This window comes from Bacillus sp. RB3 (assembly GCF_030164735.1).
In the GTDB taxonomy this organism is placed as follows: domain Bacteria; phylum Bacillota; class Bacilli; order Bacillales; family Bacillaceae_G; genus Bacillus_A; species Bacillus_A cereus.
Window position 1 is genome coordinate 57,672 of sequence record NZ_JASNGE010000016.1, and the last position, 55,769, is coordinate 113,440.

Below are 55,769 nucleotides of genomic sequence, written 5' to 3' on the forward strand. Positions count from 1 at the left end.
TATTGCCATGCTCCGAAAAATGTTGCGATATTCTCTGCAATCCAAATGAAGAAACCGATAAGGAAAAAGGAGAGAACGAGTGGCATTTTATATGTAACGCCTTGTAATGAAAATTGTACAAATGTGTGTGTGAAAACAATGAATAGTAGAAAAGTAAAAAAATAGTTTGCTATTTAAAAAAAGTGGGGATATAATATCTAAATGAAAATGATAATTATTATCAATAATAATTATAAATAAAAAATAATTATAAAAAACAACTGAATATAAAGGATGAAATGAAACATGTTACATAAGTCTACTGTACATGCTGGTAATAACCGCTGGATACATATTAAGTTCATATGTTTCATGAGCTTAACAATTTTATGTTTAATTGGATCTATATTTTTAGCCATTTCATTTGGTGCAAAAGATATTCATTTACAAACGGTGTGGGCAGCGATTTTGAATTACAATCCGAAATTAACGCAGCACCAAATTATTTATGAATTAAGGCTCCCGAGAGTAATTGGTGCAGCAGTTGTAGGGGCAGCTTTTGCGGTTGTTGGTGCTGTTATGCAAGGTATAACACGAAATCCTTTAGCTGATGCAGGTGTACTCGGAATAAATGCAGGTGCGATGTTTGTAGTAGCACTTAGTTTTGCTTTTTTCCCACATATGCCGTATTCCTATTTAATGATTGTTTCCTTTATTGGAGCTGTCTTAAGTACAGTGCTTATTTTTGTTATTGGATCAGCAACATCAGGCGGGTTAACACCAATGAGGTTAACGATTGCTGGAGCGGTTATGGCAGCACTTTTACATTCATTAAGTTCAGGTGTTGCGATTTATTATGATTTAAGCCAAGATTTAGCGTTTTGGTATGCTGGTGGTGTTGCAGGGGTTAAGTGGGAACACTTGAAATTTTTAGTCCCTATTATTCTTATAACGATTATTTTCGCGACAATGCTAGGGAGATCTATTTCACTCATATCAATGGGAGATGATGTTGCTACAAATTTAGGAGTGAAAACGAACCGAACGAGAATACTAGGGATGATTATAGTAGTTATTCTGGCAGGTGTTTCTGTTTCAGCTGTTGGTTCTATTGGATTTGTAGGACTAGTTATCCCGCACATTGCTAGAAAATTAGTTGGTGTTAATTATAGACTCATTATTCCTATGTCAGCATTATTAGGAGCTATGTTATTAGTTGTAGCTGATTTAGGGGCAAGAACAGTAAACCCTCCTAAGGAACTTGCGATAGGGATTATGGTAGCTCTTGTTGGAGTTCCGTTCTTCCTCTATATAGCACGTAAAGTTGGGAGGGAGTTATAAGTGAAGGATCTTTTTAACAAGGATAAAAAGAGAGCTATTACTGTAACTACAATCTTCGGATGTATAAGTATCGCTGTAATTTTAATTAGTTTAAATACAGGGACACTGAGTATAGCGCCACTTAGAGTAATTGAAACACTTTTGGGTTATGGTAATTTTGAGAGTGCAACCGTGCTATATGATTATCGTATGCCAAGAATAATAATCACGATGTTAGCCGGTATTGGTCTTGGTATTTCCGGTGTGATTTTGCAAGGGTTATCCCGTAATGCACTTGCAGATCCTGGTATTTTAGGGTTGCATTCAGGTGCATCTTTCGGTCTTATCGTATTTGTTACTTTCTTTCATTCTATTAATGAGAATGCATCGATTTTAATACCGTTATTTACATTTGGCGGAGGGGTATTAGCTGCATTTCTTATTATTTTACTTGCGAGTGATCGGTCGAAAGGTTTACTTCCCATTAGACTTATTCTCGTTGGTATTGCTGTTTCAGCTGGCTTTAGTGCAATTTCGTTATTTTTCTCTCTCAAGTTAAATGATGAGACGTATACATTCGCTTCTAGATGGCTAGTTGGCAACGTGTGGGGAAGGGATTGGATTCATGTCCTAGCGTTATTACCTTGGATTTGCATACTTACCCCGTATGCATGGTTAAAATCTAAAACGTTAAATGCATTGTCACTAGGTGATAGTGTAGCAGCAGGACTTGGTGTTCCTGTTCAAAAAGAACGGTTATTACTTTTAGCTACAGCGGTTGGATTATCTTGCGGGAGTGTATCGATGGCAGGAGGAATTGGTTTTATCGGTTTAGTTGCTCCGCATATCGCAAGGAAGTTAGTAGGTACTACATATCAACACTTTCTTCCTTTAGCTGGCATTATCGGAATGATTATTTTAGTGCTAGCAGATACGATAGGTCGTTCTATATTTGAGCCAAACTCTATTCCAGCTGGTGTAGTAGTGGCAGCTTTAGGAGCACCGTATTTTCTTTATTTACTTACAAAAACAAAATAAATACTTCAAAGAGGAGAACATATGAAAAAGAAACTTACTATTTTATTTAGCATGATGTGTATTTTAGTATTAGCAGCATGTGGTCAAACGAAAGCTAATGAAGAGGCAACGAAAAAAACGGAAAAAAGTAATGACCCAAAAATTGCTTCAATGTCTATTCATTTAACGAATGATTTACTTGCATTAGGAATTACACCAGTAGGTTCTGTTATTGGTGGAGATTTAAAAGATTTCTTACCGCACGCTAAAGAGAAGTTGAAAGATACGAAGAAGCTTGGTGTTGTAACAGATCCGAATATGGAAGCGTTACTTCAATTAAAGCCAACTGACATTTATGTTGATGAAAAATATGCTGGTAAAGATGTAGCGAAATACGAAAAAATTGCAAAAACACATTCTTTCAATTTAGATGAAGGTACGTGGAGAGATCATTTAAAACAAGTTGGTAAACTTGTAAACCGTGAGAAAGAAGCAGATAAATATATTCAAGATTACGAAGAGCAATCAAAACGAGTAAAAGGTTTAATAGATAAAGAGCTAGGTAATAACGAAAAAGTAATGGCAATTCGCGTTACTGCAAAAGAATTGCGTGTATTTAGTACGAAAAGACCGATGGGACCAATTTTATTCCAAGACTTAGGGTTACAGCCTGCAAATGGTGTAGAAAAAATTGATGGAAACCGCCCTTTCGAAGTCATTTCACAAGAAGTATTACCTGACTTTGATGCAGATGCGATTTTCATTGTTGTAAATAGAGATGATAAAGCAAAAGCAGCATTTAAACAACTTCAAGAAACGCCAATTTGGAAAGACTTAAAAGCAGTTAAAGGCAAGCACGTATACATTATCAATGATCAACCATGGCTGGACTATTCTGCTTTAGGAAACAAAATGGCAATGGATGAAGCGGAGAAAATGTTTACGAAATAATATAGTTTTGCTATTAGGAAAGGCCCTCTAAATTTGGAGGGCCTTTCTATTATTGTTAGAATAAATAAAAAATTATACAATGAAGTTAATTCAATATGGAGGAGATGTGCCAATGTCAGCACTTATTGTAAGTATCCCGTTTATGAAACAGTTTATGGAATAAGGGGATAAATAGTCTAAAATAAGTATCCCTGTTATTTAAAAGGGGGAGTTTGAAATGACAATGAATCTTTTTCGAAATAAAACGATTAAATTATCAGCTATGAGAGAAACAGATGCTGAAGTAATGGCTATGTGGCAAGAAGATAGTGAGTATTTAAGAAATGTTGATACAGATGTAGCATTCCCGCAATCTTTAAATGAAATAGCAAGTGATGAGTTATTAAAAGGACGGAGATCGAATAGTGTTTCTTTCATGGTAAGGACAGTTCAAGAAGATCGCTTAATTGGTTTTGTGGCGATTCATGGTATAGAGTGGAATAACAAAACAGGTTTATTAGCCATTGGTATAGGAGATGCGAATGATAGAGGAAAAGGATATGGGAAAGAAGCAATACATCTTATTCTAAAGTATGCTTTCTATGAATTGAATTTACACCGCATCGGTCTCGATGTTATTTCGTATAATAAACCTGCCATTGCATTGTATAAAAAGATGGGTTTTCAAATGGAAGGCTGTATGAGAGAAGCGGTTCAAAGAGATGGGAAGTGTTTTGACCGTATGATTATGGGGATATTGCGGGATGAATGGATAGAGCTGCAAGGTTAGAAAGTACATTCGAAATTATATATGTAGTATGCAGGAGATATAATGGTAATTGGCGAAAATTTACAGTGTGTTGATTGAATTTATAAGGAGTCATGTAAAATGAATTTAGAAAAGGCAAAACCAGTAAATGAAGAGGTCGCCGAATTAAAAGAACTTATTAAAGAGTTACACGGAAGTGTGCACCAACTTCAAAGTGAAGTGCAGCAACTAAGGCACGAAAGACCAGTTGTTGAAGTGAGAAAAGGTGTTCAATTATCACCAACAATTGTCGGACAAATTGGTGGTATGATTTTAGGTGGTTTAGCAATTATCGGTATATTTTGGTGATGAAAAAAGGTTTGCAGCACGGATGCTGCAAACCTTTTGTATTTGACGATATAATTTCATGCAATACAACTTTTACATTAAATAACGTAAATATATATAAGCATGTGATAACAAGAGTGCAACAATAGTTAATGGTAAACCAATTTTTAAGAAGTCCATATAAGAGAAGCCATGTCCTTCACGTTTTGCAATACCAGCAACGACTACGTTTGCAGATGCACCGATTAGTGTTCCATTTCCTCCTAAGCAAGCTCCAAGAGATAACGCCCACCATAGTACTTCGATTTGCGGAGAATCTACAGATAGTCGGAGTCCTGTAGCTAAGTCTTGAATAAGAGGAATCATCGTTGCGACAAATGGGATGTTGTCGATTGTCGCAGATGCGATGCCAGATACCCATAAAATAAGTATAGCTGCGAATCCGATGTCACCGTTTGTTACGTCGATTACTTCTCTTGCAAGTGAAGAGATAAGTCCGATATCAATTAACCCGCCAACGAGAACAAATAATCCGGCGAAGAAGAAAATGGTTACCCATTCAACATGGGCAAATACATCTTCAATATCATGTTCTTTCACGCCGATTAACATAAGAAGTGTAGCGCCTGTCATCGCGATAACAGCAGCGTCTACATGAATAATCGAATGAAGTACGAAGCCTAAAATAGTTAGTCCTAAAATCGAAATAGATTTTAAAAGGAGGCTTTGATCTTTAATGTAATCTTTTTCGTTTAATGCCATTAGTTTTTCGATTTGTTCAGGTGTTGTTTTTAGTTTGTTACGATACATGAAGTAAATAATGCCAAGTGTCACGATAGAAATAATAATTACGATTGGAGCTAAGTTAAGTAAAAAGGCGTTAAAGTCTAAATGCTTGTTTGCTGATCCAATCATAATATTAGGTGGATCACCGATTAATGTTGCTGTTCCGCCTATATTTGAAAACAGCACTTCTGAAATCAAATAAGGCACAGGATTTACTTTTAAAATACGTGTAATGGATAATGTAACAGGAACGATTAATAAAACAGTCGTTACATTGTCCAAAAATGCTGATCCGACAGCAGTTAATAGGGATAGTAATAATAAAATGCGAATTGGTTTTCCACCAGCTGCTTTTGCCGCTTTAATGGCCACAAATTCAAAGACGCCTGATTGACTCGTAATATGTACGAGAATCATCATCCCAATTAAAAGGGTAATCGTTTCCCATTGAATATGTGATGTGAAAGCAGTATGTAAATCTACAACTCCAAAAATAATCATAATAGCAGCACCGAATAGTGCGATTACAGCACGATTCAATTTCTCAGAAATAATAAATCCGTACGTGATTAAAAATACGGCAATTGCAAAATAATATTGCCAATTTGCTACTTCATGTGCTGACTGTTCCAATCATGTCACCTTCTTTAAATTATGTATTCAATTGTCGAAATGTATCTCGCTGCAATAATACGGGATAAAATATATTGTAGCAAATTCAAAAAAGAAAGAAAACTATTTAACAAAGTGAAGGAAAAAATGTATTTTTTACATATCATATAAAAAACACAGTGCAAATTATTAGGAAAAGTGAGCGTTGTCCTCTAATATAGAGATAGCAATTTACATTATTTTTGCGTAAAATGGTTTAAAGAGGTGAATTCCGATGGAAATAGTAAAAGATAGTTCTCTTATTCAAAATGAAATTGAACGTTTTGTAAATAAAGATGTATATATTCATTTAGAAACGACAAACGGAGCGTATGCATCACACATAAATGAAAAGATGATGACAGTTGGTGCTTTCATTCGAAATGCGATTATCCGTTTTGAACGCGGGAAGATAACTGGAACAAATCCATACCGAGTTGGTTTGAAAATGGATCACGGTTGGGTATATGCTGAAGGTATTACGCACTGGGAAGTAGACGATCAAGAGCGTTTATTATTAGCTGGACATGATAATTTAGGTCGTCTAGCAGTTGCACTTGAGTTAAGCTTAACACCATTTAAGTAAGAAGGAGGGAAACTTATGGAGAGACATGTACTTGTTGTATTTCCGCATCCAGATGATGAAGCATATGCTGCGGGAGGAACAATTCGCTTATTAACAGATCAAGGAGTACCTGTAACGTATGCATGTGGTACTCTAGGACAAATGGGACGTAACATGGGTAAGAACGTATTCGCTAACCGTGAAACGATTCCACATATCCGTAAGAAAGAATTGAAAGATGCTTGTGAAGCGATGGGTATTAAAGATTTAAGAATGCTTGGCTTCCATGATAAAACGTTAGAATTTGAAGATGTTGATTTCGTTGCTGACAAAATTGAAGCAATTATTCAAGAAGTAAATCCATCTCGAATTATTACATTTTATCCAGAGCACGGTGTACATCCAGATCATAATGCATTTGGCCGCGCTGTCGTTCGCGCTGTATCACGTATGCCAAAAGAAGAGCGCCCAGTTATCCATGCTGTTGCGATTACGAAAAATCGTGAAGCAGTATTAGGAGAACCGGATGTTGTAAATAACATTAGTGAAGTATTTGATCATAAATTAACTGCATTAGGTGCGCACCGTTCACAAACAGAAGCAATGCTTGAAGACACGCATGCAAAAATAAAAAACAAAGATGCAGCAACATTAAAATGGCTGCAACTTGAACAGTTTTGGACTTATAAATGGGAGTAGGCTAGAAGGATACCTTCTAGTTGCTCTTACATAGAAAAAGCGCCGTCACTTGTGATGGCGCTTTTTCTTGTTGAAGACTATATATTTCTTAGGGTGCTTCAAAATTTTTAAATTAACGTGCAGTATAGCCTCCATCAACAAGAAGTGTTGTACCGTTAACAAAACTAGCATCATCACTTGCTAAAAATAAGACAGCTTTAGCGACTTCTTCTGGTGTTCCAAGTCTGCCTTGTGGATGAAGTGAAGCTAAATATTCTTTCTGTTCAGGATTAACACTACCAAGTAAAGGGGTGTCAATATAACCGGGGCACACCGCATTAATACGTATTCCATATTTAGCGTAGGCAGTACATAAATTTTGAGTTAATAGTTTCACACCACCTTTTGCAGAGGAGTATGCTGTTGGGGTAGGTAATGAAACAAAACTATGAATTGAACCAGCGTTAACGATGACACCACCTGTACCTTGTTTAAGGAATTGTTCAATCGAATATTTATCAGAAAGGAATACCCCAGACAAATTAATATCAATAGTTCTTTTCCACTTTTCATAGGATAATTCGTTTGCTGGTGCATCATCAGCAACGCCGGCATTGGCATACATAATATCTAATTTACCGTATGTACTTACTGTCTCATGAATTAGCTGTTTAATATCTGCCTCTTTTGTTACATCAGTTTTAATAAATAACGTATTATATCCATGTGCATTCAATTCATCTGATAGTTCTTTTCCACGTTCAGAAAAGTCAGCAATAACTACTTTTGCACCTTCTTCGATAAAAAGACGAACAGTAGATTCGCCAATTCCACTTGCACCACCAGTTATGATTGCTACTTTGTCTTTCAATTTCATATAAACCTCTCCATTCATCAATGAATTTAAGTCGAATTTTTAAATCTGGTTATATCACTATTAACCTTAAATAGTAAGTAGATAGAAGAAAAAGCTCGCGTTTACTTAATTGTGAGAGTGCTATTTTTTCTTTAGTGTACTTTTTGATACAGTTATGGACGAAAATATTAATTTGGTCAATTTTATCATTAGATTGAATATTTGGTAAAGAGCTCTCGAACAGAGCGAGTACGGATGCTGAAAAATTAAAATAAACATGCAGTATTATTTGTAGGGTAAGGAACAAGGGGGGAGAGAAGCATAACGAAAACTACTACTCTAGTTAAATAGGAAAAAGCCTTGCAGGGGGGCAAGGCTTTAAACAGGGTATTAAAAATGATTGATTTATTAAGAATAACTTCTTCTTGTGAATAAACTAATTTTAGCATGATAACTCATATGTATGTGTTACGAATTTGTGAATAAAAACTCAATGATAAAAGTATGAGTGAAAGGAAATAATGTATTTGAAATATGTATTATTACAGAAAGTTCAGTTGAAATAGTGAGGAAAATAAAAAAGTGCAATGAGCAAAATGATTAAGAGACGAATTATATGAAAGATTAGTTGAACGCCTAATATTTAATTTGTTTTACTATATTATTAATTCCGATGATACAAAATTCAAGAAATGACTTATCAATATAAAAACAAAAAGTCCTTAGAATCTACGGCTTTAATATGAAAAGATTTTAATCATTGGGCATAAGGGAATTCTATATTGATTGGTTGAAAGAGGGGATTTGTATATGTAATTTCTTTTTTCATTTAATTCTTTAGAACCTATTTTTAATAATGTATATAAGAAGCGTATATTTTGAATTATTTAATAGAATAATATATATTTATATTGATTTAGTGATTTTAGTTTGTTAAAAATGGGGAAATCGATATGAAGGTTAAATTTGCCGTAATAAAAGATGAGAGCTTTGATTGTAGTTTATTGGAAACAAAATTATTGAAAACTTTTAAAGAAGTAGATTGTGAAGCAGATATTGTAAAGGTTGAGGATGAAATTTTTGAAAACAATGATGTACAAACGCATTTATCAGAAATAACCATTCATGTTACTGGAAAAAATATTGGATATAGATCCGTTTCAGCCAGTATATTTATTGTTCTAGAGAGTTTATCAATACAGCTATTTCGTATTCATATTAGTATACTTTAAGCAGTTCAAAAATTGGCTTCTTCAGAAAATCATACTGATTATATGGAGTTGTAAATATGAAAACAATAGAAATTATCGTATGTGCTCCCGAATGTTGGATTGCACTTTGTTTGTTGTTAAATAAACAAGGGATTCCTTTTCTAATTTTAATGTATCTCAACGCTAATTTATAAATAGAAGAATGGAAACATGTGAGTAATTCAATTAGATTGTACAAAAAATTTGGTACGCGGATATACGCAATGTATTCACAGGTAAGAGGGTTGTCTCATAATATATATAGATTTTTCTATTAAGATGAACAGAGGGTGTGAATATATGGAAGATGTTTACGCTAAAATTGACAGTCTCAAGGCGGAGCAAAAAGAAATGATGAGAGACATTCGTGCTTTAGAAACGCGTACTACTATTAATGAGAAAGATATAGCAACAATCAATAAGCAATTAGAAAAAATAAGTACAAACACTACTTGGATTTTGCGAATTATTATTAGTGCGATAATAATGTCAGTTTTAGGATTGATATTAAAAGGGATGATTTAAAAGAAAGAGGGGAGCTCCCTCTTTCTTTTATGTAAATGAGAAACTATAAATTTTCCGTTTCCTTTTCGTCTGCATACTTATCCTCTAAGGAAATTAATAGAGGGATTGATATAGTTACTAGAATGATTAAAGTAGTTATAAAAGATTTAGAAAGAGAAAAAGAACCTTCAATTAAAGGTGATAAAAACTTGAATGAAAGTATACTTGTTATGAAGGAAATTACTAAAAAGCTCAAAAGAGATATATTTTTATTCTTTATAGATGTCTCTATAAAGTCTTTAACACAGGTTATTACAACAAATATAGTTAATATGATAAGAGAAACAAAATAATGTGTTAAATTCGTCATACTAATAGTAGAATCGTCTATTATGTAAGCAAGTAACTGAGATACTAATATTCCTCCAAACAATAAAATAATAAAAGCAAGTAATCCTTCCGATATATAAGTGCTGAAATTGTTTTTCTTGTTAAAAAGCTTATAGTTTAGAGTAGATTGGATTATTTGAATTAGGAATAGGGTAATAATCCATACATAATACACAAAGGGTAATTCTCCTGAGAATAGAGAAATTAGGAAGTTTAATACTGTCCTTAAAATTTCAATCATTACGAAAGTCCTCCTACTTGTTCAACTTTATGACATTAGGAATATATGAGTCTATCATTTTATAATCAGGTTCATTAATTCAAACTATTTCTAATTATTCCATAATAAGGAGTTCATATCAAGTTGTTATTTTTTATGGCGTGTATTATTTGTTCACTAATATAAAAAGAGCATTCGAAATGATAATACTAGAAAAATAAAATTAATATGTAATATAATTGAAAAAGTATATTTAAAAATCGATGTTAATATTACCCTCCTATAAGTATTAACATACGTAATTGAGGTGTTTTCTTTGTTGTTTTATGACCGGATTTCTATAATGGCCCCTCCTGTTCCGTAGCTAAGGAAAGTCTTTTTATTTCTGAGATTTTCAAAGTTATAGGAGGGTATGAAAAATGAAAAAAGTCTCAGTACCATCACTTTTGTTAATGATTATTCTTGTCGCATTTCCGCAAATTAGTGAAACGATTTACACACCGTCGTTACCCGACATTTCAAAGGCGTTACATGTAAGTAATAATGAGGTGCAGTTAACGCTTAGTGTGTATTTTGCTGGATTTGCTTTAGGTGTATTTTTTATTGGATGGCTATCAGATATAATTGGCCGTCGCCCAGCAATGTTATTTGGAATTGTCGTATATGGCGCTGGGAGTTTCTTGTGCTTTATTGCAAATTCCATTGAAGTTTTATTGGTAAGTCGTTTTATTCAAGCGTTTGGAGCAAGTGCAGGATCAGTTGTGACGCAAACGATTCTTCGTGAAAGTGTAGAAGGGCATAAGAGGCATGTTATGTTTGCTCAAATCTCGGCAGTCATTGCTTTTACACCAGCGATAGGACCGTTAATTGGTGGCTTTCTTGATCAAATTTTTGGATTTAAAATAGTATTTTTAAGTTTAGTAGTTATGAGTATCGGTATTTTTCTGTATACGTTTGTTTCTCTTCCTGAAACAAAAACGGGCTCAGTAACGAATAAAATAAATGTATTTTCAGTCTTGAAGAGGTTAATTACAAATCCGAAAGTGGTAACATATGGGCTGTTAATTGGAGGAGCAAATGGTGTTTTATTTAGCTATTACGCAGAAGCGCCGTTTATCTTTATTGAATATTTTCAATTATCGCCTAGTATGTATGGATTTCTAGGAATTATTGTTGCGTCTGCTTCTATTGTTGGAGCGAAAATTTCAAAACGTTTACTTGCTACTTATAAACCAGAGAAAATTATATATATCGGTTGTCTCGTAATGACAGGAGGAGCTATCCTTTTATCTGTTATTACGTTTGTTGGATCAAATCCGAATGTAATATATATGGTTGTATTTTTAATAGCAATGTTTATATTGTTATTAGGGATTGGAGTAGCGTTACCTAATTGTTTAAGTTTAGCGTTAGTAGATTTTCAAGATGTCATTGGTACAGCTGGTGCATTGTTTAGTTTAGGGTACTATGTAATTGTAACGATGACAATTTGGGGAATGAGTCAGCTGCATACAGGCTCGTTAATGGTGATGCCACTTTATTTTCTGGTTATAGTAGTTCTAATGGCAGTGTTTACTAGGGTGTTTATCTTTTGTAAGCAAACTTCGAAATCGATTTAAATATGAAATCATAAAAGAGTCTCATTTTTTAATGAGACTCTTTTATATTTTATCCCGTTGTTTTGAGGCAGAAAGGTTTCTGCCTCAAAATTTGGCTGGGGTAAAGAAGTTAGTAGTTTATTAATATATTAAATTTCTTATTGGTATATGAATCGAATGTGTGGGAAATTACGTTATCAACTATAAAGGTTGAAGTATTTGAGATATGAAACCGAGGAAGATAGCATCTCCTCGGTTATTTATATTGTAATAATATACATGCCGGAATCATATTGAATAGATGTATTTTATTGTTAATTTAGTTAAAAATTAATCAGACTTATGTATAATAATTTATTGAAAAAATAATTGAATTTTTCAGATTAATGAATTAATATAAGGTAAGTAATTTTAAGATTTATAGAATATTGGAAGATGAAAGGTTTTGAGAATTTTATTAGGAGCACAAAACGATTTTAGGATAGCTTTAAAGCTAGTGTAAAATGACGTTTGCTTCATCATTTTCAGGGCCAAAAAAGGAATTAGGGGAAAGCATCTTGTGTTAAAATGCGGCTATGAATCATCTAAGAGGGGGAAGTGAAGTGGCAAACAAAGAATTGAAAAGAGGTTTAGAAGCACGTCATATTCAAATGATTGCTTTAGGCGGAACGATTGGTGTTGGTTTGTTTATGGGGTCAGCCAGCACAATTAAATGGACAGGTCCGTCAGTAATGCTTGCTTATGCAATTGCAGGTATTTTCATCTTCTTCATCATGCGTGCCATGGGAGAAATGTTGTATATGGAGCCAAGTACAGGCTCATTTGCGACATTCGGTCATAAGTATATTCATCCACTAGCTGGTTATATGACAGCGTGGAGTAACTGGTTCCAGTGGGTTATCGTTGGGATGTCAGAAATTATCGCGGTTGGAGCGTATATGCAATATTGGTTCCCGGATTTACCAGCTTGGATACCAGGTATAATTGCAATGGTTATTCTTGGTGCAGCTAACTTAATTTCTGTTAAGTCATTTGGTGAATTTGAATTTTGGTTTGCGATGATTAAAATCGTTACGATTCTATTAATGATTATTGCAGGATTTGGCCTTATTTTCTTCGGAATTGGTAACGGTGGAGAAGCGATTGGCATATCTAATCTTTGGTCAAATGGCGGTTTCTTTACAGGTGGTTTTTCAGGATTCTTCTTTGCATTATCACTTGTAGTTGGAGCGTATCAAGGTGTGGAATTAATCGGTATTACTGCTGGTGAAGCGAAGGATCCGAAGAAGACACTTACAAGAGCGATTCAAAGTACAATTTGGCGTATTTTAATTTTCTACATCGGTGCTATTTTCGTTATTGTAACTGTGTATCCGTGGGATCAATTAAGTACAATTGGTAGCCCGTTCGTAGCAACTTTTGCGAAGGTTGGTATTACGGCAGCAGCTGGCCTTATTAACTTCGTTGTTATTACAGCAGCAATGTCTGGTTGTAATAGTGGTATTTATAGTGCTGGTCGTATGCTTTATACGTTAGGTGTAAATGGACAAGCACCGAAATATTTCACGAAACTTTCTGGAAATGGTGTACCTTTATTTGGTACAGTTGGCGTAATTATCGGTCTGGCGGTTGGTGTTGTTTTAAGTTACATCGCACCGAAAAACTTATTCGTATATGTATATAGTGCGAGTGTACTTCCTGGTATGGTACCATGGTTCGTCATTTTAATTAGTCAAATCCGTTTTAGGAAAGAAAAGGGAGCAGAGATGAAAGATCATCCGTTCAAAATGCCATTTGCTCCTGTTACAAACTATTTAACAATTGCCTTTTTAATTATGGTATTAATCGGAATGTGGTTTAACGATGATACGCGCATTTCACTAGTTGTAGGTATCATTTTCTTAGCTATCGTTACAATTAGTTTCTATGCTTTCGGAATAGGAAAGCGGGCTCCGTTAGACGTTCAAAATAATAAAGAAATTTCAAGTAAATAAAGAAGAGGCTGTTCATCTGGAACAGCCTTTTCTTATTGTTGTTATTTGTTGATAAATTGATATAACTTGTCGAATCGTTGATATAATTTGATTTGTGATAGATATATTTGAAAAATCGTTGATATATTGTACGTTATGATAGATATATTCGAAAAATTGTTAATATAATTTCACATACTATCTGTCACTATCATGATTAAAATTTTTCTAATACGATTTTCCCAATGGTGTGCCCGCTTTCAAGTAGTGCATGTGCTTTCTTTAAGTTTTCAGCGTTAATCGGTGTTAATGTTTCATTTAAAGTAAGAATTCTTTACTTCTATATTATAGTTGGTGAAATACTGCTATGTAAAAAAATATCCTCTTTTTTATGCAAGCTGCACTGATAGTCTAGAAGGAGTTTATTTCTAAAAAGAAGAATTTTTTAATGTATTACTTTATCCAAAACTAAATGTAAAGGTGGATACATAATGACAGTAAAGAAACTTTGTTTCATCCCAGCAGGTCGTTGTATGTTGGATCATTCGTCTGTTAACAGTGCGTTAACACCGGGGAAACTATTAAACTTGCCGGTGTGGTGTTATCTTTTGGAGACGGAAGAAGGTCCTATTTTAGTAGACACAGGTATGCCAGAAAGTGCAGTTAATAATGAAGGGCTTTTTAACGGTACATTTGTTGAAGGACAGATCTTACCGAAAATGACTGAAGAAGATAGAATCGTGAATATATTAAAGCGTGTAGGGTATGAGCCGGACGACCTTTTATATATTATTAGTTCTCACTTACATTTTGATCATGCAGGAGGAAACGGTGCTTTTACAAATACACCGATTATTGTGCAGCGAACGGAATATGAGGCAGCACTTCATAGAGAAGAATATATGAAAGAATGTATATTACCGCATTTGAACTACAAAATTATTGAAGGGGATTATGAAGTGGTACCAGGTGTTCAATTATTGTATACGCCAGGTCATTCTCCAGGCCATCAGTCGCTATTCATTGAGACGGAGCAATCCGGTTCAGTTTTATTAACGATTGATGCATCATACACGAAAGAGAATTTTGAAGATGAAGTGCCGTTCGCAGGATTTGATCCAGAATTAGCTTTATCTTCAATTAAACGTTTAAAAGAAGTTGTGAAAAAAGAGAAACCAATTATTTTCTTTGGTCATGATATAGAGCAGGAAAAGGGTTGTAGAGTGTTCCCGGAATATATATAGTGCAAAAAGTCATGAGTTCGCGTGCTCATGACTTTTTCGTTTAAATAATTTTTTTAAATAAATTATAAACTTTTTGTGAACTATCTTCGTTTAACTGATAGTACGTAAGGTTTACATCATCAGGAGTATCTTGCTGCGCAATCATCACTTCGCTGCTGTGATGATCAACTACCCATATGAAATATTTTTTATAAGTTCCATCCTCGAAAGTAATCCACATATCACAATCTATTAAATCTGATCCTTCTTCATCCAATGTTAATTTGCCTTTTTTTGCGGTATTCATACTGTTAATAAACGTTTTTAATTCATCTGTTTTTGTGAGAAAGATATCCTTTTTTGTTTTAATTGATTCTACATGTATATCTTTTATTTCCTGTTTACCTAAAAAAACAGGAGGCTTATTTGGATCTCGCGAGCTTGAAATAATAGTAGCTTTCTTTTTCGGTTTGTTTGCAGTATAGAGATCTTGAATAGATTTTCCCGAGTTTATAAACCATACAATTCCACAAATAATCAATACGCTACCTAGCAATAAAATAATTTTTTTAATAGGATTTTCTCCTCTCTATTACTTCGTGTGAAGAGCTTTTCTATTAATATATGATAGGTAAGCGTAAAGTATTATAGTTGAACTTGGTTATGCTTCACAGTTTTTATCGGGCGATCTATGAGTAAATTGTAAGTGAGCCCAATTAATACGAAAATGCCACCGATAACTTTCCCGATCGAGAGTTCATTTGTCAGGAAGAAATCAATAATAGTCCCCGCAAATAATTGTCCGATAAAGATGAGTAATGTTAAATAAAAGGCTGATATTTTAGGAGTAATATAGTTGGATAATGAAATAACGATAACGCCTACTAATCCGCCTAAGTACACGGCGATAGGAATAGATTGCAACGTATGAATAGGGATATACAATGAATCTGAACTGAAAATTAAAAATAACATAGAGAAAAATAATCCAGTAATATAATTGAAAAACGTGCCTTCCCAGTTTCCAATTTCCTTTGCTAAATTCGCGTTAATAATTCTAGCAACGACGATAGAAACACCAGCTAAAATAGCGATAGTAATATATAACATATTTTTGCCCCCATTAATAAATTGTCATGATAATAATCCCAGAAGAGATGAATGCTAATCCAACTAGTTTCTTCTTTTCAAACTTTGCAACTTTCATTCCTAATAAGCCGAAATGATCGATAATGATGGAAGCAATGGATTGGCCAAGTAAACTTAATGCGATCGTAATAGAGGCACCAAGGACGGAGAAACTTATATTATTAAAAAGAACAGTGAATACTCCAATCGCTCCAGCGCTATATAAAAAAAGCGGAATACCTTTATCGAAATGAATTTTATGTTTGTTTAAGATTAAAACGAAAATAACTGCAATTAAACCGACAAGGTGAATGACAACGCTTGCTGTATACTTCCCAATTAACTCGGATAAAATTCCATTTAATGGAAGCATGACGGCGATGAGCACACCAATAAAGACAGAAAGAAAGTTATACAATGTAATATCCCCTTTATATTTCATATTTGTAATGACTGTATCATGCTGAAATTGTGTATTGCTATGACATATGTCATAGTGGAAGAAGAAAATTTTGATTACAATGGGGATGAGTTGTAAAGGTGGGGAACTATGAAGAAAGTATGTAATTCTATTAAATTAGCAGAGTATATAAAGCAAAATAATATTGATTCATTTTTTAGTCATGATATGAAGCCATATATGGAACTTATATTTTTTAAAAAGAATGAGTTTATTTGTAGAGAAAATGAAGAGATAGATTATTTATATTTCTTTGTTGAAGGAAAAGCGAAAGCGTTTAACACATTAAGTAACGGGAAATCGGTATTATTATGTTTTTACGATAGTTTGCAGTTACTTGGAGATGTGGAGTTAATTCATTCTCAAAGAATCACTTCAAACGTACAAGTGATGGCAGATTCGTATTGTGTGGGTTTACCTTTAGGAAAGGTGAGAAATAAGCTATTTCATGATGCGAAATTTTTAAGATGTATTTGCGGATCATTGGCACATAAATTAAACCGACTTTCCAAAAACAGTACAATTAATTTATTGTATCCGCTTGAAAATAGACTTGCGAGTTACATGTTAGCAGCAGGAGAACGAGCAGTTCAGCATGAAAATAGAATTGTGTTTAGTGGGAATTTAACGGAAATAGCGGAATTGTTAGGAACGAGTTATCGGCATTTATTACGTACTTTGAATCTCTTTTGTGATAAAAATATAATTAACAAAAACAATGGTTGTTTTGAAGTAGTGAATGTAGAAGTTTTGCGGGAATTGGCTGCGGATGTTTATAAATAATATATTAAAGTAGGGATTAAGATGAAAATAGCTATAATTTCAGATATCCACGGAAATAGTCACGCTTTAAAATCGGTATTAAAAGATATTACACGTCGCAAGGTCGAAATGATAATAAATTTAGGAGATAGTGTGTATGGGCCGTTAGATCCTTTAGAGACAATCGATATATTAATGAGTAGCGAGATGATACATATTAAAGGTAATTGTGATCGCATGCTTTGGGAGACAATACAAGAGCAGTCTGCTACACTAACTTTTGTCCAAAATCAATTAACAAAAGATCATATAGATTGGTTAAAACAACATCCTTCACAATTTATTGTAGACGATATGTTATGTTGTCACGGTACGCCAACTTCAGATGAAGTGTATTTGTTAGAAGAGATGAATGAGAATGGTGCAATATTAAGGAATGAAAAGAATATAATGGATCAACTCCAAAATATAGAACAAAAAATAATAGTATGTGGTCATACACATATTCCTAGAGTTGTTTATTTAGCGAACGGACAGATTATTATAAATCCAGGAAGTGTAGGACTTCCAGCATACAAAGATGAGTTACCTGTTATGCATAAAATGGAATCAGGAACTCCGCATGCAAAATATGTAGTGATAGAAAAGGTTTTGGGAGAATGGAAAATTGAACAAATTTCAGTTCCTTATAATTGGGAAGAAGCTGCTGGATTGGCTGTTCAACAAGAAAGATATGATTGGGCACAGGCGCTAAAGACTGGGAAGGTAGAATGAAGGAGCGTTTACTTTATGGTAAACTGGTTTTGTACAAAATTATAATTGGATTGAAATTGAACAGGCAGTGAATGAGAAAGGATTTCCTAATCATATAAAGGGAATCAGTCTAGTAAAAGGATTGTATTATATCGGTTTACCATGGCAATCTCAAAGGGGTTCCGCATGTAGGAAAGAATGCAGCGTATGTACTTTCTGAAATCAAAAAAATAGATCAGTAGCGATAACTACTGATCATCCATATGTACATGAATTAGGAGAGGTCAAACATTTATTAACTTTATTATAATAGATTTTTATAGAATTAAAAACTGAAAATTCTAATTTAATGTTGAGAAAGTTTTTTGTATCGAAATATATGAAAAAATAGGGATTTTTATTAAAAGAGAAAATGATATTTATATTTTAGTAAATTATGATATAGTCTAAATAAGCGTTTTTTTCATAAATGTAATTATTTTCATTGTAGTTTTGTTTATATGAGGGAAGGAGAAGTAATTATGAAGTTTGATGATCAACGCTTATTAGGAGTCCGATTAGGTTCTGTACTTGTGACAGAGGAAAATCAATATTTAGTAATTAAGAAAAAAGATCATTATGCACTGTTAAATATACATAATTTAGAATGCACACATGTTGAAGTGCAGTTAGAACATTTGGAAGAAATGTTGCGGGAAGATTTCCAAGAAAGTATAACGGAAATTATCGCACCAGAACATATAAAAATTGTTGCGAAAAATGTTATATAGATAAAGAAGCTGGAAGGAACAGCTTCTTTATTTTCATTATAAGGATAACGTTTTTACAACCTCACCAATGATCCCTTCCATTTGATGAACACCTAAATCGGAATTGGTCATAATAACAGCACCATTCCCGCAGTATGGATAACAAACCATCATACATTGAAATCCGACGCCCCATCCGAGTGAATAAATCTGTAATTCTTCATTAGAATCATCTAGAAAAACACCTAATCCAGTCCATTTTGAGCAACCTTGAGGAGAAATCATGTCTAGTACAAATTTTTGAGAAAGTTTTAGTTTGCCCTTTCCTTGTAAGGAATGAATGATTTCAATAACTAAAGCTGATAGGTCAGTGAAATAAAACAAATGAAAGTTAGTAGGGGGGAATATTTATGGAATTCTGGATGGTTATACCGATAGTAGCCTTTGGTTTCATTTATATCGCTGAAAAATTAGCTACAATTGAAAAGAAAAATGATGCGCGTTTAAAGAGAATTGAAGATAGATTACAATTAATTACGAAAGAAATGGGAATTGTAGAAAGAGAACCTGAAATTAATAAAGAACTACGCCAGCTTGTAGAAGAAGGCAAAAAAGTTACAGCAGTTAAGAGAGTAAGAGAAGCTTTTGGTTTTTCCTTACTAGAAGCGAAGCAATATGTTGATAAATTATAAAAAAGATCATCCATTTGGGTGATCTTTTTTACTGCACCATGCGTGTATTTACATAAGCGGCGATAATAAAGTGTCCAATTATATGGAACAAACATTTGAGATGAATTGTCTAATATAGGTAATAACTATTTAGCTTGAAAGAAAGGGTTGATAACATGAAAAAGAATACGTTGTTAAAAGTAGGATTATGTGTAGGTTTACTAGGAACAATTCAATTTGTTAGCACAATTTCTTCTGTACAAGCATCACAAAAGGTAGAGAAAACAGTAATAAAAAATGAGACGGGAACCATTTCAATATCTCAGTTAAACAAGAATGTATGGGTTCATACGGAGTTAGGTTCTTTTAATGGAGAAGCAGTTCCTTCGAACGGTCTAGTTCTTAATACTTCTAAAGGGTTAGTACTTGTTGATTCTTCTTGGGATGACAAATTAACGAAGGAACTAATAGAAATGGTAGAAAAGAAGTTTCAGAAGCGTGTAACGGATGTCATTATTACACATGCGCACGCTGATCGAATTGGCGGAATAAAAACGTTGAAAGAAAGAGGCATTAAAGCGCATAGTACAGCATTAACTGCAGAACTAGCAAAGAAAAGTGGATATGAAGAGCCACTTGGAGATTTACAAACCGTTACAAATTTGAAGTTTGGAAATATGAAAGTAGAAACATTTTATCCAGGGAAAGGGCATACAGAAGATAATATTGTCGTATGGTTACCGCAATACAATATTTTAGTTGGAGGCTGTTTAGTGAAATCTACGTCCGCAAAAGATTTAGGAAACGTTGCTGATGCTTATGTAAATGAATGGTCTACATCGATTGAGAATGTGCTGAAGCGATATAGAAATATAAATGCAGTAGTGCCTGGTCATGGGGAAGTAGGGGACAAAGGATTATTTTTACATACATTGGATTTATTAAAATAAGAAATTGTAGAAATACAAAAGAGAGGAGAAATAATTTTCTCCTCTCTTTCTTCTAACTATATTTAAATGCTGAATCTGTTGATTACGTCAGCATATATTACTGAGATTTTAATTCCAAGTATACAAATACTAGTACTGTCATAATTGCTATAACAACATAAGTAGCATCAAGCATTATAAGTGTTTTTAAAGTTTCAGTCATCGTAATTCACCCCTGTTATAAAAATATAACATGATCTTTTTATTGATTAGATAAGAGATCATAAAGATAAAATGTATATGAAATTTCTTAAGTAGCTTCTATATAAATATATCATATAAATAATGTAAGTAATGTTAAGATAATGTAAATGTATTGTAAATGAAAAGGTTTACAATAAAGACTTTAATAAAAAATGATAGTTCCTTAAAATGACAAATGCGCTCTTCTTTCTATTGAATGATAGAAAGAAGAGCGTATTTTTATATCTATTTCATATGTGATGAATTGCAACTATTTGTACATTTGATTCAAAAATTTTTTTCGTTGTATATATTTCTCCAAATTAATTAGCTATTTAAAAGTATCGAAAGATGTGTGTACACTAATGCATATTTTTTAGTGTCAATAAAAATATTATGTCAACAATATGAACTGTCACAAATCTTTATATATTATTGTGATTGATATCACATCACTTTTTTTCAATGGGTATTATGCTTAAGGTGTAATGAAAATTGGGAGAGGGTGGGATGATATGTTTTGTTATCAATGTGAACAAACGCCAGCAGGCGGATGTAAAGTAATGGGTGTGTGCGGCAAGAATGAAACGATTGCGAGTTTACAAGATACGATTGTGTTTGGGCTAAAAGGAATTGCAGCTTATCGCACACATGCTGCTCAGCTAGGATATACGGATGCATTTGTAGATGCTACAACACAAGAAGCTTTATATATGACATTAACAAATTCTAACTTTAACGAACAAGAGCATATTGATATGGCTATGAAAGTGGGGAAATCAGCTTTACGGGTGATGGAATTATTAGATGAGGCACATACGAATCATTTTGGTGTGCCAGAGCCTGTACAAATTACACAAAATCGTGTAGAAGGTAAAGCAATTGTAGTTACGGGTCATAATTTATTTGCACTAGAAGAACTATTAAAGCAAACAGAAGGAAAAGACATTAATATTTATACGCATTCTGAAATGCTACCAGCACACGGATACCCGCAGCTGAAAAAATATAAACATTTAAAAGGAAACATCGGTAAGGCATGGTATGATCAAAGACGCCTTTTTGAAAAATTTACTGGTGCCATATTAGCTACAACGAACTGTGTTATGCCAATTAAAGGCTCGTACTCTGATCGATTCTTTTCATATGACATTGCAGGTTTAGAAGGTGTACCAAAAATTGAAAATGATGATTTTACACCATTAATTCAAAAAGCACTAGAACTTCCAGAAGTACATATGGAGTCGGATGAACAGTTAGTGACAGGGTTTCATCATAATACAGTATTATCATTAGCTCCAGAAATTATTGATGCAGTAAAAGAGGGGAAAATAAAGCGTTTCTTTGTTATCGCCGGTTGTGATGCACCGGGAAAAGGCGGAGAATATTATCGTGAATTAGCAACGTCACTTCCGCCAGAAACGGTTATTTTAACAACTTCTTGCGGGAAATTCCGCTTTAATGATGTGGATTACGGTGTTGTACCTGGTACGGAAATTCCGCGTTACATTGATTTAGGACAGTGCAATAATTCAATTTCTACAGTGAAAATAGCGGCTGCTTTAGCTGATGCTTTCCAATGTGAAGTGAATGAATTGCCAGTAAGTATTGTGCTATCATGGTTTGAACAAAAAGCGGTTGCCATTTTACTCGGGCTATTTAGTCTTGGGATTCAAGATATTCGCATCGGTCCAAAGGCTCCTGAATTTATTTCACCTGGCGTGCTTGATGTATTACAAGAAACATTTGGTTTAAAACTAATTACAAATGCAGCAGAAGACATGGCTATGATGTTATCGTAACGGAAAAGATGTTTTCACTTAATTGTAGCTTTATAAATCATTTGTATGTATGTGAGTAAACGTACATACAAATGATTATTAATAAAGAAAATCTGCTATATCTATAAATTTTATAATTTTATAAAGCTTTTAAAGTGTAACACCACATGCCCATCACCTTAAGATTTTAAGTATCCCCAAAACGAAATTTCTACATGAATATCTATAATTTTACCTCTTTTTCATTTGATTTGAAAATAAGCTTTCTATTTTTAAAAACCAACGATACCACCTCAAATTATATGAATAAAATCCATTCATTTATTAGGAAAATGGATTGAAAATAATAAGGTAGACTAGAAATTAAAATATTATTTATGATAATCATTCTTTTATAAAATTTAAATTAGAAATAGCCCTACTCATTTTGATTGCGCATTTTCAAAATGGAGGGGCTTTTTTTACTGTAAAATCAATAACTGCAGCTTATTTTTGTTGAAAAAATTCTCATTCTTATTTTGAAAGTGATATGGGTACATTTACATTCACATCAATCTTTTATTATGAAGTGGCCCTTGAATATATTGTTTTTTATTGACAGACATAAAAATGATTTATTTGCTGTATTGATAATTTATAGACGTTATAATAAAATGTTTACATATATATAAACTTAATTTATTATTGTTTGGTTTTATTGTGAGGTTAGGCAGTGTTAATAACAATAAAATAATGAATATATCACCTGCAAAAAGAATGAAACCAATACGGAGAAGATGATTTCGTTAAAAATTCGAAAAATAAGCGTTATTAGCTCTTGAAGAAAAATGACTAGAAAAATTATAAGCATATGGAAAATAGGGTTATACAAAAAGTCTTAAAGGGGGACGGAATTATGGAGAAAAGAAAGTATTCAGTAACACCACAAGATCGAATGAATTATGTATTAGGTCTTTATTCTGCAGATCAACAAATTAATGCAGTTCTTTATTTTCCTGTAGGTATATCAAAGGATATACTTGAAGAATCAGTAAGGATAACGTTGCAATTGCAACCAGTTTTGAACAGCCGGTTTGTAGAAAATGATATTCCTTACTGGGAGGAACATTCATCTGACACTAACTCATCTATTTGCTTTTTTGCAGAAGGAAATAATCAAGAACTTGAAATAATGGCAATAGATTTTATTAAGGAACCTGGTGATCGTATTCAGGGGCCTATGGTTCAAACGAAATTATTACGGGGCACTACAACAGATATGTTAGTTGTGAAATTGTCTCATCTATGTTCAGATGGTGCAGGAGTCAAGGAATATATTAAATTGCTTGGAATGATATATACTCACCTTTCATTGGGACGGTCTAAGAAGCAAATTATAAAGGAATTTGATGAGGGAAATGAGAGTTGTCGAGATCAATCACATGTATTCAAATACGCTGGAATATCGGACATAAAAAGTGCGTATCGTCCTAACCAAGAACAACAGGCATCGTTATGGTCTTTTCCATCTCAACCTAACAAAAATAAATTTCCCCAAATGTCCGTACGGCGATTGAGCCATGAGCAAACTCTACGTTTAACCCAATGGACAAAAGCTCAACAGGCTACCTTGAATGATGTAATCATGACTGCATACTTCCGAGCTTTATCACATTTCACTGTGTATGCAGAACCTCGCACTGCAGAAAAAATGATTGGCTTGACAATTGATTTACGTCGATATCTGCCTAATAATACAACTGGTGCTATTTGCAACTTATCCGGTATGGAAATGCCAGTGATTAAAATGGAAGACGATGAAACATTTAAGCAGACTCTTGTTCGAGTTAAACAATCAATGGATAAAATAAAGTCTCAAAATCCAGGTCTTTCTTCAGCAGCAGGAATGGAGTTACTGGCAGAAATGAAGCTATCTACAGTGAAGGAAATGTATAATCAGCAATATGAACAGGCTGTACAGATGGGGATGGCGTTGCCATTACTGACAAATTTGGGAGTAATCGCTGAGGAACCTATTCAGTTTGGTGAAATTCAAGCTGAGGACGGGTATATGACATCACCTATTATGTATGCACCATTCTTTTCAATGGGAGCAAGCTCTTATAATGGAAGGCTTACATTTACGATCGGTTATCATGCGCCGGATACATCAAAAGAAAAGGTAGAAAAATTTTTAGATAGTGTTGCTAATCAACTATCAGAAATAAAATAAAAGAGAATATAGAGAACAGATTTCTAATAGAATTGTATTTTTGGGGCTCGTATCATGTACGGATAATCTCTGGAAATTTTCTCTGACCGCACTTGCCTTTATGCTTTATATGCAATGGGAATGGTAGGGAGAAACAATTTGTATCGTGAAAAAACAAGATATAACGGTATGAAAACAATAAAGCAGAGCTGATTTAAATTACACTTTGAATCAGCTCTGTTTTACTAGTTTGATGGCCCTTACAACAAAAAAGGAGGCTGTATCCGGTTAGGGTAAAGCGGATTTTTAATTTTTTTGAAAATAAAGTTGACATCCACAACTACTTAGTCATACAATGTAGTGTTAATAAGTAATACTGAATAGTGTGGCTTTACTCAAAAGCTATTCAGTAAAAAATTTGCCTTAGTACTCTGTGATACTGAATATAAGTCAGACAGAATAGGGGGTAAAGGAGGATCAGGACATGGAAAATTTAACTGAAATGCTAAAAGGTTCACTGGAAGGGTGTGTACTGGAAATCATCAGTCGCCGTGAAACGTATGGCTATGAGATTACCCGCCATCTGAATGATCTTGGGTTTACCGAAGTTGTGGAAGGTACGGTGTATACCATCCTTGTACGATTAGAGAAGAAAAAGCTTGTGAATATTGAAAAGAAACCATCAGATATGGGACCGCCTCGTAAGTTTTATTCATTAAATGAAGAGGGCCGCCAAGAGCTTGAATTGTTTTGGAAAAAATGGGATTTTGTATCGTCAAAAATTAACGTCTTGAAGTCAAAATAGGTTCATAAGATAAAATGTTCCGGCCGATACTTTGGGAATTTCTTGTTCGGTTTTATAAAAAAGGAGGAAAATAAGATGTTAGAAATGTTTAAAAAGTTAATTGGTGATAAAAAAGAGTACAAAATGATGATGGCACGAGTTGAGGCTCTGCCAGAGGACTACCAATTTGTATTTAAGAAAATTCAAAACTACATGTGGAATTTCTCAGCGGGTAACGGGATGGATATGTTACACATACAGTATGAATTAATCGATTTGTTTGAAGCTGGTGCAGCAGAAGGAAGACAAGTGCTTGACATTACTGGGGATGACGTGGCTTCCTTTGCTGACGAACTAGTGGCAAATGCTAAAACTTACGTCTCCAAGTATCGTGAAGATTTGAATGAAAGTATTATGAAGAAATTGAGAAAAAAATAAATGGAATAAGTAATACCGACTGATTAGCTGGTTACACATATGAATTGCCACCATAGCTATTCAGTTATATTTTTAGTTTGGTACTAAGTGATACAGAATATCAGTGGTACTAAATAGATAGAGGTAAATAAATTATCTTCGCAAAACATTTTTATAGGGAGGAAAAAAGTATGAGTAATGCAGCGATTTCTATAAAAGGCTTGAAAAAATCCTTTAAAGACAAGGAAGTTTTAAAAGGGGTAGATTTTGAGGTGCAGCGTGGAGAAATCTTCGCGCTGCTAGGCTCAAATGGAGCGGGAAAGACGACAACGGTTAACATCCTTTCGACGCTAATGAAGCAAGATAGCGGTGAAGTAAGTATTTGCGGATTTGATGTACAGCGTCAACCAGACCATGTTCGTCAAAGTATCAGTTTGACAGGGCAGTTCGCAGCTTTAGACGGTATGCTGACAGGGAGGGAAAACTTGATAATGATCGCCAAATTACGTGGTGTTTCCAATCCCGCTCAAGTTGCTGACAATCTACTTGCAAGATTTAGCCTGACTGATGCGGCAAACCAAAGGGCAGATCAGTATTCAGGCGGGATGAAGCGCCGGCTTGATATCGCGATGAGTTTGATTGGGGCGCCAGCAGTTATTTTTCTTGACGAACCAACGACTGGACTTGATCCTGAAGCGCGAATCGAAGTGTGGGATACAGTCAAGGAACTTGCTGGTAGCGGTACAACTATTTTGCTTACGACTCAGTACTTGGAGGAAGCAGAACAACTGGCAGACCGTATCGCAATTTTGCATGGCGGAAAAATTATTACGACAGGTACTCTTACTGAACTGAAAGAGATGTTCCCGCCAGCAAAAGTGGAGTATATCGAGAAGCAACCGACATTGGAAGAAATATTCCTTGCGATCATTGGCAAAAAGGAGGAGATGTAAATGAAAAGTAAAACAGGTGTATTACTAGGTCGTTTAATGCGTAACATTATGCGCAGTCCGGATACAATTATTACAGTAGCGATTACACCGATTATGATGATGCTATTATTTGTCTACGTGTTTGGCGGCGCAATAAAAACTGGAACGGAAAACTACGTTAATTATTTATTGCCGGGAATTTTGCTAATGGCTATCGCATCCGGTGTAGCTTACACTTCCGTGCGACTCTTTACGGATGTAAAGAGTGGGCTGATGGCACGTTTCATTACGATGCCTATTAAGCGTTCATCGTTATTGTGGGCTCATGTTTTAACCTCTCTTGTTGCTAATGTACTTACTATCGTTGTAGTTATTCTTGTTGCGCTCTTAATGGGTTTCCGTTCCAGTGCGAATATTCTAGATTGGCTTGCAGTAGCTGGGATACTAGGAATGTTTACGTTAGCGCTAACATGGTTGGCTATCATTCCAGGGCTGACGGCAAAGTCTATGGAAGGGGCGACAGCCTACTCGTACCCACTAGTTTTTCTTCCATTTATTAGTTCAGCCTTCGTACCTACCGAAACGATGCCAAAAATTGTTCGTGTGTTTGCGGAGAATCAGCCTGTAACTTCAATCGTGAATGCGATTCGTGCTCTTTTATATGAAGGAACTGTTGGAAACGATATTTGGATTGCGCTCGCTTGGTGCGTCGGAATTATGGTTATTGCTTACTTCTTTGCTAGTAAAGCATTTAAACGTCAGCTAGGGTAAGTGAATGAAATCATCCGGAATAATATATTTTTTTGAAAAAGCACGGGAAGATTTTCCGTGCTTTAATAATTCATTCATACTTCGCTTAATTGTAGTAGTTTTAAAGTAAATAGGAGAATAATAAATCGAATACACGTGCCTGGAAATATGGTATGTTAACACTTAACTAAAATGACTTGTTAATAAACAGAATATTCCGTGTGAATATAGAGGTTATCGTTGTGGTGTGTTATATTTATACTTATAAGGTATATAATGTATAAATTAATCGTTTAGGGGATGAAAAAGGGAGAGGTTCAAATGAAATGGTATTTATATACTCTCAAAAACTATGCGAAATTTAGTGGGAGAGCTACGAGAAAAGAGTACTGGATTTTTACTTTATTTAATAAGGTTACGTTTTGGTCATTAATATATTTGGCCTCTTATTCTTCGTCTGCCTTTTACTTAAGAGCCAATATTACCGTGCTATATATAACAATTTTTATCGTTCCTACTCTGGCAGTGGAAGCTCGTCGATTACATGATAGTGGAAAAACAGGATGGTGGCAGCTATTAAATTTGGTGCCATTTGGAGGAGCGGTTCTACTGGTGTTTTGTATCATTGAAAGTGATGAAGGTGAGAATAAGTATGGACCAAATCCACATTCAAATCTTAAACAAGCAATTTAATGTGTTTATAGAAAACTCTAATATAAAAGGTATGAACTAAAAGTTAGTTCATACCTTTTTTGTTGTATTATTCATAGAAGCCTCGTTCAGTAGTGAGCGCTTAAACTCAATATTTTGAGGTTTAACTGATCACTGCTTATGGGGAATATAAACATAATCGCTCTTGTAAATCTTTTAATATTTCTTCAGGCATTTCCCTAATTGTAATATCCTTCCCTAGAAAAAGCAGCCAATTTATTATTTCCGTCACTTCATCGGGATTGTTAACATTGATAAAAGTTTTTAAAATGGCTGTGGATTGGTAAGGATTAGTATAAGATATTGAAATTTTTAAAGGATGGTATTTTTTGAACTGGGCAATTGCTGTCGGACCAAGTTCAAGTACAAGGTTAATTGCTTCAGCCTTCTTACTTAGTTTTTCTAAAATCTTTTTCTTATTGAGCCTTTTATTCGTCGTGTATGGTTCGATATTGATGAGATCATCGACAGGAAACATTAACTTCTTTTCTTCTTTTAAGTCAAATCCTTCAATAATCCAATGGCTTTTTTCTTGATAAAGGTGTAATAGATAAATTGGATAAGACTTAATTTCTTCATCTTTTTTAATGGTAATCAATAAATGGTTATCCAAAAGAAGGATTTGAATGAGTTTTTCTAACATAGGATGGGGGAGATCAGAAAGCTCAAGTAGATCGGGATTATGAGGATTAGTTCCTTGGAACAGCAAGAGTTGATTTAAAAGAACAAGGTCATCCTGCTGGGTTTCTGAGATGAGTCCTAGTAGTTTTTCGGCTAAAGATTGACGACTCTTTAGGTAGGGAAGTTGTTGATTCCTCGTAGCCATAAAGGCAATAAAAAGAGCTTTCACTTCATTATCAGTAAAGCGAACAACGGGCAGGATAGAATTATGCATAACAAAATATCCACCCGTTCTCCCAACTTCAGCGACAAGTGGCATTCCCATAGCTTCAATTTCTCTAATGTCTCTAATAGCTGTCGATCTTGATATGTTAAATTCTCGTATGATTTCAGAAATTGTAAAGTGGGAGCGGTTGTTGATATATCGCATAATTGTATTGATCCGTTCAACTTTTTTCATGTTGGTCTCCTAAACAGTATCATTTTTTGACATGGTTTAAAGATATTATAAACGTATCAGATGAAAAGATAAATCGTTTGATTAATAAAAAAAGAGGCAGGTTTTGCATATGAAAAATTATACTATAGAAGAAAAAGATAGCTTTATTGTGTTAGGTATTGGAACTGAAATTAAGAGTGAATATACAGACTTTGCTGGAATAAATAAAGAAAAGGAAGCCTTTTGGTCGGCTGTTAAAGAAGACGGAAGGCTGGACACTTTAAAAGCTTTAGCGACAAATGAATACATTTTTTCTGTGAGCGAAGCGGTGAATAACAAAATGATGTATTATGCGGGTGTCATGACAGAAGCACAAATAGAAGAATCTAGAGTGATTCAGTTTCCGAGGGGAGAATACTTAGTAGTAAAAGGGGAAGACAAAACAGCTGAAGAGTTAAGTAATAAGTTGACTGGCATCGCCTTCGGTCAAGCTTTACCAGATGCAAATGAGTTTGCTTATGTTGGTGGACCAAATACGACGGTTGAGATGGGGAAAAGAAACGGCTTAGTGTTTGGTGAAATGTGGATTCCAGTTGTTAGGAAGTAAAGTGATAAAAGGTACGAATAGGGGAAGTAGAGGCTAACAATCTTGGGTTGTTGGCCTTTTTAACATGAATATAATATTCATGTGCTGCTACACAGTATGTTCTGATAAAATGGAATGAAAGGGAATTACTGTAAGGTGGTGGTGGGGTGAATAAAAAAAGGCTATTTGAGCTATTCATAGTAACGTTTGTTTTTCTATTCCTTCATGTAAGTACATTTACAAATGAGAAGTTTAACGATAAAATGGGTGCTTTTACTTACATTGTTTTATTTCTTATGCTTACTATCAACGCTATTTTTATAGAAAGGTATTTTGGTGATATACAAAAGTGGATTCGAAATATTACATGTTGCTTTGCTTTATTCGTAGTGGTTTTAGTAGCTCTATGGATAGGTTATTTTTAGTCCTTACTTAAGAGAATGAGAAATATGTGATTACACTATATTCGATCCGATAATATTACTTAGCTGCATCGGTTTATATTAATTTTTTCTCTCCCCAATCATGATAAAATGTATAATAGGAAATTTTATGTAACATAAAGGGGGAAGGTTTATGGTCAGCTTGAGTACCTTGATAGCTTTTGCAATTGTTTCGCTTAGCATGGTTTGTTCACCTGGGCCTAATATGATTTATCTCATTTCCCGTTCCATTACGCAGGGACGTATGGCGGGATTTATTTCTTTATTGAGCATCATGCTCGGATTTGTAATCTATATAATCGCAACTATGTTTGGACTTACAGTTCTATTCCTTGCGGTTCCCGCTGTATATGAAGCAGTAAAGTGGGCAGGTGCTGCTTACTTACTCTGGCTAGCTTGGAATTCGATTAAACCGGGTGCTATATCTATTATGGAACCTCGTACGATTTCTAATGAACCACCACGGAAATTATTTTTAATGGGACTCATGACTAATCTTCTGAATCCAAAGATTGCTATTTTGTATGTATCACTTTTACCTCAATTTGAAGATCCAGAGAAGGGATCGTTGCTTTTTCAAGGTGCAGTTTTGGGCCTTACGCAAATCACTGTTAGCTTTATAGTTAACCTTCTAATTGTATGCACAGCAAGTAAAATTGCGAAATGGTTTGGCACACGTCCAACGTGGCTGCGAGTGCAGCGTTGGCTTATGGCGAGCGTATTGACAGGTCTTGCAGTACGTTTAGCTTTTGAACGTCGACAGTAAGAGTATATAAAAAAATTAAAAATGCTTTTTAATGAAGAAATTAAATTTTATAGTGATGGTACAACAAGTACAGAAGGGAATCCTACCCACGTATATGGAGAAAAAGGAACATATAATGTGGAACTAACAGTGGAAGATAGTAGAGGAAAAGAAAGTAAAGAACAAACAAAAGTTACTGTAAAACAAGAACTGCAAACAGGTGGATCCCTCGAAGAGGAGAAGGACTTCCAATACGCTTGTAAAAGGGAATCTGAGTACTCCCGATCAGACAGATGTTTAAACGTTTGATGTTATAGTTCTGAAAGAAGTAGTTATTTCTGTGATAAATGAACAAAATATTGGGATGACATGGGTACTTTATCATGAATTAGACATGTAAAATTACGTAACTTGTGGTAAAGATGAAGGAAATACTATAAAGGGAAAACTCGTAGCGAAACAAGGAAAATATTATTTGAATGTGTATAAATCCGATGATAAGAATGGTGAATATTCATAAAGTATACTTAATATCAGTAATTCATATAATTAGGAGTGGTTTCTATATTTAGAGAAAATACAAAAAGGATACTTCTGTCATTAGTAACAAATCCAATACTAATAATTGTATACGGGATCTTTTGCTATGAGTTGGCCTTATACTGTAAGTACGGAAGAATGAATTATAATATTTACATTTTGTTATTATGTATAGTACTTTTTATATCCATAACTACATTTACTACAATGCGGGTGATAAAAAATAGAGAATATGAATCTAAAAAATTAACAAATTCAATAGCATGGAGATCCATTTCTATTATCATTATTGTTGCAATTACATCATTTTATGGGATGCAGATTTATAAAAGTGCAATAAATTACAATGGCAAATTGGCATGGTTTATAGAAAAGTTAAAACATGAAAGGTCAGTTAAACTTAAACATAATAATATATATAAATCTGGAGTAGAAGGTATTTTTGAAGATATAAATAAAAAATATCCTTTGCCAAAGAAATTGTATATGGCAACTGATTTTGATCTTACATTTCATTCAGATGGAACAATCACAGCGTTTGATACATTTGTTTATGGGAAAAATGTTGATGGGAAAGAAGAAACTTATTTAATCTCTTATAATAAGAAGAAATCAGAAGATATTACTATAATACGAGATGGATATGCAAAGCCTGATTATAATGATGATAAATTAGTAGAACCTTTAATTAAAACGGTTAAGGCGATCCCAGTTAAGCAAACGGTCAAAAAATGGAATGAAAGTAAGTATGGGTTGATTTATTATGGAAAAAGAAATTGGGGATCCAATACAGAGGGAATTATTAATATTACTGAGGATGGTAAGAGGCAGAGTGTTAAAGAAGCAGCTTCTGATATCATTGGATATACTGTATCTATATTTGTCCCTGGAAAAGAGAAAGAGCTAGTCCCTGCTAGATATAATTTAATAAGTGACGCAAGTTGGAGTAAATCAAAGACGCCTCCAAAAGAAGATATGCTTAAAGAGAAGGAACAACAAGATTTAAAGAATGAAAAAGAACAGTTTTTCCTATCGAAAGAAGTTGGTTATAAACTAAATATGACAGATAAAGCATTAGGGAGCGCCTTTTATTCATTAAGCAAGACTAGTGATGAAGGGAAAACATGGGAGGTTATCAATCCAGACCCATTTAATGGGGGGATTGGTAGTGTATCAGGAATCATTTTTATAAATGATAAACTTGGGTTTTTAGGAGCAATTAGGCCTTCTGGTAATGAAGGAGAGTTATATCGCACAGATGATGGGGGAGTATCTTTCAAAAAGGTAGAATATCCGCCGCATGAAGTGAAATTAGATCATACACAGTCCACAATAAGTCCTTTTGATTCTCCTAGTATGCCATATGAGAAAGATGGGGTTTTTAATATGTTAGTTGGACAAGGGGCAGATGGAGACTACAATGGCGATAGTAGTGCACTTTATCAATCAAAAGATAACGGAGAAACATGGGAATTTGTAGAAGAAGTGAAAAAGAAATAATCAGAATGTCTTTTTGAAAAATAAGGTAACTACTGAGCTATACATTTCATTTAGAAGTTTGGTAAGGAGTACAGTTCCAGCCATGAAGATAAAAATGGATCTATACCTCGCTGCCTTTCTTTGTTTTATTTCTTATGCTTACTATCAACGCTATATTTATAGAAAGGTATTTTGGTGATATACAAAAGTGGATTCGAAATATTACATGTTGCTTTGCTTTATTTGTAGTAGTTTTAGTAGCTCTACGGATAGGTTACTTTTGACTCCAAAGATTGCTATTTTGTATGTATCACTTCTACCTCAATTTGAAGATCCAGAGAAGGGGTCATTACTTTTTCAAGGTGCAGTTTTGGGCCTTACGCAAATCATTGTTAGCTTTATAGTTAACCTTGTAATTGTATGTACAGCAAGTAAAATTGCGAAATGCACACGCCCAACGGCAGCGTTGGCTTATGGCAAGTGTTTTAACGGGGCTTGCTGTACGTCTTGCTTTTGAACGTCGACAGTAAGAGCCTCTTTACCTTCAGTTTCTATAATATAACCTAATAAATATTAATATAAGTTATGTATAACAGATATTTACCTTATAAAATAAGGGGGGCATATTATGACTGAGACAAACGAATCTTCAGGAGTCAATTTGAAAAAAGATGTGAAGTTTTCTATTATAATTCCTGCACACAATGAAGAAAAGTACATTAGAAAATGTTTAGATTCAATTGCAAAGGCATCAGAGGCATATAAAGAGCAAACGGAAGTTATAGTTGTTTTAAATCGTTGCACAGATAAAACAGAGGAAATAGCAAAATCTTATAATTGTGTTACATTGAAAAATAACGATAAAAACTTATCTAAAATTCGAAATGCAGGGGCTAAAATAGCTAATGGAGAAATAATCGTCACTATAGACGCTGATACCATAATGACAGAGTCTATGTTGTCTAATGTAGATAAATATTTAGCTTCAGGTAAATACATTGGTGGTGGGGTAAATGGAAAGTTTGAAAGAATATCTTTAGGAATATTTCTCTCCGCAATGTTAATAATCATCCCCTTACTTTTTAAGTACGGAGCTATATCTGTAGGGATTTTTTGGTGCTATAGAAAAGACTTTATGGCAATTAACGGATTTAATGAAAACATGCTTATGGCAGAAGATGCAGATTTCGCTAAACGGTTAAAAGAATGGGGAAAGAAAAATAATAAGAAATTCGGTACTATTAAAAATGGAATGATAACTTCATGCAGAAGATTTGATACATATGGAGACTGGACTTTACTTAAAAATCCAAAAGTAATTTTAGCTTATCTAAAAGGAAATGATAGAAAATACGCAGATAAGACATATTATGATAACCAAGAAAGATAAAAATGGAGAAAACCGGTAGAAAATAGTTAGTGCTTTTTTAGATATAATGAGAATCCAACTTAATTTAATAGATATTATAAGAAAACCATCAATTTGATTACCCTTTTTCAAATTGATGGTTTTTATTTTTGAAATAAATATGTATTTTTTTATGAAAATATTTTTTGACCCCCATAAAACTTTGTACTCCTCCGAATATGTATAGTGAAAAAAATAAATAGAAGAAAAATGACTATGAAAGAATATAGAAGTATTAATAAAATTACTAGATTAAGTGGCATCCAAAATGGAAGGCTGAAATTACCAATTATATAGAGAAGAGTTATTCAAGGATTGCAGATAAAATAGAAAGAGAATAAGCAAAACGAACGGTAGAAAATAAGAAAGTAGATAAAAATACAAACTTAACTTTAGTGCCGAGAGAAAAGGAAAATTATTAAGAAAACGTTGGGAAAAGTTAGACTCGAAAAATATAACTAACAGCAAGAAAACAAGACCGAAGAAAAGTACCAAGAAAATCTGGTTAAATGGTCACTTGTGTAGTGGCCATTTTGCTATTTGAAGGAGGCTGGGAGATTACAAGTGTTGAGTTTAGTAATGAAGATCTTAAGAAAACCGAAAATAGAAGATATCGTATGTAACATACAAAACAATGAAGAAGACAAAGAAGCGTTTATCGTACAGTATCAGCCTTTTATTAGAAAATCAATCTCATCTGTCTGCCGTCGATATATTACAGAACAGGATGATGAATATAGCATTGGATTGTTTGCTTTTAACGAAGCAATTGAACAGTATTCCTATACAAAAGGAAAATCCTTTTTAGCGTTTGCTGATCTTCTTATAAAAAGAGATGTAATTGACTATATACGTAAGGAGTCTAAACATAACTTTGTCTTTTTAAAAGAAGATGAGCAAGAGGAAATGTTAGAAATGCAAGTGTCGCTTACGGAGTATATGAAAGAGATGGAAAATAGTAACCGTAAGGAGGAAATTCTTCATTTTCAAAGTGTGCTAGCTGAGTTTAAAATCACATTCTCAGAGCTTGCTAAAGAATCTCCTAAGCATCGTGATACACGTGAGCACTTAATAGAAATTGTGAAAATAATTATAAAAGAAGAGGAAATGATGGAAGAGCTGTTCCGAAAGAAAAAGCTACCGCTTAAACAGATTGAACCGCGTGTTAGGGTAAGTCGTAAAACGTTGGAACGACATAGAAAATACATTATTGCAATGTGTATTATTTTTGCAAACAACTATACATATATTCTGGATTACATAAGAGGGGAAAAGCATGATGAATAAAGGAATTGTGATGGATATAAAAAAGCATAGCGTAGTTGTTTTAACACCAAATGGAGAGTTTATTACGTGTAAAAGAAAAGGGGATTCTTGCATAATCGGGGAGGAAATCTCGTTTGATGAGCAAGAACAAAAAGCATCGCATTTTTTGATTCCTTCCTTTTTAAAGCCTGCATCAATACTTGTTGCTTGTTTTCTATTTGCAGTGCTGTTTTTCTACAACCAACCAGAAGAAAAAGTATTTGCTTACGTCTCAGTTGATATAAATCCAAGTTTAGAGGTGAGCGTAACAAAGGATTTTCGTGTTATAGATTTGCAGGCTTGTAATGATGATGGAAGGCGTATTTTAAAAGAATTGAAGCAATGGGAAAATAAACAATTACAAGAAGTAATACGTACTATTATAAAGCAAAGTCAAGAGGATAAGTATTTAACGAATGATAAGCAAGTTATGCTAACAGCTGTTGCAAAGGACAAGGCACTAGAACCACTTTTGGAAAAGGCAATGAAAGAATTAAAGAAAGAATATGAGCTAAAACATATTACAGTTGAATATCAAAGTAGCACAATGCAAATACGAGAGAATGCTAGAAAAGCTGGAATTGGCACAGGTGTTTATATAAAGCAAGAGAATGAGAAGAACAAATCACTTACGCCTCCTGTCACCCCGTCTAATCCGGTGGAAAACGAAGAAGAGGTGCAATCACACCCGGAGTCATCTCCTGATGCAACACTCGATTTGTCTCCTGTAAAAGAAAAAAAATATGAAAAGCAAGAGCAGAAAGAACAAAAGAAAACAGAGGAACAGCCATCGAAGCAAATAAAAGAAAACAATGGAAGAGGATCTCAGCAAGAAAATAGAGGGAATCAACAGGAGAATAACAGTAGAGAAGCTCAACAAGGAAATAATGGGAATCAGCAAGGGAACAACGGAAGAGGATCTCAACAAGGGAATAATGGAAATGGGCAAGGGAACAACGGAAGAGGATCTCAACAAGGAAATAATGGAAATGGGCAAGGGAACAACGGAAGAGGATCTCAACAGGGAAATAACGGAAACGAGCAAGGGAACAATGGAAGAGGATCTCAACAAGGAAATAATGGAAATGAGCAAGAGAACAATGGAAGAGGGTCTCAACAAGGGAATAATGGAAATGGGCAAGGGAACAATGGAAGAAATCCTCAACAAGGAAATAATGGGAATCAGCAAGGGAACAATGGAAGAGGATCCCAGAAAGAAAATGACGGAAACGAGCAAGGGAACAATGGTAGGGGGTCTCAACAAGAAAATAGAGGCCACCAGCAAGGGAATGAAAAGAAGAATCAATAGAATATGGAAGTGAGAGATTCACTTCAAAGCTAAAAGGATTTATTCCGCTATTTGCTGGGCAGCCCGATTGGTGAGGGCTGATGATTAGTGGGGGGGTGAACAAAACCCCCACTGATTAAAGTTGCACTTTAATATTCTATAGTTCTATTAAGAAGGAGTATGTGAAAAATATAATGGAGAAAAACATTCAACAAGAGAAAGATAAAGAAAAACCTGTTTTTTATGATCCGAAAGGAAGGAGAAACATAGCCTTTATTTGGTTTCTATGTATCTCAATAGTTAGTGTAAGTGTTGTATTTTATTTTTTCTTTCAAAGTATTTTTTCAACACCAGAAATTCCAAATATGAATACCGCTGTACAACAAGATACTAAACTTGTACCAATTAATCAAAAACTTAGTGATCAGCAGTTAAAGGAGGAAGCATTTAACCCAAATACCGAAACGAAGGATAATAAAAATTTGGTGAATCCGCCGAAGGATAGTAAACATCCTAAAGAAGTGTATGGTTTTTATGTAAACTGGGATGAAAATAGTACCGCTTCTTTAAAAGAAAATATCGATTCATTAACTACGTTAGTACCAGAGTGGTATCATTTAAAAGCAGATTTAACGATTAGAAGTGAGATAAAACCTGAGATAGTAAAGTTGGCAGAAAAAAATCAAGTGAAGATTATGCCTTTGCTTACTAACTATACTGAGGAAGCTTCTGGTCCTGATAGTGGGCTAATTCATAAGTTACTGAGTTCCTCAAACGATGTAAAGACAAAGTTTATTAATGATTTAGTAATCCAAGTTAAAAAAAATCAGTTTTCAGGTATTAATATTGACTTTGAGGCCGTACCTGAAAGTGATAGAGAAAACTTAACAAATTTTATGAAAGAACTTACTACGGAATTTCATGAACATGATTTGCTCGTTACACAAGATGTTCCAGCTAATGATAAGGCTTTTGATTATAGTGCGTTAGCAAAAATAATAGATCGAATGATTGTAATGATGTACGATGAGCACTATGGAGCGGGGAAACCAGGACCAATTGCTTCAAATAAATGGTTCCAACATACATTAAAAGAACTGAATATTCCGTCTAATAAACTTATAGTTGCTTTCGGTAACTATGGATATGATTGGGAAGTAAATAGTAAAGAAGCTGCAAAGTCTATGACTTTCTCAGAAGTTATGGCAATGGCTCATGATTCAAATATAAAAATTCAATGGGATAAGGTGAGTGGAAATCCGTATTTTAGATATAAAACAGGAGAGAAAGAACATACTGCTTGGTTCTTAGACGGTGTTACTCTTTATAATCAAGTGAAAATCGCAATGGACAATCATGCAAAGGGGTTTGCGCTATGGAGATTAGGAGCAGAAGATCCTACAATATGGAAAGTTTTAAAAAATCCTATTGAGGTACAAAAAAATCCTAATGTATTACATAAAATCCGTAGTTTAGATGAAGTGAATTATTCTGGACAAGGTGAAATTTTACGGATTGAGAATGAAAGAAAAAATGGATTGAGAGATTTTAAAGTAGGCAAAGATGATTATATTACAGATGAAGTATATCAATCCTTACCATCTGCATATGAAGTGCAACGATATGGAAAACCAAATGGGAAACAAGTAGTATTAACATTTGATGATGGACCAGACCCGAAATATACGCCAGAAATATTAGATATATTAAAAGAGAATCAAATAAAAGCTGCTTTTTTTGTACTTGGTGAAAACGCGCAACTAAATACTAGTATTGTAAAAAGAATATACGATGAAGGGCATGAAATTGGCAATCATACTTTCAAGCATCCTAACATAGCAGATACGTCTTTACTACGAACGAAAGTAGAACTTAATACGACGCAACGTTTAATTCAGGAAGTAACTGGACATTCTACGGTTTTATTTAGACCGCCATATGAAGCGGATGCTAACCCGGATTCATCAAATGAAATATTGCCTATTTTACGTGCACAAAATATGAACTATACAATGGTAGCGGAAAAAGTTGATCCCGAAGACTGGGCAATACCATCAACAAATGAATTAGTAAAGCGTGCTCTTAATCCCATTTATAAGGGAGAGGGAAATATTATTCTTCTCCATGATGCGGGAGGGAACCGTACACATACAGTAGAGGCGCTCCCAATTATTATTAAAGACCTAAAAAAGCATGGATATAGTTTTGTAACAATTTCAGATTTAATGAATAAAGAACGAGATGAAATCATGCCTCCTGTTTCTTCTGAGGGGAAGCAATATTTGCTTTACAATAAAGCTGTCTTTTCAGGGGCAGGATACTTTAAGCATATATTAACAACTATTTTTTATATTGCTATTGGATTAGGGATTTTTCGATTTTTATTCTTAATTTATTTTGCATGGAAGCAGAAAAGAAAAACGTTATCTCGCTATATTAATTCGTCCTATCAACCTTTTGTTAGTGTTGTCATAGCAGCATATAATGAAGAAAAGGTGATAGCCAAGACAATTCACTCAATTTTGGATAGTAATTATAGAGAATTTGAAGTTATTGTTGTGGATGACGGATCGACAGATGGTACGTCAAAAGTAATGAAAGAAACATTTTATAAACACCCTAAAGTTCGTTTCATTCAGAAAGAAAACGGCGGGAAATCATCGGCAATGAACCTAGGGTTTCAACAATCGCGAGGAGAAATCATTGTCACTTTAGATGCGGATACTATTATTGCGCAAGACGCCATTTCTCTAATGGTTAGACACTTTGAAGATCAGAATGTAGCTGCAGTTTCAGGTAATGTCAAAGTGGGGAATAGACGGAATTTGTTAACTACTTGGCAACATGTTGAGTACATTACAGGGTTTAATTTAGAACGTAGAGCTTTTGATGAGTTAAATTGTATTACAGTAGTTCCAGGAGCTATTGGGGCGTGGCGCAAAAAGAATGTAGTTGAATCTGGATATTTAAGCGAAGATACGTTAGCAGAAGATACGGATCTTACTATTACATTTTTACGTCAAGGGCATAGAATTGTATATGAAGAAAAAGCGCATGCTTTTACGGAATCACCTGAAGATGTGAAAAGTCTCATTAAACAGCGGTATCGTTGGTCATATGGTACACTTCAATGTCTTTGGAAACATCGAAAAGCGTTATGTAATCCAAAGCATAAAACATTAGGATTTATTGCACTGCCTAATATGTGGTTATTCCAATATGTGCTGCAATTCATTGCTCCTTTTGCAGATATATTAATGATTATAGGACTATTTAGTAGTAATCCGCTAAAAGTTTTAGGATTTTATCTTGTTTTCTTTTTAATGGATCTTCTCGCTTCTCTGTTCGCATTTAAATTAGAGGAAGAGAACCCAAAACCATTGGCATGGTTAATTTTACAACGTTTTATTTATCGCCAATTTATGACTTATGTTGTCATTAAATCTATATTCTCATCGCTTCGAGGAGTAGCGGTAGGGTGGAATAAACTAAAGAGACTGGGGAGTGTTAAACATTCCACGGAACATAAGGAGGCATCATAAAAAAGCAGACTATCTGCTCTTTTTTTCATTGGTTTTAGTTAGTTGAATGTAGAGTTGTAGTATAAAAACTGCTGCTTCTATAATGAGATTCCTATTCATCATTAATGGTGAGACATTATGTTAAGCTAATCCTTTAGTTTCGGATTAAAGTTTTTTTATATTTTTTTAAAATGACGGACACAAAAACGCATATACCTCCGAATTATATATATGGATAACATAAATATGTATATAAAAGGGGAGAAATAAGATGAAAGAAAAAAAAGAAATGTTTCAAGAAATCGCTGAGGTGTTAAAGGTATTGGCGCATCCAGTTCGTCTATCTTTAGTAAAAATAATGCTTGCAAAAGGTCCTACTAATGTAACAACAATGTATGGGGATTTACAAATGCCTCAAAGTACAATTAGTCAACATTTATCTAAACTAAAAGCTGCTAAAATGGTTACAGGTACTCGGAAAGGATTAGAAATTTATTATGAGGTAACTGACAATCGCACAAAATCAATATTAGCATGTTTAGTTTAAATGATGATTTCTATTTCAAAATAAAAAGCGCTATTCTTTTCTATGATTTTACAGAGAGAATAGCGTTTTTTATTTTTAAGGAGTATCTTTTTATATGCCTATAGAATGGAGTGAAAGGTTTATGGGTTTAAATGTACCTACTATTACCTTAGGTTCTAATGCGTCTAATAATGAAAAAATTCTCGGTTTAGGGGTGCTTCTTTATAGCTTACGTACAATTGAGATTAGAAAAAGTAGAGCGAACGTTTAATGAGGCGGAAGTAGTGTTTAAATGCGAAACTTTATAGAAATCTCATTTTTCTAATTGTATCTTTTTAGATTGATGGATGTGGGGTCACGTCCATCAATCTAAGAAAACAAGTTAGCTAAAAAATGATGAAAATAAACTTTATAGAAATAAAAAATATGAACGTAGAGGATTAAACAAAGTATATAGTGCTTTTTTAGTCATGTAATCTTTTAATCTGATGATCTTTTCCCCATTCAAACAGATTATCCATTATTTGCATTAAAGATTTTCCGTATTCACTTAGTGTGTACTCAACCTTTGGTGGAACTTCTTGATATACGGTACGATAGATAATCCCATCAGCTTCAAGTTGCCGAAGTTGTTGTGTAAGAACCTTTTGTGTAATGTTTGGGATTTCTCGTTTAATTTCATTTGTTCGCATTTTTCCATCTGACAAAATACATAAAATATGAACTTTCCATTTTCCACCGATTACATCGAGTGTTGTTGCAATTGGGCAATTATCATTTTGATTCATATAACACCTCCACAGGTACTTTAAGGTTCCTATAGCACTTTAAAGTACGTACTTTTCAATTATATGTGACTCATTCATACTAATACGTAAAGGGTTGAATAATTTATAAAGGGGATGAAAAAAGATGAAAACACTTGTAATTGTAGCACATCCTGATATTGAAAAATCAAAAATTAATAAAAGATGGATTGAAGAACTTGAGAAATATTCGGATGAAATTACGGTGCATGAATTGTATAAAGTGGCACCGAATTGGGAGTTTAATATTGAAGAAGAGCAAAAGTTATTAGTAGAACATGACAGATATATATTTCAATTTCCGCTTTACTGGTACAGCTCACCACCATTATTAAAAAAATGGTTCGATGATGTATTAACATATGGATTTGCGTACGGATCTAAAGGAGATAAAGTGAAGGGGAAAGAATTTGGTGTAGCTATTTCTATAGGTGGATTAGAAAAAGACTATGAAAATAGTGGAATTACAATGGATGAGTTGACGAAACCATTCCAAGCTACATGCTTATACACAGGTATGGAATTTATACCTTCCTTTTATTTATATGGTGCAGAATATAAACTAAGCGATGAAGAGATTGATAAAAGTGCACCTGAGTATGTGCAATATGTGATGAACAAGAAGTATTCTAATATATAATGGGAAATATCCATTTACTTGTAAAGTAAATGGATATTTTATATTCTTCTTATATTCACTAAGTGTAATCTTTAGTAAATTAATAGTTAATCTGGTAAAATAAAAAACCTAACATATATAAAGGGGAGTTTTACTTGAGAACGATGCGACAATTATTACAAAAGAGAGCAATGCAATCACCAAATTTGGAAGCGCTTGTAGGGGGGAAGAAAAGATATTCGTTTCAGCAATATAATGAACGAGTAAATCAGTTTGCACATTATTTGTTACATAATAGTGTGCAAAGAGGAGATCGTATAGGAATACTATGCAAAAATAATCACCCATTTCCAAGCATTATGATGGCAAGTTTAAAAATTGGAGCGGTATTTATTCCGCTAAATCATCAGCTGACTGTTTATGAATTAGAAACGATTGTAAAAGAAGCGAAATTAAAAGTGTTAGTTATTGATGAAGAATTTAATGAAGTGTTATTAAAGGTTGATGCTGTTAAAGAAATTCCTTATGTAATTCAAACAACAAAAGAAGGCTTTGGTTCATTTGAATTAGAGTTGCAAAAACAGCCAACGACAGAACCGAACGTAGAAGTTCATGAAGAAGACGATGCCATTTACTTGTTTACATCAGGAACGACTGGACAGGCAAAAGCATGTGTAATTGGACATAAAAACTTACATCATTATTTTGCTGAAATTGCGGGACAAAGAGAAATCCCAGCAGGTGAACGCTTTTTATCTGTGCATCCATTGTTTCATATGAGTGGCGTGCTTTCTATTTTAAATTGTATTTATCATGGCGTTACGATGATCTTCTTAGCTGATTCGAATCCTGCTCTTATTTGGGATAAGATTGAAGAAGAGAAAATTACTACGATGCTTGCTTTCCCAGCCGTTTATAGTTACATGCTTGATGAACTAAATAAAAAAGAACGTAACATTTCAACCTTTAAAGTAGCACAAAGCGGTGGTACAAAAGTGCCAGAAACACTCATTCAAAAATATATGGAAAAAGGCATATATATGGTGCAAGGCTATGGTAGTACAGAAGGTTGGGTTGTAACCTCATGGCATCCAATGATGGGAAAAGAAAAGATGTCTTCTGTAGGAAAGACCTTGAAAAATGTAGAGGTGAAAATTGTTCATCCGGAAACAGGACATGAACTAACAACAAATGAAGTTGGAGAGATTCATGTGAAAAGTCCATACATGTTTAAAGGATATTGGAATAATGAAAAGGCGACAAAGAAGGTAGTAAAAGATAACTGGTTTAACATGGGTGATGCTGGCATGATAGATGATGATGGATTCCTGCATATTATGGGAAGATATAAAGACGTTATTATACGCGGTGGTGACAACGTATATCCAGATCAAGTAGAAGATGTTATTCATGAAATACATGGTGTTTTAGAAGTTGCAGTAGTTGGAGTTCCAGATGACTTTTGGGGAGAGGTTCCAAGAGCTTACATTGTGAAGGATGGCGAAACAACATTAACAGAAGAAAGTATTCTTCAGTATTGTAAAGAGAAATTAGCAAGCTATAAAATACCAGAAGTAGTATTCATAGATGAGTTACCGAAAAACGCTTTAGGAAAAGTGTTGAAGAGGGAATTACGAGATGCAGTTCTTGTGAAATAGAAAATTATGAAACGATGGAGAACCCAGTTATGTATAAAGCATGACTGGGTTTTTATGTATCAAAAACATAATGATTTACTAGATTTTGTATTTTGTGTAAGATAATAAAGAAAATTCAATTAATATTTCGAGGGATGAAATTAAATGAAGCTATCGTTATTAGAAGTAGAGACGGATAGACTCATTATCCGTCCATTTCAAAAAGCTGATTATGAAAGTTGGTTAGATCGATTTTCTTATTGATTATAAAAATAAAGAAATGGACAAATAAGGGGAAAAGAAAATGAAGACTATAAATGTATTTCATTACGACGCATTTACGAATAAACCAAATAAGGGAAATCCAGCAGGTATTGTATTAGAAGCAGATGGATTAACGGAAGAGGAAATGCAAATTATTGCTGAAAAAGTTGGATATAACGAAACAACTTTTGTTCTTTCCTCAGAAGTAGGAGATATAAGAATGCGCTATTTTACACCTGGTTTTGAAATGGATTTATGTGGTCATGGGACAATAGGGACGATATTTGCCTTGCGCGAAAAAGGTTTATTAGAAGAGAAAAGTAACCTTACGATTGAAACGAAGGCTGGGATTTTACCGATACAAATAGGTGTAAATGAAAATGGAGAAACCTTTATTAAAATGAGACAGGCAGCACCTCAGTTTAAAGAATTTACAGGTTCAACAGAAGAATTAGCTCATAGTATCGGTTTAGAAGTAAATGATTTAGATGTAAGTTTACCGATTGTATATGGAAGTACCGGTAATTGGACTGTAATTGTACCGATTAAAAATCTTAATGCATGTGAGAGAATGAAACCTAATAATGCTGCATTTCCATCAGTATTAAAAGAAATACCTAATGCTTCTATTCACCCAATTTGTCTAGAAACTTATGATGAACTAGCACAAATGCACGGCCGTCATTTTTCATCAGCTTACGCTGGGACGATTGAAGATCCAGTGACAGGAACAGCTTCAGGTGTAATGGGAGCGTATTATGTGGAGTATTTAGAGAAAGGTTTTGAACATGAATTGGGTTTAATCGTTGAGCAAGGACAGGAAATAAATAAAGATGGTCGTGTAACTGTTTATGTAACGAAAGGGATAGAAAACGAAAAGTTACAAATAGATATTGCTGGAACAGCGGTGTATGTGAAAGAGTTTGAAGTTTCAATATAAAGTGAAACTTTAATCAGTGGGGTCTTACTGCCCGGTGAATAGCGGGATAAAAAGAAAGCCCGGAATACATCCGGACTTTCATTATCTGTTCAATACTTCAATGTACGAAGCATTTCCAGTTGTTCTTAAAGCGGAGCGGAAATTATTATTTTCTAACGCCTTAGCAACTTGTTGTAACTGCTGTGCATCATCATGATGAATAAGTAAGCTGTCAGCACCGCTTTCCTCTATATGAATGTGTTCGACATTTCCGATTGCATCATGTACAGCTTTTAAAAATTCAGGTTTCATATTGTCCTCCTATATGTATGTAACGTTGTAATTTAGTATTTCCTTATTTATGAAATATAAAAGTAAATGAAAGGAGAAATAAAAATGAATATAAAGCAGTTTAATGAACATATAACATCACTATTTGGAGAGCATCTTCATAAATATGGCGATGATGAATATGGTTTTACTTATATAAGTAAAGATGAATTTCACAAAATCGGTTACACAACAAATTTAACGTTAGAAACTATTGAAGAAGCGTATCGAAATGGAGTCGATATGATAGTTACACATCATGCGCCGTGGAGTTTTTTATTTGGTATGGAAGAGGCTTGTATTGAGAAATTGAAGCAATATGAAATGAATCATTTTTGGATTCATTTGCCGTTAGATTTTGTAAAGTTTGGCACGTGTACATCGTTATTTAACGAAATTGGGATAGATACAATACTGGAATATTCAACCTATGAGGAAGAAGAACTACCGGGAATAGGAGAATATAAAGAAGCGATTCCTTTTTCAAACTTAGTTGGAAAACTGGAAGAAAAAATGGAAGAGAAAGTGAAGAGCTGGAGAAATCACGATAAACCAGTAAAACGGATTGCGATCTTAACCGGTGCAGGAAACAATACAAATTTGATTGAACGTGCATTAGAAAAAGGATGTGACACGTACATAACAGGTGAAAAAACATTATATACAGTGCAACATGCGAAATTTAAAGGAATTAATTTAATTGTAGGCAGTCATACGTTTACAGAAGTGTTTGGTGTAGAAAGTTTGGTTCTTAAGTTAAAAGAAAGAGATAATTCAATAGAAATTACTAGATTAAATGAAGATCATTTGGAGTGAAGAAATCACATCGCATTACCATAAATGGAATGAACTTTATGATGGAATATTGAAGGAAGCAGTTGAAATGAAATAAAATTATCTTTTGTTATATTAAGATTTTTAGGAGGAATTCCCTTATGTTTGTCAAATAATAGTAAAGTTGTCTTTTGAATTAAGGAAATATTCGGAGTTGAAGGGTGAGAGAATGGACATTTCAATAATCACTGCACAACTAGTTAAGGAAAAAGTTATTTCACATTATCCAAATAGCGTAAAAGCATTAAACGGGGGAACGACAAGTACTATATATTTGTTAGATGAACAATACGTTATAAAGTTGAATGAATCGGATGTCATACGTGAAGAAGCTTATTTTCTTCAGTTTTATAAAAAGGACGAATTATTTCCAAAGCTTTTATATAAGGAACCTTTAAATCGCTATATTGTTTACTCATTCCTTGAGGGCACAACTTCTTGCAAACTAGGCCATAAACGGAGTGTTCTTAGTAAACTTGTAAAGGAAGTTATCAATAAGTATGAAGTAGCTACAGAGGTTGATGGCTGGGGATGGAAAGAAAGCCCAGTTCAATCTTGGAATGAATTTTTAACGACAAATGTGATGGAAGCTCATGGAAATGTAAGACGTTACATAAGTGAGGAAGAGTATAGAACGGTTTTTAAGTTAGCAAATAGTCCAAGTAGGGGGACTGGAATAAATCAGCCATTTTTATTGCATGGTGATCTTGGATTTCATAATTTTATATTTCAAGAGAATAAACTGCACGGTGTAATTGATCCTTTACCAGTGTTAGGAGATCCTATATATGATTTAATTTATGCGTTCTGTTCAACTCCGGAAGATTTAACAAAAGAAACGATTGGTTATGCGATGAAACAATGTGTATTTCATAAAAATGACCGTGATTTATATGAAGAAATAGTCATAGGATTATATTTGCGTATAGATACATGTTTACGGCGCCACCCGAAAGATTTAGAAGATTATTTAGAAGCTTGGCGTTATTGGATGGGTGAGGTTGAGGTGACTTTTTAGTACAAATATTTTGGGGGAGATAGTGAGATGAATGTTGCAGAAGCGAAAAAGGATTTACTGTAATTCCATTATCGGTTACAGTTGCCTATTTACTTACTTTTATAAGTTTATTAATTGAAAATAAAAAAGTAGATCATTATCGACAAAAATCAGCTTAATAAAAATATAGGGATAGGGGAAATTATTATGAAAAATTTCGTTTGTACAACGTGTGGCGTGCAGTATGCAGCGAGTGTAGATGAACCGGTGAGTTGTCATATTTGTGATGAAGAAAGGCAGTATGTGAATCCGAAAGGGCAGTCTTGGACGACTTTAGAAAATTTGCAAACAGATGATACATATAAAAATGAAATAATAGAAGAGGAAAATGGACTTTATAGTATTACGACAAAACCAGGATTTGCGATCGGTCAAACGGCATTTATAGTGAAAACAGAGTCATATCGTTTACTATGGGACTGTATTACGTATTTAGATGAAACGACAATTGCGAAAATAAAAGAGCTTGGTGGATTAGATGCGATTGCATTGTCTCATCCTCATTATTATTCAACGCAAATAGAATGGGCAGAGACATTTGATGTACCAATTTATATACATGAAGATGATAAAGAATGGGTGATGCGCCCAAGTAGTCGTATTATTTATTGGTCTGGTGAGTCTTTACAATTAGCGGATGGGATTACTGTACATCGTCTTGGAGGACATTTTAGTGGTGGTTCTGTATTGCATTGGGAAGAAGGTAATGATGGAAAAGGGATTTTGTTAACAGGTGATATTATTCAAGTTGTAGCGGATGAGCGGTGGGTAAGTTTTATGTATAGCTATCCAAACTTAATTCCATTACCAGCGAGAAAAGTGGAAGAAATGGTGAACCGAGTGAAGCCGTTACAGTTTAATCGTTTATACAATGCTTTTCATCGAGTAGTAAAAGAAAATGCAAACGAGGCAGTTGAACGTTCTGCTGAAAGATATATAAAAGCAATAGAAGGAAAGTTGTTTCATACGTAAAAGGAGAGTAGCTTAATGAAAACGTTAGTATGCTTTGGAGATAGTATTACAGCTGATGAAACATTTTTTGATGGAATGCCGAGATTAACACCACGTTTGCAAGAGATGTTTCCGAAGTGGAAAGTAGTGAATGCAGGTGTTCCAGGGGATAATACATTCGATGCGTTAAATAGGATTGAAGAAGATGTAATATCATATAAACCAGATTTCGTAACAGTTTTTCTTGGTACGAATGATGCAGTTTCTTTTTCTCAAGTGTCATTACAAGCATATAAAGAAAACTTAGAGAAGATTGTGAACCATATTTCATCAGATAAAGTACTACTGATTAGTCCTGCACCAGTTGATGAAGAAAGACAGCGTAATAGAACAAATAGAGTGCTTGGTCAGTATGCAGACGTGGTGGAGAAAGTGGCGAGGGAAACAGGAAGTTATTTTCTAAACGTATTCGCTGAAATGATTCAAGAACGGGATTATAAAAGATTTGTAGAAAATGGTGAAAAAGATGGATTACACTTTGGACCAGAAGGCTATGAGTATGTAGCGAGGTTAATTGGTGAAAAGTTAAAAGGAATTTTATAAGGAGCAAAGCACTTAGTGTTTTGCTTTTTCTTGTTTTTTTGCAGTCTATAAACTTATTCACCGCTGTAATTTGCACAGATATTTTGTTTTTTTATATGCGTAAAAGGTTAGCTCTGTTTTAAAGTAATATAAATTTATTTTTAAAAATTTATATTTCGTAGTTGAAAATCAATAAATGTGTAACTGTAATAGTTACAGTTAGTTTGTTATTTTGAAATATACACATTGAATTACAAGAATGAAAGGAGTTTTTATGTAAATCAAAAAGTTATAAAAATCTATTAATTTTTATAATAAAATAAAAAGCTTTTCGGTTCATACACATTATTAAATATGTTAATTCTAATAGAAAACTAGAGGTGGAAAGATGAAAAATTTTAAAGGTATGTTGATATCATCACTTGCAATTACAACTTTTGCTGGGGTAGGTACGACATTTGTAACAAATACAGTACATGCTGCTAATAACGATTCTAGTAAAATACAAGTTCGTTCTAATAAGAGTATAAACACAACAACTAGCTCGAGATTTCCTGTATTATCAATCAATCCTTATGATGAACCTAGATTTTCGAGACAGGGATATCTTGAAGAGGCACCTTTAGGAATTAATGCTCCTTATGCCTGGGGAATTAAAGGAGGAGATGGTCAAGGAGCAACCTTTGTAGATTTGGAAGAAGGCTGGTTATTAAATCATGAAGATTTAGTCGGTCAAAATATTGAATTTATGTCTGGAAAAATGAGTAATGATCTTTCTCATGGTACTTCAGTTCTAGGTGTTGTTTCTGCAGCTGACAATCGGATTGGGAACATTGGGATTGCACCAAAAGCAAAGGCAAAAGTAATTTCAGTGATCCGAGATAATGGGAGAATCGATGTAAGAGATGCTATTTTAAGTGCCGTAGATTCTTTACAGGCTGGAGATGTTTTATTAATAGAAGAATCCTTTAAATATGATGGATATGGAGATGACCCTTTACCAGTAGAAGTATACCCGAGTATATTTAACGCAATTCGCAAAGGTACAGATAAAGGCATTATTATTGTAGAAACAGCTGGTAATGGTGGGATTGATTTAGATGAATTTAAAGACCGTAATGGTAAACAGATTTTAAATCGAAATAGTCCAGACTTTAAAGATTCAGGAGCTATTATAGTTGGAGCATCTACTGCAAGAGTTCCTCATAAACGTTTAGGTTTCTCTAACTATGGTAGTAGAATTGATGTATATGGTTGGGGAGAGTATGTTGACACATTAGATACATATCAAAATCAAAATAGTAAAGGACAAAAAGTTACAGATCAGAGTATAATGAATCGTTATACTTCTAATTTCCGTGGTACTTCTAGCGCTTCGCCTATAATCGCTGGGGCTGCTGTATCAATTCAAGGGATTGCTAAAGAACATTTAGGTAAGGCATATACACCAAAAGAATTGAGAGCAATTTTAAGTAATCCTAATACAGGCACAAAGTCTAATAATCCATCATCTGATAAAATAGGGGTTTTACCAGATTTAAAAGCGATTTTGTCTAACCTTGGTTTTCATAGTGATTTGACTACCAATGATTCTATGGTATTTCCAGATAACGTAGAAAAAAATGAAGGAAAAGAAAATTCAACTTTCGTATTTCCAGGTGAAGAAACAAAAAAACAGGGGATAAAAATTCAACTGTAACATTCCCAGAAGAAGATTTAAAACAGGAGGAAAAAGAAGAGGGATTAATTGTTTTTCCTGATTAATAAAAAAATACTACCTTCCATTTGGAGGTAGTATTTTTTATTTCTTGTCATTAACAAGCAGGCATGAAATTTGTATTTGTTTATCTTTCATAATGAACTTAACCACAAAGTCGAATGTTTGACTGTTAATTAACTTTTTCGTCTCAATCAATTACATGAATCAATCTAGAAATGCTTGCTGCAATGCTTTCAGTCCATCGCTGTATATACCATGAAACAGATTTATTGCCTCTTCATCACTAACTGCAACAGGAGTGAACGTACCAGACCACTCTACTAACGATGTGTTACTTTCAGTACTTTCTTTAACTTGGATTGTAGATAAATAATTAGTGACCGGGAACGGTGCATTCATGATTGAATACGTGTAGTAGCGTTCCTTATCATTGAATACTTCTAAGCGTTCTATAATTGTTTCACCATCTGGATTAGCTAGATGACGTACACGACCGCCTTCAGTTAATTTACTGCTAGGTATATAAGGTAACCAGTCTGGAAGGGAGTTGAAACCTCCAATTAATTGCCATACTTGTTCAGGTGATCCAAAAATTTCCATAGATATAGTAGTATATGCCATGTTCATTACGCTCCTTTTCATCCCGGTATTTACGGGTAAATAATCAGTAGAGAATAAATCGCCCCACTGATTAAAGTTTCACTTTATAGGTCCATAACTTATAGTGAGAACGAATTTTATCGTGGATTTTTTATTTAATATATAATTATAAAGTTAAAACTATATACTTTTAATGATTAAATTATATAATAAATATAGAAACGAAAATTTATGAGCAAGGAAGTTGAAAAATATGACATTAACAATGGGCTTTATTGGATTTGGAAAGTCAGCTAACCGCTATCACTTACCTTATGTAAACACGCGTAATAATATAAAAATAAAAACGATTTTTGTACGTCAAATAAATGAAAAATTAGCGGCTCCATATAAGGGAAAAGGTGTTTACTTCACTACTGATTTGGACGAATTGTTGAATGACAAGGAAATTCAAGTGGTGACGGTCTGTACGCCAGCACATACGCATTACGAATTAGCGAAAAAAGTTATACTTGCTGGAAAATCAGTTATCGTTGAAAAACCATTTTGCGATACAGTGGAACATGCGAAAGAATTATTAGCTTTAGGACGAGAAAAAGGTGTAGTAGTTATGCCTTATCAAAACCGCCGTTTTGATGGTGATTTTTTAGCTGTGAAGCAAGTAATTGAACAAGGATTCCTTGGTGATATTATTGAGATTGAATCACATATTGATTATTTCCGTCCTGGTTCAATCACTCATGAAGCTCCAAAAGAAGAAGGTTCATTTTACAGTTTAGGTATTCATACGATGGACCGTATGATTTCACTATTCGGCCGTCCAGATACGGTTACATACGATATTCGTAATAATGAAATGGAAGGTGCGGTTGATAACTATTTCGATGTTGGTTTACATTACGGAAATCAGTTGAAGATTAAGCTGAAAACGAACCATGTCGTAGCAAAAGATTATCCACGCTTTATCGTTCATGGAACAAACGGATCATTTATTAAATATGGTGAAGATCAGCAGGAAAATGATTTGAAAGCGGGTGTTATGCCTGAGAGTGCAGGATTTGGTGAAGATTCACCGATGTACTATGGAGTTGCTAAGTATCGTAATGCAAATGGTGACTGGATTGAAAAACAAATTAAAACGCCACTTGGTGATTACGGTCGTTTCTATGATGCCGCGTATGAAACAATTATAAATGGTGCACCAAAACTTGTGAAAGACGAAGAAGCGGTAACGAATATTGAAATCTTAGAAAATGGATTTGCTGCCCCATCACCTTCAGTTTACAAACTTGAGGCTTTACATTTGAATGAATAGAAGAGAGTTTGCAGTATAAAGGAGGTATGAAAATGGCAAGGGGATCAACACAAGTAAAATACCTCGGCATTTATCAAAAGATTAAACAGCAAATTTTAGATGGTGAATATAAAATCAACGAAAAAATTCCGAGTAGCCCCGTCCTTGCTGAAGAATTTGGTGTTTCAGCCCTTACTATTAAGAAAGCGCTGGATCTATTAGTTAGAGATGGCTACATCATCCGCCGGCGCGGAAGTGGAACAGTGGTGCAAGATTGGCGTCAACAGGAAAAGGCACGAATGATTCAAACTTTAACGGGTACGAAAGCTGTATACGGCAGTGAGGTAGAAAGTAAAATTATCGAGTTTGCGATTGTTGGGGCTGATGAAGTAGTTGCTGAGAAATTGGGAGTTTCAATCGGTGATTTCGTCTATAAAATCATTCGCCTCCGCATCATTCACAGCATTCCGACGATTATGGAGCATACATGGATGCCAATTTTGGTTATCCCAGGTGTTGAGGCTTCTGTTTTAGAGGAGTCGATATACTCACATATTCAAAATAAACTTGGTCTTGAAGTAGGGACATCTGTTGTCAGGGTTAAAGGAATTCGCCCAGATGATGGGGAAAAGCAGTTTATGAACTTAACAAATCAGGATTTCCTAATGCGAGTTGAACAAGTAGCTTACTTAACGGATGGACGAACTTTTGAATATTCTTATGCAGATCATCTACCCGAAACATTTGAGTTTGAAACAGTCATTACTGCAAAAAATTATAAAGAGATATAAAAATCGGTTGAGGCAAGTATTGTCTCAACTGCTCCTATTATACGTTAATAGAATGAATCCAAGACTTAACATTTGATTTATAGAACTGTAAAGTTTAAAATTACAGTATAGTTTTTAGAAGTGAGTTGTTATCGTCTGTAAAATGTAGATAAATTAAATATTCTCGAATAAATAATATTGCTTGTGTTTGATTCTAAACTGTAATTTTTTTTAATACATTTCAATAACCGATGTTTAAAATGTACGTTTCATAACATTAAAGGAGTGAGTTAAATATGGTAATTCTATATACAACAGCAAGCTGTGCCTCATGCCGAAAAGCGAAAGCATGGCTTGAAGAGCATCAAATTGATTATATTGAAAAAAACATCGTATCAAATTCTATGACAGTTGATGAGCTTAAATCGATTCTTCGTTTAACTGAAGAGGGGGCTACTGAAATTATTTCAACTAGATCCAAAACTTTTCAGGACTTAAATATAAATATTGAGGAGCTCTCGCTCAATGAATTTTATACATTAATAATTGAGCATCCACTAATGTTACGTCGCCCGATTATGCTGGACGAAAAAAGATTGCAGATTGGTTTTAATGAGGAAGAAATTCGTAAATTTTTACCACGTAGCGTTCGAACGTTTTTGAACATTGAATTGCAAAAATTGGCCAATTAATAAGTAGTATTTTTAGAAAAAGTTTTTTGAAAGGAGGAAGCAGAAGATGATTGAAGTATGTGTTACAGTTAATTATAATGATAGAAATTATCAAACAAATGTTATTGTGAGTAAAGATACGATTTGGACAAAAATTAAACAGTTGGCAGAAGAACAAGTGAAGAAACAGTGGAGTGTTTAATTTTATTTTCAACTTAAAAAGCTAAATGAAGTTATCAGATATAGGTGGGACCGGATAGAATATAAGAGAATTAATTTTTTATGGCAAGAAGCATTCCACATGTTTTAACGTTCTAACCAATCTGTAATATTTATGGCTACAGTATGTTAATATATGAGAAACAATATTTTTAATCGTAGGAGGAAAATCATGAACAGCGACTTTACCTTGGCCATACACAGTTTAACTTATTTAGCTTTACAGCCAGACCGGATGTCAACAAGTAATGCTATTTCAGAAAGTGCAGGTGTTCATCCAGTACGCATTCGCAAAGTACTAAGTTTGTTAAAAAAACATAAGTTTATACAATCGAAAGAGGGGACTGGTGGCGGTTTTATTTTCGCTCGCGATTTAGATGAAATTAATCTTTGGCATATTTATCAGATAACCTCTGAAGGTGCTTTGCAGCCGAAGTGTCCAGAATCAAACAATCAGTGTGTTGTAGGTTCGAATATGCGAAAAGTTCTTTTCGCTATTTTCTTAGGTGCTGAAGAGCATCTAGGTGAATACTTAAAGAATTATACAATGAAAGAAGTTGTTGACCTTATCAATCAAGAGCGTTAAGCGGCTTAATTATTATATAGCCGTGAGTTCTTAACACTTAAATGTAATGAAAAATATTACAGTATAATTTGTTTTTATATCTTTTTTATCGTCACAAAAAATATTTATAGGAAGGTGAAACGGTATGATGTCAAATAATAATCATGTTTTAAAAGTAGGAGATTGGGTTCGTGGAATATCAAATGAAGGTGAATTAATAGTTGGTTATATTGTATCACTTGATGATGTAGAGGATATAGTTACAGTTAGTATTGTGAAACGTGACGGCCAGTACACAATAAACGAAGCGATTTTACTCTTTAGTAAACACGTTAACAAACTCCCTGAATCAAAGGTAATAAATAAGGAACAAATCCTTTATCTTATAGATCTTGCATTATTAACAGGGGATGAAGAATGGTTTATCGAGCTTTCTTCAAAATTAAACTCGATAAAAGAGCTAGTTAATGAGGGATTTTAAAATTTAAACTTTTGAGGGTGCACACAATCCGCCTTATGGGACACAATTACTTTTCGCATAAAAGGAAATGATGTAAAAACGATTCATTACAAACATAGAGGTATCCCTGAAGAAGAGCCGAACAAACTACAATTAAGATGATATTGAAGTGATTTGTTTGTGTATTCTTGATAACGATAATTATGGTGCGACAAGAAGTCGCATTCCCACAGGGTAGCTTCTGCTACTAGATTAGATGCAAAGTCTATCTCC

Annotated in this window: 57 protein-coding genes and 12 pseudogenes (1 of these 69 only partly in view); 55 read left to right on the plus strand and 14 right to left on the minus strand. The window is 34.0% G+C overall.

Going from position 1 to position 55,769, the window contains the following annotated elements; genetic code table 11:
- Window positions 1-164, minus strand: a pseudogene (locus tag QO049_RS19805) (DUF817 family protein) (its annotated part extends 124 nt beyond the left edge of the window); the annotation flags it as partial.
- Between the two features lie 121 nt (window positions 165-285).
- Here QO049_RS19805 and QO049_RS19810 point away from each other — a divergent pair.
- The 5 genes from QO049_RS19810 (at window position 286) to QO049_RS19830 (ending at window position 4,363) form a co-directional block, all read left to right on the plus strand.
- Window positions 286-1,320, plus strand: coding sequence for a FecCD family ABC transporter permease (locus QO049_RS19810; protein WP_246960717.1), 1,035 nt, complete (start codon window positions 286-288; stop codon window positions 1,318-1,320).
- Window positions 1,321-2,337, plus strand: a complete 1,017-nt coding sequence (locus QO049_RS19815) for a FecCD family ABC transporter permease (protein WP_246960714.1) — start codon at window positions 1,321-1,323, stop codon at window positions 2,335-2,337.
- Window positions 2,338-2,358: 21 nt separating this feature from the next.
- Window positions 2,359-3,267, plus strand: coding sequence for an iron-hydroxamate ABC transporter substrate-binding protein (locus QO049_RS19820; RefSeq protein ID WP_246960711.1), 909 nt, complete (start codon window positions 2,359-2,361; stop codon window positions 3,265-3,267).
- A gap of 217 nt (window positions 3,268-3,484) precedes the next feature.
- A complete protein-coding gene (locus QO049_RS19825; RefSeq protein ID WP_000178506.1) occupies window positions 3,485-4,036 on the plus strand; it encodes a GNAT family N-acetyltransferase in 552 nt (183 codons plus the stop codon).
- Window positions 4,037-4,135: 99 nt separating this feature from the next.
- Window positions 4,136-4,363 carry a coiled-coil domain-containing protein gene (locus QO049_RS19830; protein ID WP_001047304.1) on the plus strand — a complete coding sequence of 76 codons (228 nt, stop codon included), beginning with the start codon at window positions 4,136-4,138 and terminating at the stop codon, window positions 4,361-4,363.
- 72 nt (window positions 4,364-4,435) lie between these two features.
- Here QO049_RS19830 and QO049_RS19835 read toward each other — a convergent pair whose 3' ends face one another.
- Window positions 4,436-5,761 (minus strand): ArsB/NhaD family transporter, encoded by a 1,326-nt coding sequence (locus QO049_RS19835; RefSeq protein ID WP_246960710.1) that lies wholly within the window; start codon window positions 5,759-5,761, stop codon window positions 4,436-4,438.
- A gap of 253 nt (window positions 5,762-6,014) precedes the next feature.
- Here QO049_RS19835 and QO049_RS19840 point away from each other — a divergent pair, with 253 nt between their 5' ends.
- The gene (locus QO049_RS19840) at window positions 6,015-6,365 is read left to right on the plus strand and encodes a YojF family protein (protein ID WP_000407045.1); all 351 of its coding nucleotides are present in this window, start codon (window positions 6,015-6,017) and stop codon (window positions 6,363-6,365) included.
- A 15-nt stretch (window positions 6,366-6,380) separates the two neighbouring features.
- Entirely contained in the window at window positions 6,381-7,043 is a 663-nt protein-coding gene (gene bshB2 / locus QO049_RS19845) for a bacillithiol biosynthesis deacetylase BshB2 (RefSeq protein ID WP_000439483.1), read from the plus strand.
- 112 nt (window positions 7,044-7,155) lie between these two features.
- Here bshB2 and QO049_RS19850 read toward each other — a convergent pair whose 3' ends face one another.
- A complete protein-coding gene (locus QO049_RS19850; RefSeq protein WP_000768017.1) occupies window positions 7,156-7,899 on the minus strand; it encodes an SDR family NAD(P)-dependent oxidoreductase in 744 nt (247 codons plus the stop codon).
- 932 nt (window positions 7,900-8,831) lie between these two features.
- On the opposite strand from QO049_RS19850, the gene QO049_RS19855 reads away from it, so the two are divergent.
- Both QO049_RS19855 and QO049_RS19860 read left to right on the plus strand, forming a co-directional pair.
- A complete protein-coding gene (locus tag QO049_RS19855; protein ID WP_000865018.1) occupies window positions 8,832-9,110 on the plus strand; it encodes a hypothetical protein in 279 nt (92 codons plus the stop codon).
- A 318-nt stretch (window positions 9,111-9,428) separates the two neighbouring features.
- Entirely contained in the window at window positions 9,429-9,653 is a 225-nt protein-coding gene (locus tag QO049_RS19860; protein WP_000390468.1) for a hemolysin XhlA family protein, read from the plus strand.
- A gap of 43 nt (window positions 9,654-9,696) precedes the next feature.
- Here the strand turns inward: QO049_RS19860 and QO049_RS19865 are convergent, their stop codons facing one another.
- Window positions 9,697-10,263: a DUF5823 family protein gene (locus tag QO049_RS19865; RefSeq protein WP_098592567.1), complete on the minus strand. Its 567-nt coding sequence runs from the start codon at window positions 10,261-10,263 to the stop codon at window positions 9,697-9,699.
- Window positions 10,264-10,661: 398 nt separating this feature from the next.
- On the opposite strand from QO049_RS19865, the gene QO049_RS19870 reads away from it, so the two are divergent.
- On the plus strand, window positions 10,662-11,861 hold the full coding sequence (locus QO049_RS19870) for a multidrug effflux MFS transporter (protein WP_246960701.1): 1,200 nt from the start codon (window positions 10,662-10,664) through the stop codon (window positions 11,859-11,861).
- A 581-nt stretch (window positions 11,862-12,442) separates the two neighbouring features.
- Window positions 12,443-13,834 (plus strand): amino acid permease, encoded by a 1,392-nt coding sequence (locus QO049_RS19875; RefSeq protein ID WP_001284405.1) that lies wholly within the window; start codon window positions 12,443-12,445, stop codon window positions 13,832-13,834.
- Window positions 13,835-14,030: 196 nt separating this feature from the next.
- On the opposite strand, the pseudogene QO049_RS19880 reads toward QO049_RS19875, so the two are convergent.
- Window positions 14,031-14,138 (minus strand): annotated as a pseudogene (locus QO049_RS19880) (zinc-binding alcohol dehydrogenase family protein); the annotation flags it as partial.
- 166 nt (window positions 14,139-14,304) lie between these two features.
- On the opposite strand from QO049_RS19880, the gene aiiA reads away from it, so the two are divergent.
- Window positions 14,305-15,057 (plus strand): quorum-quenching N-acyl homoserine lactonase AiiA, encoded by a 753-nt coding sequence (gene aiiA, locus QO049_RS19885; protein WP_053512647.1) that lies wholly within the window; start codon window positions 14,305-14,307, stop codon window positions 15,055-15,057.
- A gap of 40 nt (window positions 15,058-15,097) precedes the next feature.
- On the opposite strand, the gene QO049_RS19890 is transcribed toward aiiA, so the two are convergent.
- The 3 genes from QO049_RS19890 to QO049_RS19900 form a co-directional block, all read right to left on the minus strand.
- Window positions 15,098-15,592, minus strand: coding sequence for a hypothetical protein (locus tag QO049_RS19890; RefSeq protein ID WP_053512646.1), 495 nt, complete (start codon window positions 15,590-15,592; stop codon window positions 15,098-15,100).
- 89 nt (window positions 15,593-15,681) lie between these two features.
- Window positions 15,682-16,146 carry a DMT family transporter gene (locus QO049_RS19895; protein WP_000965812.1) on the minus strand — a complete coding sequence of 155 codons (465 nt, stop codon included), beginning with the start codon at window positions 16,144-16,146 and terminating at the stop codon, window positions 15,682-15,684.
- 13 nt (window positions 16,147-16,159) lie between these two features.
- A complete protein-coding gene (locus QO049_RS19900; protein WP_002041571.1) occupies window positions 16,160-16,606 on the minus strand; it encodes a DMT family transporter in 447 nt (148 codons plus the stop codon).
- Window positions 16,607-16,714: 108 nt separating this feature from the next.
- On the opposite strand from QO049_RS19900, the gene yeiL reads away from it, so the two are divergent.
- From yeiL to QO049_RS19920, 4 genes and pseudogenes are all read left to right on the plus strand, one after another.
- The gene (gene yeiL / locus QO049_RS19905; RefSeq protein WP_000754825.1) at window positions 16,715-17,407 is read left to right on the plus strand and encodes a transcriptional regulator YeiL; all 693 of its coding nucleotides are present in this window, start codon (window positions 16,715-16,717) and stop codon (window positions 17,405-17,407) included.
- A 21-nt stretch (window positions 17,408-17,428) separates the two neighbouring features.
- Window positions 17,429-18,160 (plus strand): metallophosphoesterase family protein, encoded by a 732-nt coding sequence (locus QO049_RS19910; protein ID WP_088065742.1) that lies wholly within the window; start codon window positions 17,429-17,431, stop codon window positions 18,158-18,160.
- Window positions 18,161-18,182: 22 nt separating this feature from the next.
- Window positions 18,183-18,381, plus strand: a pseudogene (locus QO049_RS19915) (oxidoreductase); the annotation flags it as partial.
- Window positions 18,382-18,660: 279 nt separating this feature from the next.
- Window positions 18,661-18,909, plus strand: a complete 249-nt coding sequence (locus QO049_RS19920; RefSeq protein ID WP_000666948.1) for a hypothetical protein — start codon at window positions 18,661-18,663, stop codon at window positions 18,907-18,909.
- Between the two features lie 36 nt (window positions 18,910-18,945).
- Here the strand turns inward: QO049_RS19920 and QO049_RS19925 are convergent.
- Window positions 18,946-19,260 (minus strand): annotated as a pseudogene (locus tag QO049_RS19925) (penicillin-binding protein); the annotation flags it as partial.
- 38 nt (window positions 19,261-19,298) lie between these two features.
- Here QO049_RS19925 and QO049_RS19930 point away from each other — a divergent pair.
- Window positions 19,299-19,580, plus strand: coding sequence for a hypothetical protein (locus tag QO049_RS19930; protein ID WP_097953810.1), 282 nt, complete (start codon window positions 19,299-19,301; stop codon window positions 19,578-19,580).
- Window positions 19,581-19,608: 28 nt separating this feature from the next.
- Here QO049_RS19930 and QO049_RS30965 read toward each other — a convergent pair.
- Window positions 19,609-19,689, minus strand: a pseudogene (locus QO049_RS30965) (DUF3784 domain-containing protein); the annotation flags it as partial.
- Window positions 19,690-19,735: 46 nt separating this feature from the next.
- On the opposite strand from QO049_RS30965, the gene bla2 reads away from it, so the two are divergent.
- The 8 genes from bla2 to QO049_RS19970 all read left to right on the plus strand — a co-directional run bounded on the left by bla2 (window position 19,736) and on the right by QO049_RS19970 (window position 28,279).
- A complete protein-coding gene (gene bla2, locus QO049_RS19935) occupies window positions 19,736-20,509 on the plus strand; it encodes a BcII family subclass B1 metallo-beta-lactamase (protein ID WP_053512642.1) in 774 nt (257 codons plus the stop codon).
- A 737-nt stretch (window positions 20,510-21,246) separates the two neighbouring features.
- A complete protein-coding gene (gene hcp / locus QO049_RS19940) occupies window positions 21,247-22,533 on the plus strand; it encodes a hydroxylamine reductase (RefSeq protein WP_246960698.1) in 1,287 nt (428 codons plus the stop codon).
- Window positions 22,534-23,407: 874 nt separating this feature from the next.
- Window positions 23,408-24,724 (plus strand): condensation domain-containing protein, encoded by a 1,317-nt coding sequence (locus tag QO049_RS19945; RefSeq protein ID WP_069604675.1) that lies wholly within the window; start codon window positions 23,408-23,410, stop codon window positions 24,722-24,724.
- 463 nt (window positions 24,725-25,187) lie between these two features.
- The gene (locus QO049_RS19950; RefSeq protein WP_000429488.1) at window positions 25,188-25,508 is read left to right on the plus strand and encodes a PadR family transcriptional regulator; all 321 of its coding nucleotides are present in this window, start codon (window positions 25,188-25,190) and stop codon (window positions 25,506-25,508) included.
- Between the two features lie 75 nt (window positions 25,509-25,583).
- Window positions 25,584-25,925 (plus strand): DUF1048 domain-containing protein, encoded by a 342-nt coding sequence (locus QO049_RS19955; protein WP_000891986.1) that lies wholly within the window; start codon window positions 25,584-25,586, stop codon window positions 25,923-25,925.
- A gap of 170 nt (window positions 25,926-26,095) precedes the next feature.
- Window positions 26,096-26,857 (plus strand): ABC transporter ATP-binding protein, encoded by a 762-nt coding sequence (locus tag QO049_RS19960; protein ID WP_087875611.1) that lies wholly within the window; start codon window positions 26,096-26,098, stop codon window positions 26,855-26,857.
- Window positions 26,858-27,607, plus strand: a complete 750-nt coding sequence (locus tag QO049_RS19965) for an ABC transporter permease (protein WP_058839645.1) — start codon at window positions 26,858-26,860, stop codon at window positions 27,605-27,607. It abuts the gene before it with no gap.
- Between the two features lie 300 nt (window positions 27,608-27,907).
- Window positions 27,908-28,279, plus strand: a complete 372-nt coding sequence (locus QO049_RS19970) for a DUF805 domain-containing protein (protein ID WP_000872435.1) — start codon at window positions 27,908-27,910, stop codon at window positions 28,277-28,279.
- 136 nt (window positions 28,280-28,415) lie between these two features.
- On the opposite strand, the gene QO049_RS19975 is transcribed toward QO049_RS19970, so the two are convergent.
- Window positions 28,416-29,378 (minus strand): helix-turn-helix transcriptional regulator, encoded by a 963-nt coding sequence (locus QO049_RS19975; RefSeq protein WP_016111509.1) that lies wholly within the window; start codon window positions 29,376-29,378, stop codon window positions 28,416-28,418.
- A 109-nt stretch (window positions 29,379-29,487) separates the two neighbouring features.
- Here QO049_RS19975 and QO049_RS19980 point away from each other — a divergent pair, with 109 nt between their 5' ends.
- The 13 genes and pseudogenes from QO049_RS19980 to QO049_RS20040 all read left to right on the plus strand — a co-directional run bounded on the left by QO049_RS19980 (window position 29,488) and on the right by QO049_RS20040 (window position 41,469).
- Complete coding sequence (locus QO049_RS19980) at window positions 29,488-29,964, plus strand: GyrI-like domain-containing protein (protein ID WP_246960695.1); 477 nt, start codon at window positions 29,488-29,490, stop codon at window positions 29,962-29,964.
- A 146-nt stretch (window positions 29,965-30,110) separates the two neighbouring features.
- Window positions 30,111-30,368 carry a DUF3963 domain-containing protein gene (locus QO049_RS19985; RefSeq protein ID WP_197323931.1) on the plus strand — a complete coding sequence of 86 codons (258 nt, stop codon included), beginning with the start codon at window positions 30,111-30,113 and terminating at the stop codon, window positions 30,366-30,368.
- Window positions 30,369-30,519: 151 nt separating this feature from the next.
- The gene (locus tag QO049_RS19990) at window positions 30,520-31,152 is read left to right on the plus strand and encodes a LysE family translocator (protein ID WP_000254107.1); all 633 of its coding nucleotides are present in this window, start codon (window positions 30,520-30,522) and stop codon (window positions 31,150-31,152) included.
- A gap of 24 nt (window positions 31,153-31,176) precedes the next feature.
- Window positions 31,177-31,651: pseudogene (locus tag QO049_RS30760) on the plus strand (PKD domain-containing protein); the annotation flags it as partial.
- Window positions 31,652-31,686: 35 nt separating this feature from the next.
- Entirely contained in the window at window positions 31,687-33,171 is a 1,485-nt protein-coding gene (locus QO049_RS20000; RefSeq protein ID WP_023901655.1) for a WD40/YVTN/BNR-like repeat-containing protein, read from the plus strand.
- A 107-nt stretch (window positions 33,172-33,278) separates the two neighbouring features.
- A pseudogene (locus QO049_RS20005) lies at window positions 33,279-33,434 on the plus strand (DUF3963 domain-containing protein); the annotation flags it as partial.
- Window positions 33,428-33,680: pseudogene (locus QO049_RS20010) on the plus strand (LysE family translocator); the annotation flags it as partial. The pseudogenes QO049_RS20005 and QO049_RS20010, both read left to right, overlap by 7 nt.
- 98 nt (window positions 33,681-33,778) lie before the next feature.
- Window positions 33,779-34,540, plus strand: a complete 762-nt coding sequence (locus QO049_RS20015) for a glycosyltransferase family 2 protein (RefSeq protein WP_000141006.1) — start codon at window positions 33,779-33,781, stop codon at window positions 34,538-34,540.
- A gap of 582 nt (window positions 34,541-35,122) precedes the next feature.
- Window positions 35,123-35,845, plus strand: coding sequence for an RNA polymerase sigma factor SigI (sigI, locus tag QO049_RS20020; protein ID WP_002101143.1), 723 nt, complete (start codon window positions 35,123-35,125; stop codon window positions 35,843-35,845).
- Window positions 35,835-37,172, plus strand: coding sequence for an anti-sigma factor domain-containing protein (locus QO049_RS20025; protein ID WP_246960692.1), 1,338 nt, complete (start codon window positions 35,835-35,837; stop codon window positions 37,170-37,172). Before sigI ends, QO049_RS20025 begins: the two co-directional genes overlap by 11 nt.
- 173 nt (window positions 37,173-37,345) lie before the next feature.
- Window positions 37,346-40,693 carry a trifunctional glycoside hydrolase family 18/polysaccharide deacetylase/glycosyltransferase family 2 protein gene (locus tag QO049_RS20030; protein ID WP_246960689.1) on the plus strand — a complete coding sequence of 1,116 codons (3,348 nt, stop codon included), beginning with the start codon at window positions 37,346-37,348 and terminating at the stop codon, window positions 40,691-40,693.
- A 250-nt stretch (window positions 40,694-40,943) separates the two neighbouring features.
- Window positions 40,944-41,219, plus strand: coding sequence for an ArsR/SmtB family transcription factor (locus tag QO049_RS20035; protein ID WP_000660066.1), 276 nt, complete (start codon window positions 40,944-40,946; stop codon window positions 41,217-41,219).
- Window positions 41,220-41,313: 94 nt separating this feature from the next.
- A complete protein-coding gene (locus QO049_RS20040; protein WP_284489410.1) occupies window positions 41,314-41,469 on the plus strand; it encodes a hypothetical protein in 156 nt (51 codons plus the stop codon).
- A 193-nt stretch (window positions 41,470-41,662) separates the two neighbouring features.
- Here the strand turns inward: QO049_RS20040 and QO049_RS20045 are convergent, their stop codons facing one another.
- The gene (locus QO049_RS20045) at window positions 41,663-41,986 is read right to left on the minus strand and encodes a winged helix-turn-helix transcriptional regulator (RefSeq protein WP_001072981.1); all 324 of its coding nucleotides are present in this window, start codon (window positions 41,984-41,986) and stop codon (window positions 41,663-41,665) included.
- A gap of 124 nt (window positions 41,987-42,110) precedes the next feature.
- Here QO049_RS20045 and QO049_RS20050 point away from each other — a divergent pair, with 124 nt between their 5' ends.
- From QO049_RS20050 to QO049_RS20065, 4 genes and pseudogenes are all read left to right on the plus strand, one after another.
- Window positions 42,111-42,644, plus strand: coding sequence for an NAD(P)H-dependent oxidoreductase (locus tag QO049_RS20050; protein ID WP_000855231.1), 534 nt, complete (start codon window positions 42,111-42,113; stop codon window positions 42,642-42,644).
- Window positions 42,645-42,787: 143 nt separating this feature from the next.
- Window positions 42,788-44,281, plus strand: a complete 1,494-nt coding sequence (locus QO049_RS20055; RefSeq protein WP_246963086.1) for a class I adenylate-forming enzyme family protein — start codon at window positions 42,788-42,790, stop codon at window positions 44,279-44,281.
- Between the two features lie 144 nt (window positions 44,282-44,425).
- Window positions 44,426-44,518 (plus strand): annotated as a pseudogene (locus tag QO049_RS20060) (GNAT family N-acetyltransferase); the annotation flags it as partial.
- A gap of 46 nt (window positions 44,519-44,564) precedes the next feature.
- Window positions 44,565-45,464, plus strand: a complete 900-nt coding sequence (locus QO049_RS20065; RefSeq protein WP_098675153.1) for a PhzF family phenazine biosynthesis isomerase — start codon at window positions 44,565-44,567, stop codon at window positions 45,462-45,464.
- A gap of 81 nt (window positions 45,465-45,545) precedes the next feature.
- Here the strand turns inward: QO049_RS20065 and QO049_RS20070 are convergent, their stop codons facing one another.
- Window positions 45,546-45,755 carry a hypothetical protein gene (locus QO049_RS20070; protein WP_000801651.1) on the minus strand — a complete coding sequence of 70 codons (210 nt, stop codon included), beginning with the start codon at window positions 45,753-45,755 and terminating at the stop codon, window positions 45,546-45,548.
- Window positions 45,756-45,839: 84 nt separating this feature from the next.
- Between QO049_RS20070 and QO049_RS20075 the strand changes: the two genes are divergently transcribed.
- The 6 genes and pseudogenes from QO049_RS20075 to QO049_RS20095 all read left to right on the plus strand — a co-directional run bounded on the left by QO049_RS20075 (window position 45,840) and on the right by QO049_RS20095 (window position 50,961).
- Complete coding sequence (locus tag QO049_RS20075) at window positions 45,840-46,589, plus strand: Nif3-like dinuclear metal center hexameric protein (RefSeq protein WP_016118346.1); 750 nt, start codon at window positions 45,840-45,842, stop codon at window positions 46,587-46,589.
- A gap of 187 nt (window positions 46,590-46,776) precedes the next feature.
- A complete protein-coding gene (locus QO049_RS20080) occupies window positions 46,777-47,625 on the plus strand; it encodes an aminoglycoside phosphotransferase family protein (protein ID WP_246960686.1) in 849 nt (282 codons plus the stop codon).
- Window positions 47,626-47,666: 41 nt separating this feature from the next.
- Window positions 47,667-47,783 (plus strand): annotated as a pseudogene (locus QO049_RS30970) (DUF7010 family protein); the annotation flags it as partial.
- Window positions 47,784-47,811: 28 nt separating this feature from the next.
- On the plus strand, window positions 47,812-48,636 hold the full coding sequence (locus QO049_RS20085; protein WP_246960684.1) for an MBL fold metallo-hydrolase: 825 nt from the start codon (window positions 47,812-47,814) through the stop codon (window positions 48,634-48,636).
- 15 nt (window positions 48,637-48,651) lie between these two features.
- The gene (locus QO049_RS20090; protein WP_000855202.1) at window positions 48,652-49,218 is read left to right on the plus strand and encodes an SGNH/GDSL hydrolase family protein; all 567 of its coding nucleotides are present in this window, start codon (window positions 48,652-48,654) and stop codon (window positions 49,216-49,218) included.
- 367 nt (window positions 49,219-49,585) lie between these two features.
- Window positions 49,586-50,961 (plus strand): annotated as a pseudogene (locus QO049_RS20095) (S8 family peptidase).
- 160 nt (window positions 50,962-51,121) lie between these two features.
- Here QO049_RS20095 and QO049_RS20100 read toward each other — a convergent pair.
- A complete protein-coding gene (locus QO049_RS20100) occupies window positions 51,122-51,538 on the minus strand; it encodes an SRPBCC family protein (protein WP_284489411.1) in 417 nt (138 codons plus the stop codon).
- A 232-nt stretch (window positions 51,539-51,770) separates the two neighbouring features.
- Here QO049_RS20100 and QO049_RS20105 point away from each other — a divergent pair, with 232 nt between their 5' ends.
- The 7 genes and pseudogenes from QO049_RS20105 to QO049_RS20135 all read left to right on the plus strand — a co-directional run.
- On the plus strand, window positions 51,771-52,832 hold the full coding sequence (locus tag QO049_RS20105; RefSeq protein WP_000176647.1) for an oxidoreductase: 1,062 nt from the start codon (window positions 51,771-51,773) through the stop codon (window positions 52,830-52,832).
- A gap of 32 nt (window positions 52,833-52,864) precedes the next feature.
- Window positions 52,865-53,602: a GntR family transcriptional regulator gene (locus tag QO049_RS20110; RefSeq protein WP_246960677.1), complete on the plus strand. Its 738-nt coding sequence runs from the start codon at window positions 52,865-52,867 to the stop codon at window positions 53,600-53,602.
- A 275-nt stretch (window positions 53,603-53,877) separates the two neighbouring features.
- Window positions 53,878-54,273, plus strand: coding sequence for a transcriptional regulator SpxA (spxA, locus tag QO049_RS20115; protein WP_000236190.1), 396 nt, complete (start codon window positions 53,878-53,880; stop codon window positions 54,271-54,273).
- A 46-nt stretch (window positions 54,274-54,319) separates the two neighbouring features.
- The gene (locus QO049_RS20120; RefSeq protein WP_000573532.1) at window positions 54,320-54,454 is read left to right on the plus strand and encodes a BA3454 family stress response protein; all 135 of its coding nucleotides are present in this window, start codon (window positions 54,320-54,322) and stop codon (window positions 54,452-54,454) included.
- 189 nt (window positions 54,455-54,643) lie between these two features.
- The gene (gene saiR, locus QO049_RS20125) at window positions 54,644-55,057 is read left to right on the plus strand and encodes an Rrf2-family transcriptional regulator SaiR (RefSeq protein ID WP_001083465.1); all 414 of its coding nucleotides are present in this window, start codon (window positions 54,644-54,646) and stop codon (window positions 55,055-55,057) included.
- Window positions 55,058-55,181: 124 nt separating this feature from the next.
- Window positions 55,182-55,517, plus strand: coding sequence for an IDEAL domain-containing protein (locus QO049_RS20130; protein ID WP_000987462.1), 336 nt, complete (start codon window positions 55,182-55,184; stop codon window positions 55,515-55,517).
- 7 nt (window positions 55,518-55,524) lie between these two features.
- A pseudogene (locus tag QO049_RS20135) lies at window positions 55,525-55,658 on the plus strand (DUF3888 domain-containing protein); the annotation flags it as partial.
- Window positions 55,659-55,769 lie beyond the last annotated feature (111 nt).

Bases quoted from the DNA above. Each gene is read 5' to 3' on its own strand.
- QO049_RS19810 (WP_246960717.1), top strand. From the start codon at position 286: ATGTTACATAAGTCTACTGTACATGCTGGTAATAACCGCTGGATACAT.
- QO049_RS19820 (WP_246960711.1), top strand. From the start codon at position 2,359: ATGAAAAAGAAACTTACTATTTTATTTAGCATGATGTGTATTTTAGTA.
- QO049_RS19825 (WP_000178506.1), top strand. From the start codon at position 3,485: ATGACAATGAATCTTTTTCGAAATAAAACGATTAAATTATCAGCTATG.
- QO049_RS19830 (WP_001047304.1), top strand. From the start codon at position 4,136: ATGAATTTAGAAAAGGCAAAACCAGTAAATGAAGAGGTCGCCGAATTA.
- QO049_RS19840 (WP_000407045.1), top strand. From the start codon at position 6,015: ATGGAAATAGTAAAAGATAGTTCTCTTATTCAAAATGAAATTGAACGT.
- bshB2 (WP_000439483.1), top strand. From the start codon at position 6,381: ATGGAGAGACATGTACTTGTTGTATTTCCGCATCCAGATGATGAAGCA.
- QO049_RS19850 (WP_000768017.1), bottom strand. From the start codon at position 7,899: ATGAAATTGAAAGACAAAGTAGCAATCATAACTGGTGGTGCAAGTGGA.
- QO049_RS19855 (WP_000865018.1), top strand. From the start codon at position 8,832: ATGAAGGTTAAATTTGCCGTAATAAAAGATGAGAGCTTTGATTGTAGT.
- QO049_RS19860 (WP_000390468.1), top strand. From the start codon at position 9,429: ATGGAAGATGTTTACGCTAAAATTGACAGTCTCAAGGCGGAGCAAAAA.
- QO049_RS19865 (WP_098592567.1), bottom strand. From the start codon at position 10,263: ATGATTGAAATTTTAAGGACAGTATTAAACTTCCTAATTTCTCTATTC.
- QO049_RS19870 (WP_246960701.1), top strand. From the start codon at position 10,662: ATGAAAAAAGTCTCAGTACCATCACTTTTGTTAATGATTATTCTTGTC.
- aiiA (WP_053512647.1), top strand. From the start codon at position 14,305: ATGACAGTAAAGAAACTTTGTTTCATCCCAGCAGGTCGTTGTATGTTG.
- QO049_RS19895 (WP_000965812.1), bottom strand. From the start codon at position 16,146: ATGTTATATATTACTATCGCTATTTTAGCTGGTGTTTCTATCGTCGTT.
- QO049_RS19900 (WP_002041571.1), bottom strand. From the start codon at position 16,606: ATGAAATATAAAGGGGATATTACATTGTATAACTTTCTTTCTGTCTTT.
- yeiL (WP_000754825.1), top strand. From the start codon at position 16,715: ATGAAGAAAGTATGTAATTCTATTAAATTAGCAGAGTATATAAAGCAA.
- QO049_RS19910 (WP_088065742.1), top strand. From the start codon at position 17,429: ATGAAAATAGCTATAATTTCAGATATCCACGGAAATAGTCACGCTTTA.
- QO049_RS19920 (WP_000666948.1), top strand. From the start codon at position 18,661: ATGAAGTTTGATGATCAACGCTTATTAGGAGTCCGATTAGGTTCTGTA.
- QO049_RS19930 (WP_097953810.1), top strand. From the start codon at position 19,299: ATGGAATTCTGGATGGTTATACCGATAGTAGCCTTTGGTTTCATTTAT.
- bla2 (WP_053512642.1), top strand. From the start codon at position 19,736: ATGAAAAAGAATACGTTGTTAAAAGTAGGATTATGTGTAGGTTTACTA.
- hcp (WP_246960698.1), top strand. From the start codon at position 21,247: ATGTTTTGTTATCAATGTGAACAAACGCCAGCAGGCGGATGTAAAGTA.
- QO049_RS19945 (WP_069604675.1), top strand. From the start codon at position 23,408: ATGGAGAAAAGAAAGTATTCAGTAACACCACAAGATCGAATGAATTAT.
- QO049_RS19950 (WP_000429488.1), top strand. From the start codon at position 25,188: ATGGAAAATTTAACTGAAATGCTAAAAGGTTCACTGGAAGGGTGTGTA.
- QO049_RS19955 (WP_000891986.1), top strand. From the start codon at position 25,584: ATGTTAGAAATGTTTAAAAAGTTAATTGGTGATAAAAAAGAGTACAAA.
- QO049_RS19960 (WP_087875611.1), top strand. From the start codon at position 26,096: ATGAGTAATGCAGCGATTTCTATAAAAGGCTTGAAAAAATCCTTTAAA.
- QO049_RS19965 (WP_058839645.1), top strand. From the start codon at position 26,858: ATGAAAAGTAAAACAGGTGTATTACTAGGTCGTTTAATGCGTAACATT.
- QO049_RS19970 (WP_000872435.1), top strand. From the start codon at position 27,908: ATGAAATGGTATTTATATACTCTCAAAAACTATGCGAAATTTAGTGGG.
- QO049_RS19975 (WP_016111509.1), bottom strand. From the start codon at position 29,378: ATGAAAAAAGTTGAACGGATCAATACAATTATGCGATATATCAACAAC.
- QO049_RS19980 (WP_246960695.1), top strand. From the start codon at position 29,488: ATGAAAAATTATACTATAGAAGAAAAAGATAGCTTTATTGTGTTAGGT.
- QO049_RS19990 (WP_000254107.1), top strand. From the start codon at position 30,520: ATGGTCAGCTTGAGTACCTTGATAGCTTTTGCAATTGTTTCGCTTAGC.
- QO049_RS20015 (WP_000141006.1), top strand. From the start codon at position 33,779: ATGACTGAGACAAACGAATCTTCAGGAGTCAATTTGAAAAAAGATGTG.
- QO049_RS20025 (WP_246960692.1), top strand. From the start codon at position 35,835: ATGATGAATAAAGGAATTGTGATGGATATAAAAAAGCATAGCGTAGTT.
- QO049_RS20030 (WP_246960689.1), top strand. From the start codon at position 37,346: ATGGAGAAAAACATTCAACAAGAGAAAGATAAAGAAAAACCTGTTTTT.
- QO049_RS20035 (WP_000660066.1), top strand. From the start codon at position 40,944: ATGAAAGAAAAAAAAGAAATGTTTCAAGAAATCGCTGAGGTGTTAAAG.
- QO049_RS20040 (WP_284489410.1), top strand. From the start codon at position 41,314: ATGCCTATAGAATGGAGTGAAAGGTTTATGGGTTTAAATGTACCTACT.
- QO049_RS20045 (WP_001072981.1), bottom strand. From the start codon at position 41,986: ATGAATCAAAATGATAATTGCCCAATTGCAACAACACTCGATGTAATC.
- QO049_RS20050 (WP_000855231.1), top strand. From the start codon at position 42,111: ATGAAAACACTTGTAATTGTAGCACATCCTGATATTGAAAAATCAAAA.
- QO049_RS20055 (WP_246963086.1), top strand. From the start codon at position 42,788: ATGCGACAATTATTACAAAAGAGAGCAATGCAATCACCAAATTTGGAA.
- QO049_RS20065 (WP_098675153.1), top strand. From the start codon at position 44,565: ATGAAGACTATAAATGTATTTCATTACGACGCATTTACGAATAAACCA.
- QO049_RS20070 (WP_000801651.1), bottom strand. From the start codon at position 45,755: ATGAAACCTGAATTTTTAAAAGCTGTACATGATGCAATCGGAAATGTC.
- QO049_RS20075 (WP_016118346.1), top strand. From the start codon at position 45,840: ATGAATATAAAGCAGTTTAATGAACATATAACATCACTATTTGGAGAG.
- QO049_RS20080 (WP_246960686.1), top strand. From the start codon at position 46,777: ATGGACATTTCAATAATCACTGCACAACTAGTTAAGGAAAAAGTTATT.
- QO049_RS20085 (WP_246960684.1), top strand. From the start codon at position 47,812: ATGAAAAATTTCGTTTGTACAACGTGTGGCGTGCAGTATGCAGCGAGT.
- QO049_RS20090 (WP_000855202.1), top strand. From the start codon at position 48,652: ATGAAAACGTTAGTATGCTTTGGAGATAGTATTACAGCTGATGAAACA.
- QO049_RS20100 (WP_284489411.1), bottom strand. From the start codon at position 51,538: ATGGCATATACTACTATATCTATGGAAATTTTTGGATCACCTGAACAA.
- QO049_RS20105 (WP_000176647.1), top strand. From the start codon at position 51,771: ATGACATTAACAATGGGCTTTATTGGATTTGGAAAGTCAGCTAACCGC.
- QO049_RS20110 (WP_246960677.1), top strand. From the start codon at position 52,865: ATGGCAAGGGGATCAACACAAGTAAAATACCTCGGCATTTATCAAAAG.
- spxA (WP_000236190.1), top strand. From the start codon at position 53,878: ATGGTAATTCTATATACAACAGCAAGCTGTGCCTCATGCCGAAAAGCG.
- QO049_RS20120 (WP_000573532.1), top strand. From the start codon at position 54,320: ATGATTGAAGTATGTGTTACAGTTAATTATAATGATAGAAATTATCAA.
- saiR (WP_001083465.1), top strand. From the start codon at position 54,644: ATGAACAGCGACTTTACCTTGGCCATACACAGTTTAACTTATTTAGCT.
- QO049_RS20130 (WP_000987462.1), top strand. From the start codon at position 55,182: ATGATGTCAAATAATAATCATGTTTTAAAAGTAGGAGATTGGGTTCGT.